This window comes from Salinivibrio sp. VYel1 (assembly GCF_009377945.1).
Classification (GTDB): Bacteria; Pseudomonadota; Gammaproteobacteria; order Enterobacterales; family Vibrionaceae; genus Salinivibrio; species Salinivibrio siamensis.
The window spans coordinates 1-57,671 of sequence record NZ_RSAM01000017.1 but is presented as its reverse complement, the minus strand read 5'-3'; the positions used below and the strand labels follow the sequence as shown (position 1 = coordinate 57,671).

General features: G+C 51.6%; 49 protein-coding genes and 4 tRNA genes (1 of these 53 running past the window's edge). 27 read left to right on the top strand and 26 right to left on the bottom strand.

Going from position 1 to position 57,671, the window contains the following annotated elements; genetic code table 11:
* Positions 1-812: the 5' portion of a TonB-dependent receptor domain-containing protein gene (locus EHW58_RS14420; RefSeq protein WP_152797135.1), read on the bottom strand. 1,204 nt of this gene lie to the left of the window's left edge; only the first 812 of its 2,016 coding nucleotides appear in the window; its start codon is at positions 810-812; the stop codon falls past the left edge of the window.
* A 170-nt stretch (positions 813-982) separates the two neighbouring features.
* On the opposite strand from EHW58_RS14420, the gene EHW58_RS14415 reads away from it, so the two are divergent.
* The 7 genes from EHW58_RS14415 to EHW58_RS14385 all read left to right on the top strand — a co-directional run bounded on the left by EHW58_RS14415 (position 983) and on the right by EHW58_RS14385 (position 6,673).
* Positions 983-1,957: an AraC family transcriptional regulator gene (locus EHW58_RS14415; protein WP_172970059.1), complete on the top strand. Its 975-nt coding sequence runs from the start codon at positions 983-985 to the stop codon at positions 1,955-1,957.
* Positions 1,958-2,005: 48 nt separating this feature from the next.
* The gene (locus tag EHW58_RS14410) at positions 2,006-2,515 is read left to right on the top strand and encodes a thioredoxin fold domain-containing protein (protein WP_152797131.1); all 510 of its coding nucleotides are present in this window, start codon (positions 2,006-2,008) and stop codon (positions 2,513-2,515) included.
* 87 nt (positions 2,516-2,602) lie between these two features.
* Positions 2,603-3,235 (top strand): response regulator transcription factor, encoded by a 633-nt coding sequence (locus EHW58_RS14405; RefSeq protein ID WP_046074542.1) that lies wholly within the window; start codon positions 2,603-2,605, stop codon positions 3,233-3,235.
* A 36-nt stretch (positions 3,236-3,271) separates the two neighbouring features.
* On the top strand, positions 3,272-3,904 hold the full coding sequence (locus EHW58_RS14400) for a MarC family protein (protein WP_046074541.1): 633 nt from the start codon (positions 3,272-3,274) through the stop codon (positions 3,902-3,904).
* A 180-nt stretch (positions 3,905-4,084) separates the two neighbouring features.
* The gene (locus EHW58_RS14395) at positions 4,085-4,351 is read left to right on the top strand and encodes a DUF4212 domain-containing protein (RefSeq protein WP_046074540.1); all 267 of its coding nucleotides are present in this window, start codon (positions 4,085-4,087) and stop codon (positions 4,349-4,351) included.
* Between the two features lie 12 nt (positions 4,352-4,363).
* On the top strand, positions 4,364-6,091 hold the full coding sequence (locus EHW58_RS14390) for a sodium:solute symporter family protein (RefSeq protein ID WP_077579408.1): 1,728 nt from the start codon (positions 4,364-4,366) through the stop codon (positions 6,089-6,091).
* 69 nt (positions 6,092-6,160) lie between these two features.
* On the top strand, positions 6,161-6,673 hold the full coding sequence (locus tag EHW58_RS14385) for a hypothetical protein (protein ID WP_046074538.1): 513 nt from the start codon (positions 6,161-6,163) through the stop codon (positions 6,671-6,673).
* A 17-nt stretch (positions 6,674-6,690) separates the two neighbouring features.
* Here EHW58_RS14385 and EHW58_RS14380 read toward each other — a convergent pair whose 3' ends face one another.
* The 3 genes from EHW58_RS14380 to EHW58_RS14370 form a co-directional block, all read right to left on the bottom strand.
* The gene (locus EHW58_RS14380; protein WP_077579409.1) at positions 6,691-6,915 is read right to left on the bottom strand and encodes a hypothetical protein; all 225 of its coding nucleotides are present in this window, start codon (positions 6,913-6,915) and stop codon (positions 6,691-6,693) included.
* On the bottom strand, positions 6,912-10,358 hold the full coding sequence (locus tag EHW58_RS14375; RefSeq protein ID WP_152797128.1) for a hybrid sensor histidine kinase/response regulator: 3,447 nt from the start codon (positions 10,356-10,358) through the stop codon (positions 6,912-6,914). Before EHW58_RS14375 ends, EHW58_RS14380 begins: the two co-directional genes overlap by 4 nt.
* Positions 10,359-10,508: 150 nt before the next feature.
* Positions 10,509-11,684, bottom strand: coding sequence for a 3-phenylpropionate MFS transporter (locus EHW58_RS14370; protein WP_046074535.1), 1,176 nt, complete (start codon positions 11,682-11,684; stop codon positions 10,509-10,511).
* A gap of 195 nt (positions 11,685-11,879) precedes the next feature.
* Between EHW58_RS14370 and EHW58_RS14365 the strand changes: the two genes are divergently transcribed.
* The 6 genes from EHW58_RS14365 to accC all read left to right on the top strand — a co-directional run bounded on the left by EHW58_RS14365 (position 11,880) and on the right by accC (position 19,129).
* Positions 11,880-13,676 carry a DUF294 nucleotidyltransferase-like domain-containing protein gene (locus EHW58_RS14365; RefSeq protein ID WP_077639292.1) on the top strand — a complete coding sequence of 599 codons (1,797 nt, stop codon included), beginning with the start codon at positions 11,880-11,882 and terminating at the stop codon, positions 13,674-13,676.
* Between the two features lies 1 nt (position 13,677).
* On the top strand, positions 13,678-14,301 hold the full coding sequence (locus EHW58_RS14360; protein ID WP_152797126.1) for a 3'-5' exonuclease: 624 nt from the start codon (positions 13,678-13,680) through the stop codon (positions 14,299-14,301).
* Positions 14,302-14,544: 243 nt separating this feature from the next.
* Positions 14,545-16,494, top strand: coding sequence for an acetate--CoA ligase (gene acs, locus EHW58_RS14355; protein WP_077607351.1), 1,950 nt, complete (start codon positions 14,545-14,547; stop codon positions 16,492-16,494).
* 340 nt (positions 16,495-16,834) lie between these two features.
* Positions 16,835-17,290 carry a type II 3-dehydroquinate dehydratase gene (gene aroQ / locus EHW58_RS14350; protein WP_077666938.1) on the top strand — a complete coding sequence of 152 codons (456 nt, stop codon included), beginning with the start codon at positions 16,835-16,837 and terminating at the stop codon, positions 17,288-17,290.
* Between the two features lie 26 nt (positions 17,291-17,316).
* Entirely contained in the window at positions 17,317-17,775 is a 459-nt protein-coding gene (gene accB, locus EHW58_RS14345) for an acetyl-CoA carboxylase biotin carboxyl carrier protein (protein WP_046074530.1), read from the top strand.
* A 10-nt stretch (positions 17,776-17,785) separates the two neighbouring features.
* On the top strand, positions 17,786-19,129 hold the full coding sequence (accC, locus tag EHW58_RS14340) for an acetyl-CoA carboxylase biotin carboxylase subunit (RefSeq protein WP_046074529.1): 1,344 nt from the start codon (positions 17,786-17,788) through the stop codon (positions 19,127-19,129).
* A gap of 53 nt (positions 19,130-19,182) precedes the next feature.
* On the opposite strand, the gene EHW58_RS14335 is transcribed toward accC, so the two are convergent.
* A complete protein-coding gene (locus EHW58_RS14335) occupies positions 19,183-21,138 on the bottom strand; it encodes a methyl-accepting chemotaxis protein (RefSeq protein WP_152797125.1) in 1,956 nt (651 codons plus the stop codon).
* A gap of 243 nt (positions 21,139-21,381) precedes the next feature.
* Here EHW58_RS14335 and prmA point away from each other — a divergent pair, with 243 nt between their 5' ends.
* The 3 genes from prmA to fis all read left to right on the top strand — a co-directional run bounded on the left by prmA (position 21,382) and on the right by fis (position 23,784).
* Positions 21,382-22,269 (top strand): 50S ribosomal protein L11 methyltransferase, encoded by an 888-nt coding sequence (prmA, locus tag EHW58_RS14330; protein ID WP_046074527.1) that lies wholly within the window; start codon positions 21,382-21,384, stop codon positions 22,267-22,269.
* A gap of 230 nt (positions 22,270-22,499) precedes the next feature.
* On the top strand, positions 22,500-23,465 hold the full coding sequence (gene dusB / locus EHW58_RS14325) for a tRNA dihydrouridine synthase DusB (RefSeq protein ID WP_046074526.1): 966 nt from the start codon (positions 22,500-22,502) through the stop codon (positions 23,463-23,465).
* A 22-nt stretch (positions 23,466-23,487) separates the two neighbouring features.
* On the top strand, positions 23,488-23,784 hold the full coding sequence (gene fis / locus EHW58_RS14320; protein WP_021024113.1) for a DNA-binding transcriptional regulator Fis: 297 nt from the start codon (positions 23,488-23,490) through the stop codon (positions 23,782-23,784).
* A 91-nt stretch (positions 23,785-23,875) separates the two neighbouring features.
* Here fis and zntR read toward each other — a convergent pair whose 3' ends face one another.
* Positions 23,876-24,301 carry a Zn(2+)-responsive transcriptional regulator gene (gene zntR / locus EHW58_RS14315; RefSeq protein WP_369795702.1) on the bottom strand — a complete coding sequence of 142 codons (426 nt, stop codon included), beginning with the start codon at positions 24,299-24,301 and terminating at the stop codon, positions 23,876-23,878.
* 273 nt (positions 24,302-24,574) lie between these two features.
* Between zntR and purH the strand changes: the two genes are divergently transcribed.
* Together purH and purD are read left to right on the top strand one after the other, a co-directional pair.
* A complete protein-coding gene (gene purH, locus EHW58_RS14310; protein ID WP_152797123.1) occupies positions 24,575-26,164 on the top strand; it encodes a bifunctional phosphoribosylaminoimidazolecarboxamide formyltransferase/IMP cyclohydrolase in 1,590 nt (529 codons plus the stop codon).
* A 20-nt stretch (positions 26,165-26,184) separates the two neighbouring features.
* Positions 26,185-27,471, top strand: coding sequence for a phosphoribosylamine--glycine ligase (gene purD / locus EHW58_RS14305; protein ID WP_152797121.1), 1,287 nt, complete (start codon positions 26,185-26,187; stop codon positions 27,469-27,471).
* 62 nt (positions 27,472-27,533) lie between these two features.
* On the opposite strand, the gene EHW58_RS14300 is transcribed toward purD, so the two are convergent.
* Both EHW58_RS14300 and hupA read right to left on the bottom strand, forming a co-directional pair.
* On the bottom strand, positions 27,534-28,208 hold the full coding sequence (locus EHW58_RS14300; protein WP_152797119.1) for a DUF1481 domain-containing protein: 675 nt from the start codon (positions 28,206-28,208) through the stop codon (positions 27,534-27,536).
* Positions 28,209-28,267: 59 nt separating this feature from the next.
* Positions 28,268-28,540 carry a nucleoid-associated protein HU-alpha gene (gene hupA, locus EHW58_RS14295; protein WP_046074522.1) on the bottom strand — a complete coding sequence of 91 codons (273 nt, stop codon included), beginning with the start codon at positions 28,538-28,540 and terminating at the stop codon, positions 28,268-28,270.
* 223 nt (positions 28,541-28,763) lie between these two features.
* Between hupA and EHW58_RS14290 the strand changes: the two genes are divergently transcribed.
* Positions 28,764-29,852, top strand: coding sequence for a CNNM domain-containing protein (locus EHW58_RS14290; protein WP_046074521.1), 1,089 nt, complete (start codon positions 28,764-28,766; stop codon positions 29,850-29,852).
* A 45-nt stretch (positions 29,853-29,897) separates the two neighbouring features.
* Here the strand turns inward: EHW58_RS14290 and EHW58_RS14285 are convergent, their stop codons facing one another.
* Entirely contained in the window at positions 29,898-30,488 is a 591-nt protein-coding gene (locus EHW58_RS14285; protein WP_152797118.1) for a YjaG family protein, read from the bottom strand.
* A gap of 91 nt (positions 30,489-30,579) precedes the next feature.
* On the opposite strand from EHW58_RS14285, the gene EHW58_RS14280 reads away from it, so the two are divergent.
* On the top strand, positions 30,580-31,485 hold the full coding sequence (locus tag EHW58_RS14280) for a D-2-hydroxyacid dehydrogenase (RefSeq protein ID WP_172970058.1): 906 nt from the start codon (positions 30,580-30,582) through the stop codon (positions 31,483-31,485).
* On the top strand, positions 31,485-32,072 hold the full coding sequence (locus EHW58_RS14275; protein ID WP_152797116.1) for a uracil-DNA glycosylase family protein: 588 nt from the start codon (positions 31,485-31,487) through the stop codon (positions 32,070-32,072). Before EHW58_RS14280 ends, EHW58_RS14275 begins: the two co-directional genes overlap by 1 nt.
* 42 nt (positions 32,073-32,114) lie before the next feature.
* Here EHW58_RS14275 and hemE read toward each other — a convergent pair whose 3' ends face one another.
* Together hemE and nudC are read right to left on the bottom strand one after the other, a co-directional pair.
* A complete protein-coding gene (gene hemE, locus EHW58_RS14270; RefSeq protein ID WP_152797114.1) occupies positions 32,115-33,179 on the bottom strand; it encodes a uroporphyrinogen decarboxylase in 1,065 nt (354 codons plus the stop codon).
* A 217-nt stretch (positions 33,180-33,396) separates the two neighbouring features.
* The gene (gene nudC / locus EHW58_RS14265; RefSeq protein ID WP_152797112.1) at positions 33,397-34,167 is read right to left on the bottom strand and encodes an NAD(+) diphosphatase; all 771 of its coding nucleotides are present in this window, start codon (positions 34,165-34,167) and stop codon (positions 33,397-33,399) included.
* Positions 34,168-34,311: 144 nt separating this feature from the next.
* On the opposite strand from nudC, the gene EHW58_RS14260 reads away from it, so the two are divergent.
* Entirely contained in the window at positions 34,312-34,797 is a 486-nt protein-coding gene (locus tag EHW58_RS14260) for an Rsd/AlgQ family anti-sigma factor (protein ID WP_046074515.1), read from the top strand.
* Between the two features lie 157 nt (positions 34,798-34,954).
* On the opposite strand, the gene rpoC is transcribed toward EHW58_RS14260, so the two are convergent.
* From rpoC to EHW58_RS14195, 13 genes are all read right to left on the bottom strand, one after another.
* Entirely contained in the window at positions 34,955-39,169 is a 4,215-nt protein-coding gene (gene rpoC / locus EHW58_RS14255) for a DNA-directed RNA polymerase subunit beta' (RefSeq protein WP_046074514.1), read from the bottom strand.
* Between the two features lie 83 nt (positions 39,170-39,252).
* Positions 39,253-43,278: a DNA-directed RNA polymerase subunit beta gene (rpoB, locus tag EHW58_RS14250; protein ID WP_046074513.1), complete on the bottom strand. Its 4,026-nt coding sequence runs from the start codon at positions 43,276-43,278 to the stop codon at positions 39,253-39,255.
* Positions 43,279-43,507: 229 nt separating this feature from the next.
* Positions 43,508-43,876: a 50S ribosomal protein L7/L12 gene (rplL, locus tag EHW58_RS14245; protein WP_046074512.1), complete on the bottom strand. Its 369-nt coding sequence runs from the start codon at positions 43,874-43,876 to the stop codon at positions 43,508-43,510.
* A gap of 57 nt (positions 43,877-43,933) precedes the next feature.
* Positions 43,934-44,422, bottom strand: a complete 489-nt coding sequence (gene rplJ / locus EHW58_RS14240) for a 50S ribosomal protein L10 (protein ID WP_046074511.1) — start codon at positions 44,420-44,422, stop codon at positions 43,934-43,936.
* Positions 44,423-44,651: 229 nt separating this feature from the next.
* A complete protein-coding gene (gene rplA / locus EHW58_RS14235; RefSeq protein WP_046074510.1) occupies positions 44,652-45,356 on the bottom strand; it encodes a 50S ribosomal protein L1 in 705 nt (234 codons plus the stop codon).
* A 4-nt stretch (positions 45,357-45,360) separates the two neighbouring features.
* Positions 45,361-45,789 (bottom strand): 50S ribosomal protein L11, encoded by a 429-nt coding sequence (gene rplK / locus EHW58_RS14230; RefSeq protein WP_046074509.1) that lies wholly within the window; start codon positions 45,787-45,789, stop codon positions 45,361-45,363.
* 122 nt (positions 45,790-45,911) lie between these two features.
* Positions 45,912-46,457 carry a transcription termination/antitermination protein NusG gene (gene nusG / locus EHW58_RS14225; protein ID WP_025744447.1) on the bottom strand — a complete coding sequence of 182 codons (546 nt, stop codon included), beginning with the start codon at positions 46,455-46,457 and terminating at the stop codon, positions 45,912-45,914.
* A gap of 11 nt (positions 46,458-46,468) precedes the next feature.
* Complete coding sequence (gene secE / locus EHW58_RS14220) at positions 46,469-46,840, bottom strand: preprotein translocase subunit SecE (RefSeq protein ID WP_025674747.1); 372 nt, start codon at positions 46,838-46,840, stop codon at positions 46,469-46,471.
* Positions 46,841-47,066: 226 nt separating this feature from the next.
* Positions 47,067-48,251: an elongation factor Tu gene (tuf, locus tag EHW58_RS14215; RefSeq protein ID WP_046074508.1), complete on the bottom strand. Its 1,185-nt coding sequence runs from the start codon at positions 48,249-48,251 to the stop codon at positions 47,067-47,069.
* A gap of 104 nt (positions 48,252-48,355) precedes the next feature.
* A tRNA-Thr gene (locus EHW58_RS14210) sits at positions 48,356-48,431 on the bottom strand.
* 13 nt (positions 48,432-48,444) lie between these two features.
* Positions 48,445-48,519, bottom strand: a tRNA-Gly gene (locus EHW58_RS14205).
* 37 nt (positions 48,520-48,556) lie between these two features.
* Positions 48,557-48,641: transfer RNA gene (locus EHW58_RS14200), tRNA-Tyr, on the bottom strand.
* Between the two features lie 7 nt (positions 48,642-48,648).
* Positions 48,649-48,724 (bottom strand) — tRNA-Thr (locus tag EHW58_RS14195).
* A gap of 209 nt (positions 48,725-48,933) precedes the next feature.
* On the opposite strand from EHW58_RS14195, the gene coaA reads away from it, so the two are divergent.
* Positions 48,934-49,872: a type I pantothenate kinase gene (coaA, locus tag EHW58_RS14190; protein WP_046074507.1), complete on the top strand. Its 939-nt coding sequence runs from the start codon at positions 48,934-48,936 to the stop codon at positions 49,870-49,872.
* A gap of 18 nt (positions 49,873-49,890) precedes the next feature.
* Here the strand turns inward: coaA and birA are convergent, their stop codons facing one another.
* Positions 49,891-50,859: a bifunctional biotin--[acetyl-CoA-carboxylase] ligase/biotin operon repressor BirA gene (gene birA, locus EHW58_RS14185; RefSeq protein WP_046074506.1), complete on the bottom strand. Its 969-nt coding sequence runs from the start codon at positions 50,857-50,859 to the stop codon at positions 49,891-49,893.
* The gene (gene murB, locus EHW58_RS14180; protein WP_046074505.1) at positions 50,856-51,890 is read right to left on the bottom strand and encodes a UDP-N-acetylmuramate dehydrogenase; all 1,035 of its coding nucleotides are present in this window, start codon (positions 51,888-51,890) and stop codon (positions 50,856-50,858) included. The genes birA and murB overlap by 4 nt, the downstream gene beginning before the upstream one ends.
* Before the next feature lie 124 nt (positions 51,891-52,014).
* Here murB and EHW58_RS14175 point away from each other — a divergent pair, with 124 nt between their 5' ends.
* From EHW58_RS14175 to EHW58_RS14160, 4 genes are all read left to right on the top strand, one after another.
* The gene (locus EHW58_RS14175; RefSeq protein ID WP_338013105.1) at positions 52,015-52,398 is read left to right on the top strand and encodes a GNAT family N-acetyltransferase; all 384 of its coding nucleotides are present in this window, start codon (positions 52,015-52,017) and stop codon (positions 52,396-52,398) included.
* A gap of 113 nt (positions 52,399-52,511) precedes the next feature.
* On the top strand, positions 52,512-53,861 hold the full coding sequence (gene pssA / locus EHW58_RS14170) for a CDP-diacylglycerol--serine O-phosphatidyltransferase (RefSeq protein WP_046074503.1): 1,350 nt from the start codon (positions 52,512-52,514) through the stop codon (positions 53,859-53,861).
* Positions 53,862-53,872: 11 nt separating this feature from the next.
* On the top strand, positions 53,873-54,517 hold the full coding sequence (locus EHW58_RS14165) for a nicotinamidase (RefSeq protein ID WP_077607337.1): 645 nt from the start codon (positions 53,873-53,875) through the stop codon (positions 54,515-54,517).
* 199 nt (positions 54,518-54,716) lie between these two features.
* Complete coding sequence (locus tag EHW58_RS14160; protein WP_152797110.1) at positions 54,717-57,302, top strand: family 20 glycosylhydrolase; 2,586 nt, start codon at positions 54,717-54,719, stop codon at positions 57,300-57,302.
* The last annotated feature ends 369 nt before the right edge of the window (positions 57,303-57,671 follow it).

Here is a 57,671-nt window from a genome sequence, read left to right as displayed (position 1 = left end):
AGTATCATTTCACCGGTACGATTACGGTTGAAGCTTACACCCATATCAGGACGCGGCAGATAGTCGCCCTTATCGCGATACTTATCATAACTGAGTTCAAAGCGATGCCCACTTGCAGGCTCCCAGCCTACTTTTACTAAGCCATTAGTGATCTCTCCCTCACCGCCAAAGGTGCGATGCCCATTACCATCTTTAAAGTTGTCCCGATCAAAACGGCTAATATATGCCATCGCATCCCATTCATCACTCAACAACCCATAAACGGTCAACGAGCCTTGTTGGGAGTCATTACTGCCCCAACCAGCACTTAGGCGTGCTCCAAATGTCTCATTAGCACGCAAGAGATCGTAGGGATCTTTGGTTTCAAACGCGACCGCGCCCCCCAGCTCGCTGGTGAGAATCGACGAGGCGCCCACCGCGACATCAACACGCTGCAAAATGTCAGGATTTAAAGTGAGGTTGCTGATGTGGTGGAACATTTTACCGCCTTGAGAGGCGCCATCGACGGTGATATCCAGATCTTGTTCGGTAAAACCACGGATATTAATGCGCTGGGTGAGCGAGTGCGTGCCCCCCACATCCACACCGGGGATATCACGCAATAGATCAGAGAGGTGATCCGGTTGCTTGACGGTGAGATCCGTTTCTCCCAGGTAACGGGATGAGCTGGACACTTGCGTCCCCCATACTGAGACAGTTTCTATGCTTTCATCCTCAAGATTATCAGCAGCCACCGCAGGGGCATATAGAGCACTGGCTATACTAAGCGTCAGCAAGCCCAGACGTGCTGGGACAGGTAGTAACAACGTCATACTTCATTTCCTTCGTCGATAACCCAAACAACTAAATGGTAATAATTCGCATTTATGTTACTATTTCAGTGCTTTTCAGGAAGAAAAAACAATTATGCGCACGCATCAAGCTTTTATGCGCAGAGCGTTTATGCATAGCACGTTTATGCGGCGTGTTACGGAGGAATACGATGGCAGCACCCGTCTCTGTTGTTTGCACACAGCGAGAGTCCAGCGCAGATGGTCACGCCGAGATCATGGCTAATCACTCAAAACGGACGCAACCCTTGGTACGGGGACAGTTTTTACATACTTCATGTCCGGGTGGGTTGCATATCGATAGCGGGATCACCGATGAATTATGTGATGCCAATGTCCTCCACCGTGCCCATCAGGGGATCATGCTAGTGATAGTCCTCGAGGGCGTGCTGGAGTTTGCCTACGATGACCACACGTATCGGTGCAATGCATGCCACCAGCCCCAAGCACTTGCCGTCTCCGTGTGCCGTGACAGCACCTTTCGTCGTCGCTTAATTGCAGGGAATCACCTTAAAAAAGTGAATATATTGCTACCGCCCGAGTGGCTTGATGGATATGCAGACGAGCAAGCCTTGCCACTGCTTAGTGCCTTGCATCGTCATCATTTAGGCTGTGTACGCTGGCAACCTAGTACCGCCATATTCGACCCCATTCAAGCCTTATTACCCCGCTTTAGTAGGCAAAACGAGGCTGATCCCCTGACCCAGCACTTACATGCACTCACCATCATCAAGCACCTGTGTGAGCAAGCCTCTCATCTCACCATTGAGTCTGTTACCGAACTCATCCCTGCAACTCATGAACCACAAATCGCAAAAGCCGTCGCGTATATTGAAACTAAGCTGCACACCGCATTAACCTTATCGACCATTGCACACGCATGTGGCCTGAGTCGCAGCACACTGCAGCGCCGTTTTCGTACCCATCTAGGCATGCCCGTTTCAGATTACATCCGTCGTCGTCGGTTGGTGGTGGTCAAAGAAAAGTTACTGCATGAGGCGATTTCAATTGGCGAAGCGGCTTACTGGGCGGGCTACCATCATCCCTCTAATTTTGTTACCGCCTTTAAGCGTCAGTTTGGCATGACCCCCGGCCAGTTGATTCAATCGCAAACCCATACAATGTGATCATGGTATGTGTGTATACTCATCCTATTGGCATGAAAAGGAAAAAGTATGAGACAAGGTCGCCGCTTTGCACTAACGGCTGGGTTATTGATTGCCGCACTGGGTGCTGGTGCGCTTCACATCGTTCGCTCGCAACAAGTCACCGCGCCGCCAAAAGCGTCTGCTACCGCACCGCCATTTATCACCGTCAACTCGCAAGAAGCACTTGATGCAGAGCTCGCCAGCGCTGCGGCTAATCAACAAATAGCCTTGGTTGATTACTACGCCGATTGGTGCATTCCGTGTAAACAATTCGCCCAAAAAACCTTCACGGATCCGGCTGTGGCTCAGCAGCTCAGCCGCATGCACCGCATTAAAGTGGATCTGAGTGAAAATCGTCCTGATGATTTTGCGTTAATGCGCACCCAAGACGTGGCCGGGCTGCCCACACTCGACTTTTGGTTGCCCAATGGAGAGCGTCATGCGACAGCTCGCATTACCGGCTTTTTAGCACCTCAAGCTTTCATGACTCACCTACGCCAGCATGGATTGAAACATGAAGTAAAAAGCGAGCAATGATCAATCTCTTAGTTCTCTTGTTACAAAATTGATAAACCCCATATCTGGTGGTAGCTTTATTGAAAACAAAGGGAAGATAGCCGCATTATGGAAGCGCAACACACCATCGTTATCGCTGATGATCATCCACTGTTTCGGAACGCCCTCTTTCAATCCGTGCATATGGCGATAAGCGGAGCCAACCTGCTAGAGGCAGACAGCTTAGACAGTTTAAATCAGATCTTAGCGCGAGATGCTGAGGTCGACTTGGTGCTGCTCGACCTAAAAATGCCTGGCGCGAATGGCATGTCAGGGCTGATTGCGCTGCGTCACCAATATCCCACCCTACCGATTGTGGTGATCTCTGCCAGTGAAGAGCCGAGTGTGATCCGTCAGGTACGCGCTCATGGTGCCTTTGGCTTTATTCCTAAATCCAGCGATATGCGTGCGTTGGTACAGTCGTTAACCCAAGTGCTCGACGGCACGCCCTGCTTTCCAGATAATCTCGGCGAAGACGATGAGAGCGAAAGCTTATCTGACAAACTCGCCACACTGACCCCACAGCAGTACAAAGTATTGCGAATGCTTTGCGATGGCTTGCTGAATAAGCAGATCGCTTATGACTTAGCGGTATCCGAAGCGACCATTAAAGCCCACATGACGGCTATATTTCGTAAATTGGGCGTGAAAAACCGCACGCAAGCGGTGATTTTATTGCAGCAATCTAATATCGAACTTTGATACGCTAGCGCTCTAGACACCGACTTTGGAGCGCCTATGTTAAGTATTCTTGCGACGCAATTCGTAATTTTATGGGCCGTAATCGACCCTGTCGGTAGCGTGCCCATCTATCTGTCACAAACCAGCCACATGTCTGCCAAACAAAAGCGCCGCGTCGCGGTGAAAGCCGTGGCAATTGCCTTTGCCATTTTGCTGTTCTTTTTAATTGTCGGTCAGATTTTGCTTGAAGCCATGCAAATCCCGTTACCCGCATTCCAAGCGGCCGGTGGCTTGGTGTTGCTATTGTTTTCCCTCACCATGATTTTCGGTGAAGGAAAACCCGGCCAAGAAGCCAAAATGCTGAGTGAAGACGTTGATAAAGCAGAAATTGCCGCCACCGCGGTTTATCCACTCGCCGTCCCTTCCATTGCCTCCCCCGGTGCCATGATGGCGGTAGTCATGCTCACAGATAACAATCGGTATGCCATTGCGGAACAAGCGGTGACCGCTGGGGTGATGTTTGTTGTTTTGGTCGCGACCTTGGTCTTACTCCTCGGCGCCAATGTGATTCACAAAGTGATTGGGAATGTGGGGGCGTCGATTATCAGCCGCGTCATGGGGCTGATCCTTGCCTCGGTCGCCGTTGCGAATTTACTCGAAGGCATCCAAAAGTTTTATCACCTCAGTTAGACCTTTGGCGAAAGACTTGGCTGGCTCAACCCGAGTCAGCCGTACCTAGCTCACAAAAACCCTGCTTTTTCCGCTCATTATCGCTGACTGCGCTCGACTAAAGTTGCAATGTCGCTTCGTCCATCCCCTGCTATCGTCTTCAAGTAACATTCCATTAACGTGCTAAACAAGGAGAAGGCGATGGCGTTTCAAAGCAAGGAACACGCGAAAGCCTACTGGGACAGAAACGTCAAACTGATGATCAGTCTGCTGATTGTCTGGTTTGTTGTCTCATTCGGCTGTGGGATCTTATTCGTGGATGCCCTCAATACTATTCAAATTGGTGGCTACAAACTTGGGTTCTGGTTTGCTCAGCAGGGATCGATTTATACCTTCCTCGGCATCATATTTGTGTATGCCAAACAAATGCGCAAACTCGATCGCGAGTTCGGCGTGGACGACGAGTAAGAGGACTAACACATGGATTTAAGAACCATTACTTATATTGTTGTCGGGTTCACGTTCGCCCTCTATATTGGGATTGCGATCTGGGCACGCGCAGGCTCCACCAAAGAGTTCTATGTCGCCGGTGGCGGGGTGAACCCAGTGGCGAACGGGATGGCGACCGCTGCCGACTGGATGTCAGCTGCCTCGTTCATTTCTATGGCCGGCTTAATCGCGTTTATGGGCTATGGGGGCTCGGTCTTTTTGATGGGCTGGACGGGCGGCTTCGTGCTCCTCGCACTGTTGCTCGCCCCTTACCTACGTAAGTTTGGCAAGTTTACCGTGCCAGAGTTTGTCGGTGAACGCTTCTATTCAAAAACCGCGCGCATTGTTGCCGTTGTTTGTTTGATCATCGCCTCCGTCACCTATGTTATCGGCCAGATGAAAGGGGTGGGCGTCGCCTTTGGCCGCTTCTTAGAAGTCGACTATTCCACCGGGCTATTAATCGGTATGGTCATTGTCTTTATGTATTCCGTGATGGGCGGGATGAAAGGCATTACCTACACCCAAATTGCTCAGTATTGCGTGCTCATTTTAGCTTACACTATTCCCGCAATCTTCATCTCCCTCAAACTGACGGGTAACCCATTCCCACAGCTTGGTTTAGGTAGCACCATGGCGGGGACGGATCAGTACTTGCTCGACCGACTCGATCAGGTGGTGACCGAACTCGGCTTTGTCGAATACACCACCGCCGTGCGGGGTAGTACACTCAACATGTTTGCCTACACCATGTCACTGATGATAGGTACGGCCGGTTTACCCCACGTTATTATTCGCTTTTTCACCGTCCCTAAGGTGCGTGATGCACGGACATCTGCCGGTTGGGCACTGTTCTTTATCGCGATTTTGTATACCTCAGCACCTGCGGTGGCGGCAATGGCGCGCTTGAACTTAATGGACACGGTGAATCTACCGAACGGTGACAACCTCGCCTATGACCAGCGTCCAGACTGGTTTAAGAACTGGGAAACCACCGGGCTGCTAGGCTTTGAAGATAAAAACGGTGATCAGAAAATTCAATACACCTCGAATGCAGAAACCAATGAGCTACGTGTTGACCGCGACATCATGGTGCTGGCCAACCCAGAGATTGCCAAGCTACCTAACTGGGTGATAGCCCTGGTCGCCGCCGGTGGCTTAGCCGCGGCACTGTCGACTGCCGCCGGGTTGTTGCTTGCGATATCGTCAGCCATATCCCACGACTTAATTAAAGGGGTCGTCAATCCAAATATCAGCGAAAAAGGCGAGCTGCTGGCAAGCCGGATATCTATGGCATTAGCCATCGCTGGGGCCGGCTACTTAGGGCTCAACCCACCAGGCTTTGCGGCCGGGACGGTGGCACTGGCGTTCGGCTTAGCCGCGTCATCGATTTTCCCGGTACTCATGATGGGGATCTTTACCAAGACCATTAACAAAGAAGGGGCGATTGCCGGTATGGTCGCGGGGATCAGCGTTACCCTGTTCTACGTATTCCAACACAAGGGGATTTTGTTTATCTCTGACTGGACATACTTAGAAAGCCTCGGTAGCAACTGGATACTGGGTATCGAGCCCAATGCCTTTGGCGCAGTAGGGGCCGTGTGCAACTTTGCCGTGGCGATCATTGTCTCGCGCATGACCAAAGAAACACCGCAAGAGGTGCAAGATTTGGTCGAGCACGTTCGTATGCCGTCTGGAGCCGGCGATGCGCAATCACACTAATCCCGTGTTAACCTATCAAGCCCCTGCGGGGGCTTTTATACTGTTGGTTACGACCAGCCAAGGAGAGGCATGATGTCAACGGTCACGCGTTTACTCACCAATAAACATGTGGTTATTGCGATGCTGGTTGCGCCAGTGTTAGCGGTGATCGCCTATTTTGCCGTCGATGCCAGTGTGTCTGAGACGCCCAAAGCCGCTCAGCCAGGGCAAAGCTATCCGCTGGCGGTCCGTTCTAATTGCCGTTATACCAGTGGGTTTTGTCAGCTCGAAAATGGCGATATGAAACTCAAACTGGAATCGCAAGGCGTCGAAAACAATCGGCTAACGCTGCGGTTGGTCAGCGAGCTGCCCCTGGAAGGCGCACAAATCGGCCTGACAAACATCGCACCGCAAACCATGCAAATCCGCGATGAACAAGGCATGACCTGGACGGTCTCTCTGCCAGCACCACGCAGCGAAGAGACGCAAATCCGCCTGGCCGTGAGTATGAAAGGAAGCCACTATTATGCCGAAACGCCAGTGACCTTTATCGAACATAAAACGTTTTATACCGAGCACCAACAGGCGCAGGATGCGTCATAATGTGAGACGGTTGCCATTCACGCGTCAATTGACATCAACGATGTTCGGATCGCCGCTACGATGGTGGCGATTTTGTTTTCATACGCTTGCTCTGTCAGCCAATGACTCACATCCGCCCACCCATCACCGTCTAGGTGTGCCAATTCATCAACCTCGATATGCCCATCAACAGGGTTAAAGTGCCCTGCCACTTTAACAATACCCACATCTGTCTCTAGGCGCGGTAGGGTAAAAGGGGTCATTGTTTTCCTCGCTGTTGTAATAATGCACGCAACTTAAGCGGCTTTACCGGTTTAGAGAGATACATAAAGCCTAGTCCAGTCACGGTCTGTTGTGTCTCGGCGCTGCGGTCAGCACTGATGATCACCCCCTGAAAGCAGCACCCTACTTTTAGTTGGCATTGTTGTAGCACTTGCAACCCCGTTTGCTGGTTCGTTAAGTGATAGTCACTCAGGACAAACTCAGGCTGCCATTGCTCGCCGATCGTCTTGATCGCACCACTCACGTCAGGGGCGCAGCGAACGTCGCATCCCCACCGTGATAAAAGCTGCGCCATCCCATCCAAGATGTCTTGCTCATTGTCCACACATAAGACACGGCAACCTTCGAGCTCTCGCGCCGATGAAGTGGCAGGCGCCACAGGACTTGGCTCGATCTTTTCCGCTTGACTCGCATTCACTGTCATCGAGAACACCGTGCCTCGACCCGGCCAGGATTTCAACGCCAGAGGCTGAGAGAGGATTTGGCTAATGCCCTTCGCGATCGCCAACCCTAAGCCCAACCCCTGCTCCGCACCTTCGTGATCAATGCGTGTGAACTCTTGAAAGATATCTTGCTGACGATCGACAGGGATCCCGTCGCCATCGTCCCACACCTCAATGCGGTAGTCGCGCCCTGCCCGTCGCACACCTAACAACACTCGGCCCTCAGGGTTGTAGCGAAAGGCATTGGTCAAAAAGTTTTGCAGCACCCGGCGCAGCAAGTTCTTATCAGACTGAACAAACACCTGGCTGGTCACAACGCGAAAGTCCAACCCCTGGCGGCGAGCCAGTACGCCAAACTCCGCCTCTAGCGCATGAAACACCTCGCTTAATGCAAAGGTCTCGATACGTGCTTTCATTTTGCCCGACTCCAGGCGTGAGATATCGAGCAAATCACCAATCAACACTTCCGCACTTTCTAGTGCGCTTTCTATGTGCTGAGCAACGGCTTCAGTATCTCGGTTTGCCGCCATCTCACTGAGTGACGAAGCAAACAAACGTGCAGCATTAAGTGGCTGCATCAAATCGTGACTGACCGCGGCCAAAAAGCGACTCTTCGACTGTGAGGCGGATTCAGCCTTGCGGGTCGCATCAATCAATCGGCTATTTAGCCGCTCTAATTCACGCGTTCGCTCAGTCACCCGCGCTTCAAGGGTTTCATTAGACTGCTTGAGCGCCGCTTCCGCATCCCGAAACGCGGTGATATCGGTAAATGTCATAACAAAACCACCGCCCGGCATCGGGTTGCCCTGCAGCTCAATCACTCGTCCGTCTGGATGCACTCGCGAAGAGGTATGCGGTTTTCGTCGTGTTAAGTGCAGCACTCGCTTGCTGACATGCTCTTCCGGATCACCCGGCCCACAAAGTCCGCGCTGAGCATTGAATCGGATTAAGTCCGCGACCGGTCTCCCGACCTGAATAAGCCCAGGTGGAAATTGAAACATATCAATGTAGCGCTGATTCCATGCCACCAGCCGCAGTTGCTTGTCCACCACAGAGATCCCTTGGTTGATATGCTCGATAGCCCCTTGAAGTAATCCCCGCGAGAAATCAAACAGCTCAGAGGCCTCATCAACAATGGTGGCAATTTCTTCCAACTGCATATTGCGCCCCTGAAGGGCCGATGAAAGGACTAAGCGTGCCGACGACGAACCAAACACGCCTGCCAACACCCGCTCGGTATGACGTATCAGCGGTGCGCTGGCTTGTTGTTGGGGCATCAGCTCTTCACCACGCTGCTCTGCAAATTGGCTAAACGCCTGGCGCATGCGCCGGCGACCCACGAAGCGAGCCGCGAGCATCTCCAGCTCCGCCACTGTCACCCGGCTTTGATACAAGCGCGCATCATCGTTTTCCGGCAGTGGCATGCCAACAAACGCGGCGGCCTGTAAACGCTCACTCAGTGATGGTCGCGTGAGTAAAGAAATCACCACAAAGCCAAGAGCATTCATTAACACACTGAAGGCCAGGCCCCAATCCACGGTATTGAGGTGAGTAAACGGTGAAAAGTCGGGAGGGGTGATAAGCCAAATCAATAGGTTAGATTGGCCATCTCCTGCCAGCATGCCGGTTTGGGTCATCATGGTCACCAGCCACAGTGAAAACCCCACGAGTAAGCCAGCATATACGCCTTTTTTGTTGCCTTGACGCCAGTACAAGGCGCCAATCATCGCAGGGGCAAACTGAGCAATGGCCGCAAAGGAGAGAAAGCCAATTTCCGATAAAGTGGGCACAGTGAGGATCAGATGATAGAAGCCCCACGCGGCAATTAAGATCAAAAAGATCAGCGCACGGCGAACATTAAGTAACAGCCCAGAGAACTGCGCAAAGTTACGGGATTTCAGCTTCATTCGCCGCAACAACAGTGGCATCACCAGATCGTTCGATACCATGATCGCCAACGCAATGGTTGAAACAATCACCATCCCGCTGGCAGCCGATGCGCCCCCCATAAAAGCCAGTAGCGCCATCCCCTCAGCCCCTACCGATAGCGGCAGCCGAATCACATACGTATCAGCAGGTGCCCCAGGTAACAACGCTTGCCCCGCATAGGCGAGCGGTAGCACAAAAATCAGCATCAGTAACAAGTAGGTCGGGAAGACTTTACGCGCCGTATTCAAATCACTCGCGCGCGTGTTTTCCACCACCATGGTGTGAAACTGGCGCGGCAAGCAAATGATTGCCGCCCCTGTGAGCAAGGTGTGAATGATTAAGCTGCCCACATCCGGGCGACCAATCACGCCAGAGTCCTCAAGACTCACGGGCAAGCTGGGCGCTTGGAATAGCAGCCATACCACAAAAATACCCACCCCGAGAAACGCGACCAGCTTGACGATCGACTCGAAAGCGACCGCCATCATCATCCCTCGGTGGTGCTCCGTACTGTCAATATGACGCGTACCAAATAACACGGTAAATGCAGCCAAGGAGAGACACACGAGCCAGGCGATTTGGGGCTGTGCCAAGCCAATGCTTTGCCCCAGCTCTGGCGACAGAACATCGAGCCCCATGGCAATACCGCGCAGTTGCAACGCGATATAGGGCAGCACACCGACCACGGCAATCAAGGTCACCATCACCGCTAAGCCCTGCGATTTGCCATATCGCGCCGCGATAAAGTCGGCAATGGAGGTAATGTGCTCGCGCTTGGCGATCAAGATCATTCGGGCAAGAAAACGCCACCCAAGGGTAAACACCAAGATAGGGGCAAGGTAAATCGGTAGGAATGACCATGGTGAGCTGGACGCTTGGCCAACCGTGCCAAAAAAGGTCCAAGAGGTGCAATACACCGCGATAGAAAGGCTATAAATCCACGGGCGCCATGAGCGTAACCAGCGCGGTTGACGATCACCATACCAAGCAATCGCGAACAGTGCGCCCATATAAAGCAGTGAAACAGAGACAATTACCCAGCCTTGTGTCATGGCTCCCTTCCTGACGCAATCCTTTGCCGAACCCTTGAGCTGGGTGTAACACGGTATCGGCGCCCACTCAATCGTCTCGTATTCGCTTTGTGGGCACCTTAGCTAACTTTACTGCAAGCCTAATCGTGGTTTATTACAGCTTAGGCCTGTTTATGCCACCTTAGCTTGCTTGGCACGCCAAAATGCCGGCTCACGCAGGGGTAAAACGAAAACAGGCAACGCAAGCAGCGCCATGGTATAAAAAGTGCCAGAGGGCGATACAGCATAAATCCACCCACTTGCCGTGGTCAGCGCCGCCACCACTGCGCCCATTGGTAGCGCATTGTACGCCGCTTGTGTGGCCACCAATCGCGCCCCACACTCGCGCTGAATGTACTGCATCGCGCCAAGGTGTGCGCCGGCAAACGTAATACCATGAAGCAGTTGCACCAGTATCACAGGCACCGCAGCGGTCGTCGTCCCTGTGATCCCCCAGCGCAGCAATACACCCACAGCCGCCAATTGGAACAAGGCTTTTGATGACCAGCCATTAAAAAGCCGCGCCCCCAAGGCAAATACTGCCACTTCCGCGACAACCCCGAGGCTCCACAAATAGCCCACGATGCTCTCGCTATATCCAGCCTGCTTCCAGTAGATCGCACTAAAACTGTAGTACGCTGCGTGGCTGCCTTGCAGCAGGGAGGCGATTAACAAGAACACGACCACCTGACGGTCGCGGAAAAGCTGACGCATCGAGACTTTGCTATTGGTCATATCGTGCTCGCTTTGTGGCATCAATGTCGGTCGACGCAACGTCAGTAGCAAACAGGCAGACAAGCCGCCAATCGCGATCCAGGGAATAATCGCCGCCGATTGCTCGGTCACCAGCCATCCGGTCAAACTCGACCCAACAATAAAGGCTATCGATCCCCAGAGGCGAGTTCGACCATAGTCGATAACTTTATGGCGCGCATAATAGTTGGCGAGCGCATCTGACAGGGGGACGGAGGGACCAATGGCTAAATTAAATAACACGGTCACCAAAGCCAGCCACCACACATTGGCACCCATCATAGGATGCAAGGCACACGTCACTAACGCCATGAGTGTCAAGGCCCGCAGCGCCGGCAACAAGGCTTCAACCTGTTGTACGCGCGGTGTGAACACTAAGTTGGCCACACAACGGGTTGCAAAACCAAGCCCAATCAAGGTGCCGATCACGCCTGAATTGAGACCAAGATACTCAAACCAAACCGCCCAAAACGGGAGATACACACCATAGGAAAAAAAGAAACCGCCAAAGTATTCTGACAGCCAGCGAAACGGGGAACATTGGGTTAAGGTCATCTCATTACTTCACATTAAGATAGATACCCGCTAAGTGTCGCAGCTCTGTGCGAGGAAAAAAAGACACGCGCGCCACGATTGTCGACAAATACATGGTGGTGACCAGTCCAGGTGCATGACTGGCTAGACTAAAGTCGGCTAGCGAGATCGGAAAGGGTGAGACACACTGTGAATATCACAGTGAGGAGTGCGACTATGCCTGAACCTTTTGACACCTCTCATGCGCCCTTTGACTGCCTAACCGCATCACAAGTCAAACAATGCCGCCAAGCACTCGACGTCGCCTACTTTCGCCGTGGCGACACCCTGATCCAGCCCGGTGATACGGGCGAGCAGCTCTTTATCATTATCAAAGGCAGCGTGGAAGAAGTGTCAGAAGACGGCAAGGAAGTGTTTTCTCATTACACCACCGACGACTTGTTCGACGTGCCAGCACTGCTTAATGGCACCGCCAAACACCGATACCGCGCGCTAGAAGATACCCTCTGCCACCTGTTACCCGCCGAGGTGTTCCTCGCCATTTATCATCATAATCACGCGTTTCGAGGCTACTTTGATACCAACCTTCAGCGCCGACAAGCACTGATGGTGCAAGCTCGTCAGCAACAAAATCTCGCCGAGTTTATGCTGACAAGAATTGATGACAGCAATATTCAACCTGCCTTGTGTGTCTCCCCCGACGTGCCCCTGCATGCCGCTACCGCCCAGATGAAAGCGGAGCGCTGCGACTGCGCCTTGGTCGATGATGAAAATGGCGACTGCGGTATTATCACCCGCACCAATTTGCTTCATGCGCTCGTGCTCGAAGGCTACGATCAATCCGTGCCTGTTGGCGAGGTGGCCACACGTCCGGTGATCAGTGTGGAACGCGGCGACTTTCTCTTTCACGCCATGATTAAGATGACACGCCAGCGTGTAAAACGTGTCCGGGTCGTCAATGAACACGGAAACACCGCAGGGATGCTCGATCTTCCTCAGGTACTGAGCCTCTTTTCGACTCACTCTCACGTGCTTAACTTACAGATTGCCCGCGCACAAACCATCGACGAACTGGTGATCGCCGCAAACAGCCAGAGCAAGCTGGTACACACCTTATTTAACAATGGCATTCATACCCGCTTTGTGATGCAGCTTATCGCCACGGTGAATGAGCAAATCATGGAAAAAGCCTTTCGCTTGTTAGTGCCCGAGGCTTACCAACGTCAGTGCTGCTTGGTGGTCATGGGCTCTGAAGGGCGCGGCGAGCAAGTACTCAAAACCGACCAAGACAACGCCTTGATTCTCGCCGACGATCTCAACTGGCCCGATTGCCAGCAAGTGATGGAGACCTTTTCACATACACTGTATCAACTCGGTTACCCGCCCTGTCCAGGTCACGTGATGGTCAGTAATCCCAAGTGGGTAAAAACCGCCACGCAATGGCAACAAACCGTGCGTAATCTGGCACAAAGTGCCAACCATCAAAGTGTCATGGACTTGGCGATCCTTGCTGACAGCCAGCCGATCGCTGGCGATCTTAGTCTGATTGATGCGATCCAAGCACCACTCAAAGACAGCTTGACCGACAATATGTTGACGCTCAACACCTTTGTCCGTCCTGCGCTCGCCTTTCGCGTTCCTTTGACCGTATTTGGCTCCCTCAAAAGCAGCAAAGAAGGGCTGGATATCAAAAAAGGGGGGATTTTTCCCATCGTCCATGGCGTACGTACCATGAGCTTGGAAAAAGGTGTACCACACACCAACACCTTTGAGCGGCTGGAGCAGCTTGCCAACCTAGGGGCACTGGCGGAAGAAACGGCGGAAAACCTCTCCGAAGCCTTGAAGCTATTTATCCGATTACGTTTAAGACAACAATTGAGTGGCGAACCACAAAGCAACTACCTCGACGTAGCTCAACTCCCTTCTAGCGAACGCGACTTACTGCGCCACGGGCTGCATGTGGTGAAAAAGTTCAAAGAGTCACTCGCTTTCCATTATCACGTGAGGGATTAATTTGAATTGGCTGACTCGGCATTGGTACCGTCATCGTCTACGACACTCACCCTATCGGGACTTATTTTTGCCCCCCGACTCAAGCACGCTGATTTCACTGGACTGTGAAACGACCAGCTTGGATCCGCGCCGTGCAGAGCTGGTTACGATTGCGGCCACTCCGATTAAAGGCAATCGGATCCTCACCAGTCACGCTCTCACCTTGACACTGGCCGCGCCAGAGAGTTTGAGCGCCGGCTCGGTCAGAATTCATCGTCTGCGCCACCAGGATCTGGTTCACGGTGTCACTGCAGATCAAGCAATCACCGCACTGGTCGACTTTATTGGTAATCATCCATTGGTCGGCTATCACATTCGTTATGATAAAAGTATTCTCGATCGCTACGCGCGGCATTTTCTCGGCTTTCCTCTCCCCAACCCTCTGATTGAAGTCAGTGATATTTATCAACGCAAACTCGATCGCCTGCTACCTAATGCCTATCACGACATCAGCATGGAAGCCATTAGTCGTCACCTCGATGTCCCTTTGCCGGCCCGGCATGATGCATTGGATGATGCGCTCGCCGCCGCATTGATTTATGTCCGCCTCACCCAAGGTGAGATGCCCATGCTGCAATCCAAATAACGCATCGAAGCCGCGACTTGCGCACGAACGCAAAGACAAAGTGGGATCTAGCCCCCACTATCTGGCCTGACAACTGCGCAAATCGCTTAAAAATCAATGGGGTCATCCTAAAGTCTAATTGTCGGACGTCCCGATATGTCACATCTTTACTGCATGGTTTTCGTTTGCCAGGCAGCGGTAACGCCTGACATCTCATGACATGGAAGCGCCGCGTGGAGCATCGCGGACACGAGGAGAAACAGGATGAGCGATAGTCACGTATACCCCGTCATGCCTTCAATAGCACAAAAGGCACACGCGGATGAAGCCAAGTATCAAGCACTCTATCAGCAGTCAGTGGCCGACCCAGAAGGCTTTTGGCGCGAGCACGGGCAAATTCTGGATTGGATGACGCCTTATACCAAAGTCAAACACACCTCGTTTGATACCGGCCACGTGGATATCCGCTGGTTTGAAGATGGCACACTCAACGTCGCAGCCAACTGTATCGATCGTCACCTCAAGGCGCGAGGCGATCAGGTTGCCTTGATTTGGGAAGGCGACGACCCCAAAGACGATGCCACGCTCACCTATCACCAACTCCACCAGCAGGTATGCCAATTTGCCAATGTCCTAAAAGATAACGGCGTAAGAAAAGGCGATGTGGTGTGTCTTTATATGCCGATGGTGATGGAAGCCGCCGTCGCGATGCTGGCGTGCGCCCGTATCGGTGCGGTGCATACCGTGGTATTTGGCGGCTTTTCTCCCGAAGCATTGGCCGGTCGGATTATTGACTCCAATGCCAAAGTGGTGGTGACAGCCGATGAAGGGATACGTGGTGGCCGTGCGGTGCCCCTGAAGAAAAACGTCGATGATGCCCTAGCAAACCCCAAAGTGAAATCGATTGAAAAAGTGGTGGTGTACCAACGCACCGGGGGACACATTGACTGGCACAGTCATCGTGATGTGTGGTGGCACGAGGCCGCCGCGAAGGTGTCAGACGACTGCCCCGCCGAAGAGATGAAAGCCGAAGACCCTTTGTTTATTCTTTACACATCAGGCTCCACAGGCACCCCAAAAGGGGTACTGCACACGACCGGTGGCTATCTGGTGTACGCGGCGATGACCTTTAAGTATGTCTTCGACTATCAAGAGGGAGACGTGTTCTGGTGTACCGCAGATGTCGGCTGGATCACCGGTCACAGCTACCTTGTCTATGGTCCGCTTGCCAATGGTGCGAAAACAATCTTATTTGAAGGTGTCCCCACTTATCCAAGCACGGCACGCATGAGCGAAGTGGTCGATAAGCACCAAGTGAATATTCTTTACACCGCGCCCACCGCGATTCGCGCACTGATGGCAAAAGGCAACGAAGCGGTCGCGGGCACCCAACGCGACTCACTGCGGATCATGGGCTCGGTGGGTGAACCCATCAACCCAGAGGCTTGGGAGTGGTATCACAGCACCATAGGGAACCAAGCCTGTCCGATTGTCGACACTTGGTGGCAAACAGAAACCGGTGGGATCTTGATTACCCCGCTACCGGGCGCCACCGCGTTGAAACCAGGCTCGGCAACCCGTCCTTTCTTTGGCGTACAGCCTGCATTAGTGGATAACATGGGCAATATACTCGACGGTGCCACCGAGGGTAACCTGGTCATGCTTGACTCGTGGCCAGGACAAATGCGCACCGTCTTCGGTGATCATGACCGCTTTGAGCAAACCTACTTTTCCACCTTTAAAGGGATGTACTTTACCGGCGATGGGGCGCGTCGCGATGAAGATGGCTATTACTGGATAACCGGCCGTGTCGATGATGTCCTCAATATCTCGGGGCACCGGATGGGAACGGCAGAGATCGAGTCGGCGCTCGTCGCATTCGATAAGATTGCCGAAGCCGCGATTGTTGGTGTGCCACACGATATCAAAGGCCAAGCGATCTATGCGTATATCACCCTCAATGCGGGTGAAGTGCCCAGCGCCGAACTCCACAAGGAAGTCAAAGAGTGGGTGCGCAAAGAGATTGGCCCCATTGCGACACCCGACTTCATCCACTGGACGGATGCACTGCCTAAAACCCGTTCAGGCAAGATCATGCGTCGCATTCTGCGCAAAATCGCCACTGGTGATACCGGTAGTCTTGGCGATACTTCCACATTGGCCGATCCTAGTGTGGTCGATAAGCTTATCGCAGAAAAAGAAAGTGTGGTTTAACCCTAACGAAAGATTGCTTAGCAACCTTTGCCGCCTTCGGGCGGCTTTTTTGATCCCCAGCACACGGTAAACTGAACTCTTTCCCTCCCTCGCAATCACACAAAAAGTAGGGACTTGCGGTGTCATCCCGCATCAAACCGCCGACGAGCAACCCTTTTGATATCGCTAACAGACAAACTGTGCTGATTAGACCAGTATTTTGCTGCGATTTGCGCTGAAGTCTCTATAATTGCTGTCAGTAAGGACAAAATTGCATGGTATGCGCCGTCATAACATGTCCATCGGCTGGAATCCGCGTTAAGCTGCACAATAACAGCGAATAGGAGAAGTAAGCGTCAAGATGTCTACAAGAAACCAAGTTTTAGTGTTAAATGGCCCAAACCTTAATTTGCTCGGTCAGCGTGAGCCCGAACATTACGGCGCCCAAACGCTTGGCCAAATCATGGCGGCTCTCGAGGCACAAGCCACGACCTTGGGGCTCAATCTTGAACACTTTCAATCCAATAGCGAAGCTAGCCTTATCGATAAAATCCACCAAGAGATGGAGACCGTGGATTTTATCATCATCAACCCAGCCGCGCTGACCCACACCTCCGTAGCCCTGCGTGACGCTTTACTGGGTGTGAGTATCCCCTTTATCGAAGTGCATTTGTCGAATGTTTATGCCCGAGAGCCCTTCCGGCATCACTCGTACTTATCAGACAAAGCCGTCGGGGTGCTCAGCGGGTTTGGCGCTGATGGTTATGAATTCGCCTTAACAGCGGCCGCGCGTCATTTAGCGTTTGCGGCTGAGTAAAACAAAACATATAGAAGAGACCTATCATGGATATCCGTAAGATTAAGAAACTGATCGAACTTGTTGAAGAGTCTGGCATCTCCGAGCTAGAAATTGCCGAAGGTGAAGAGTCAGTTCGTATCAGCCGCTCTTCCCCTGCTGCACCGGTACAAATGGCCGCCCCGCAATACGCGGCACCAGCGGCCCCGGCCCCCGCGCCAGCCGCCCCTGAAGCGCCGGCTGCTGAGCCTGCAAGTGCACCACAACCGACGGGACACCAAGTGCTTTCCCCAATGGTCGGTACCTTCTATCGCGCTCCAAGCCCTGAGTCTGCCGCATTTGTTGAAGTCGGCAGCCAGGTGAATGAAGGCGATGCTCTGTGCATTGTCGAAGCGATGAAGATGATGAACCAAATCCAAGCCGACAAGAGCGGTGTGGTCAAAGCGATTCTATGTGAAGACGGTCAGCCCGTTGAATTCGACGAACCACTCGTGATCATCGAATAAGCGAGGGCGCATGTTAGATAAAATTGTAATTGCTAACCGCGGTGAAATTGCACTGCGCATTTTACGTGCGTGTAAAGAGCTGGGGATTAAAACCGTCGCGGTGCACTCTACCGCAGACCGTGATCTTAAACACGTGTTGCTCGCCGATGAAACCGTGTGTATTGGCCCAGCGCCAAGCAACCAAAGTTACCTCAACATTCCCCGCATTATCAGCGCGGCTGAAATTACCGGCGCGGTGGCGATTCACCCCGGTTACGGATTCTTATCCGAAAACGCGGATTTCGCCGAACAAGTTGAGCGTTCAGGGTTTGTCTTTGTCGGCCCCAAAGCTGACACCATCCGTTTGATGGGCGATAAGGTGTCGGCCATTGAAGCGATGAAAAAAGCAGGGGTGCCCTGTGTGCCTGGTTCAGACGGTCCATTGGGCAGCGATCAGGAAAAAAACAAAACCATTGCTAAGCGCATTGGCTACCCGGTAATCATCAAAGCATCAGGCGGCGGCGGTGGCCGGGGAATGCGCGTGGTTCGCTCCGAAGCTGAATTGGTTGATGCGATTGCGATGACCCGTGCTGAAGCCAAATCGGCGTTCAGCAACGACATGGTTTACATGGAAAAATTCCTGGAAAATCCACGCCATGTTGAAGTACAGGTGCTCGCCGACGGTCAAGGCGGGGCGATTCACCTGGGTGAGCGCGATTGCTCGATGCAGCGTCGCCATCAAAAAGTGGTTGAGGAAGCGCCAGCCCCTGGTATTACCGCAGAGATGCGAAAATTCATTGGCGAACGTTGCTGCCGCGCATGCGTTGAAATTGGCTATCGCGGCGCAGGTACCTTTGAGTTCTTATATGAAAACGGCGAGTTCTACTTTATTGAAATGAACACTCGCATTCAGGTCGAGCACCCCGTTACCGAAATGGTGACCGGGATTGACTTGGTCAAAGAGCAACTGCGTATTGCAGCAGGTCAACCTCTGTCGTTCACCCAAGACGACATCCAAATTCGTGGCCATGCGGTTGAATGCCGGATCAACGCTGAAGATCCAGAGCGGTTTATCCCTAGTCCAGGGAAGATTGAACGCTTCCACTCGCCAGGTGGGATGGGCGTGCGTTGGGAGTCACATGTGTACGCAGGCTATCAAGTACCGCCCCACTATGACTCCATGGTCGGCAAGCTTATCTGTTACGGTGAGAACCGCGATGTCGCCATTGCGCGCATGCGTAATGCCCTCGCGGAAACCGTCATTGATGGGATTAAAACCAATATTCCTCTACAACTCGATATTATGAATGACGAGCACTTCCAACATGGGGGCGCTAACATTCACTACCTCGAGAAAAAGCTTGGTTTGTCTTAAATAAGACACTACATATAATCAGCCGCCGTTTATCCGGCGGCTTTTTCATGCTTTTATGTCATCTCGCGTTCTAATGCTTCAATGCCCGCCACAACTTGCTTAGAAAGCGGTTCAATCTGCAAATATTTCTCTTCTGCGCCCGCGCGATCGCCCTTCTCATCAAGTTCAATAATTGATTTTATCGTCCGATGCAGCTCAGCGTGTGGTTTCTCGAGTGCACGATAGCTATTGAGGTGGCCATACTGATCCTTACCCTCGCCATAGTACCACTGGCCGAGCGCACACTTGTGATGCGAGCAAGCAACCTCACGATTCATGGCGGTACTATCACCACTTAAAAAGTCTCTTACTTTGGTTTTCCAAGCTAAATGAGCATTTTTAATCGCACTAAAATCTTTTTTCGACGACTGTCCACTGACGGTAAAATCACTCAATATGTCACTCAACATATGCGACTGTTCAGTCAATTGACGAGCAATGTGTGACGTCTCTGTTGCTTCACTGCTGGCACTTTGGCTTTGTGTGTGAATGTTTTCCACCGCTTCACTCATCTCCTTGGTCACACTGGCTTGTTGATCAGCCGCCGCTGCCACCTGAATGCCCATTTGTTTGACATCATTAACCTTATCCAATATGTCATTGAGTACCTGGTTGGACTCAGTCACATACGTGAGGGTTTGTTGTGCCGTTTGGTTATTACTCACAATCCGCTCTGAGGACTGGCGGATACCCGATTGTAACCCTTCTAGCATCTCTCGGATGTCGCCCGTCGCCTGCTGTGTACGCTGAGCCAAACCACGCACTTCATCGGCCACCACCGCAAAGCCGCGTCCTTGCTCGCCCGCTCGAGCGGCTTCGATAGCCGCATTGAGCGCGAGTAAATTGGTTTGCTCGGCAATATCACTGATGGTCTCTGTCACTGTGGTGATTTTCTGACTCTCATCCGCGCTCTTTTGGATCTGCTCAATGGTCGCTTCCAGTTCGCCAATAAAGGTTTCCATACTCGTCGTCGCTTGGGTAACGACGCCCGCGCCCTCATTCACTCGCGCTTGCGTTTGTTCAATCGTTTCCGCCGTGCGATTCATATTTTGCGCAACTTCATCAACAGTGGAGGTCATTTGTGACATAGAACTGGCCACTTGTGTCGTCTGCCCTACCTGCGATTCCATTGAGTGTTGAACGCCATGTCCTTTATCGGACAACTTGTCGGCTTGGCCAATAAGCGAATTGGTATTTTCAATCACTTGACCAATCACTGCGCCAAAGCGTGCTTTTACCATTTTAAAATTATCCGCCAGCTGGCCCATTTCGTCATATCTGACCGGCTCATTGGCATTTTCAAGGTTACCAGAGGCTAAGTTATTTAACGCCTCACTGGTCATTTTAATGGCGTCGATTATACGTTTTTGCACCACCCACGTGCTCACTGCGGACAAGGCAACCATGGTGCCGACTAGCCACATGACGCCAAAGTTGTCTTGGCGGTACGCCATATAACCACTCGCGAGGCCAAGCAGGCACATCACTGCCAAAACGGTGTAAAAAAAGTGGCGAAGCTGGATGCGCTGAGTAACCGGAGGCTTGGGTAATTCCCGTGATGGATCCTGCCGCATTTTTTGGTACAAATTCTCAGCCTGCTCAACCTCTTCGCGGCTTGGCTCGCTGCGCACCGATTGAAATCCAATCATGTTGCCGTTTTTAATCACCGGCGAAACAAACGCTTGTACCCAGTAATGATCGCCATTTTTACAGCGGTTTTTCACCATACCACGCCAGTTATTGCCCGCTTTAATGGTTTTCCACATATCAGCAAACGCCGCTGGCGGCATGTCTTTATGGCGAACTAGGTTGTGATCGCTGCCCATTAATTCATCACGGGTAAAACCACTGATAGAGACAAACGCGTCGTTAACGTATTGGATCTTGCCACGTAGATCGGTGCGCGATACCAGCTCACCGCGCCCCTCAAACCGCACCTCTTTTTGCGTAACCGCTCCATTATCCCGCATACTCTCTCCTCATCTGCTACTCGTGACACCTCAATCGTTAACTTTGTTCAATTTTTGTTCCGTATCGCTATAAGGCTATATGATCAACCCCTTGTGTGTTTTATCACCATGCAAATTTGCCAAATTACGCACAAGAACCAAGGTTAAAAGCAAAATGCAAATCAAATTGCGAAGCTGAGAACACGAGCGGTTTAGGTGCCAGTTTGATAAAATGGAGAGATATTTTCCGACACGAGATACACCATGCCTTGGATCCAACTCAAACTGAATGCAACGTCTGACAACGCCGAAGCGATTGGCGACCTGCTAATGGAAGAAACGGGCGCCCTATCTGTCACCTTCTTAGATGCCAAAGACACCCCGGTATTTGAGCCTTTACCCGGCGAAACGCGCTTGTGGGGCGAAACAGACATCATGGCCTTGTTCGATGCTCAAGCCGATATGGGCACGGTGTTAGCGGTATTACAAGCCAGTCCATTGCTGGCTGAAAACTTTGCTCATAAAGTCGAGCAGTTGGAAGACAAAGACTGGACACGCGCATGGATGGATAACTTTAAGCCAATTCAATTTGGCGAGCGGTTGTGGATCTGTCCAACTTGGTGTGAGGTACCTGATGACAACGCGGTGAACGTGATGCTCGACCCGGGCCTCGCCTTTGGCACCGGCTCGCACCCGACCACCGCACTATGCTTGGAATGGCTTGATAGTCTGGATTTAAGCGGCAAAACCGTGATTGATTTTGGCTGTGGCTCCGGCATTCTCGCGATTGCGGCGATTAAACTTGGGGCCGAGCGTGTGATTGGTATTGATATTGACCCACAAGCGCTGCTGGCATCAAAAGATAACGCCGAGCGCAATGGTGTCGCCGACCAACTTCACCTCTATCTTCCTAACGATCAACCGGCTGACTTAAACGCCGATGTGGTGGTGGCCAATATTCTTGCCGGACCATTGCGTGAATTATCGAGTGTCATCAAAGGCTTGATCAAACCCGGTGGTCAGCTGGCGATGTCTGGCGTGCTAGAAACTCAAGCGGATGACGTGGCGAACCATTACCGTGATAGTCTCACTATCGACCCGATTGTCGAGCGCGAAGAGTGGTGCCGGATCAGCGGTCATTTGCCCGAGTAACTGGCCAAATGATGATGCCATTGGCTTACCGCCCCTATTCACTGTCGTCGGTAAGCCATGGCTGACGTGCTACTCGAACTGCTTGATTAATCAGCGAAACACCATCGATACAAAAACTGCTGTAAAAATCAAGCCATCAATGCTCAAATATTGTCCTTTTCAGATGCTGAAAAAATGCGTAAAATGCGCGCCCTTGCTGACTCAGAGCGGCTGAAGAGGATTTAGAGCTTTTGCGTATCGGACCCTACACCCTGGATGTCCCCTTGATCGTTGCCCCAATGGCAGGCGTGACAGATAGACCATTTCGTGAGTTATGTCTTGCACATGGTGCGGGCATGGCTATTAGCGAAATGATGTCGTCGAATCCAGCGTTGTGGCGGACGAGCAAATCGCAAAAGCGCATGGTTCATATTGACGAGTCCGGTCTGCGTTCGGTGCAAATCGCGGGGGCTGAACCCGAGCTTATGGCTGACGCAGCGCAGTTTTGTGTTGAAAACGGGGCGCAAATTATCGACATCAACATGGGTTGTCCGGTGAAGAAGGTCAATAAAAAGTTAGCAGGCTCTGCCTTGCTAACGCGGCCTGATCTCATTGAGCAAATCCTCAAAGCCACGGTAAACGCGGTGGATGTTCCCGTGACACTCAAAACGCGCACAGGCTGGGATCCAGACAATAAGAATTGTGTTGAGATCGCCCGGATGGCGGAAGATTGTGGCATCCAAGCCCTTGCACTGCATGGCCGCACGCGTGCCTGTATGTACAAAGGTGAAGCAGAATACGACAGCATTAAGGCTGCCAAGGCAGCGGTATCCATTCCGGTGATTGCCAATGGCGACATTGACTCACCAGAAAAAGCTCAGTATGTCCTCGACTACACGGGTGCGGATGCGGTAATGATTGGTCGCCCTGCTCAAGGACGCCCGTGGATTTTTCGCGAAATCCACCACTATCTCACCACAGGTGAGCACTTGCCTGCCCCTTCACTAGAAGAGGTTAGGACAATTTTGTTGGGTCATGTTCAAGAGCTTCATCAGTTTTATGGGGAGCTCAAAGGGTTACGTATTGCCCGTAAACACGTGGGCTGGTACCTAAAAGAGCATGACCAAATTGGCGACTTTCGCCGCACCTTCAACGCAATCGAAGATGCACCACAGCAGATCGATGCGCTGCAAGGCTACTTCGACAACGTTGCATAAATACGAGAAGAGCTGACAGAATATGTTCGAACAAAACCTGACTTCCGAAACATTGACAGTAACGACTGTAACTTCACAAGATCAAATTACGCAAAAGCCACTTCGTGACTCTGTAAAAGCGTCCTTGAAGAACTACCTCGCGCAATTGAATGGCCAGGAAGTCAACGATCTGTATGAGCTTGTCCTCGCAGAAGTTGAGCAGCCACTGCTGGATACCATCATGCAATACACGCGCGGTAACCAAACGCGCGCAGCCACCATGATGGGCATTAACCGCGGTACATTGCGTAAAAAACTGAAAAAATACGGCATGAACTAATCAACCATTGGTTTGGTTGTGATAAAACGGGCTAACCGTCAATCGGCTAGCCCGTTTTTGTTGCCTCTGACTGCGCATAAGTGCTCCCTCTTTAGCAGCATGAGTTGGAGTCCTCACTCTCCGCCAGGGTTTCCAATATCGAGCAATGGGTCGCGTCATCGTCGTCCATACCGCAGCAGGCGGCATTTAAACGTGTCAGTGCATGCTTGACCCGCTCAAGCGCCGCTATCTTCTCTGAGACCTCATTCAGGCGCCGCTGGGTGATCCCTTTTACTTCTGCACAAGTGTGTAAGGTCGCTTCTTCGCGAATGTCGGACAACTCGTGAATTTCATCAAGCGATAACCCCATCTCTTTGCCGCGCAAAATGAACATCACTTGGCTAATGGCCTCATCGGCATAAAGCCGGTATCCACCTTCGGTGCGCGCACTCGGCGCCAGCAAGCCTGATTTTTCATAAAAACGCAGTGTGTCGGTAGAGACACCACAGTGCTTGGCAAGCTCGCCAATTTGCAGCAATTTGGTCATCACCGCTCCTCTATCGTAATGCGATTGATCCTTCTTTTTGTAGCAAAGCCGCGACCTTATGACCAGCATTGCATGAGAACCAGAAAAAGCTGAAGTGTAAAAACAATAAAAGTGTCGCCATCAGCAAATAGCAATCGATTGCGCAAACAAAATCAGATAGAATATCGCCGCTTTGACAATTGGCGATTTAATAAAGCTTATCCATGTTGATAGACACGATGGGCTTTGATAAGCATTCAATCTGTCAGTGAAGAGAACTAAGCCATGGAAAATCTGCGTCCTATTCGTCGCGCGTTACTCAGCGTGTCTGATAAAACCGGTGTGGTCGAGTTTGCCCAAGCACTCGCCCAACGCGGTGTCGAACTGCTATCGACCGGCGGTACTGCCCGTTTACTCGCAGAAAACGGCCTCGCGGTCACCGAAGTCTCCGAGCATACCGGCTTCCCCGAAATGATGGATGGCCGCGTGAAAACCCTCCATCCGAAAATTCACGGCGGCATTTTGGGCCGACGCGGTCAAGACGATGCGGTGATGGAAAGCCATCAGATCGCACCGATTGATATGGTGGTGGTGAATCTCTACCCGTTCGCACAGACCGTTGCCAACCCAGACTGCACACGTGAGCAAGCCATCGAAAATATCGATATCGGCGGTCCGACCATGGTACGTTCAGCGGCGAAAAACCATGCCGACGTCACCATTGTGGTGAACAGCCAAGACTATGATCGTGTGCTGACCGAGATGGATCAGCATCAGCACTCTTTGACACATGCCACGCGCTTTGATTTAGCCATTGCCGCGTTTGAGCACACCGCGGCCTACGATGCCATGATTGCAAATTACTTTGGCACCCAAGTCCCTGCCTACCATCACGCCGAAGAGAGCCAAGACTCGCCATTCCCGCGCACCCTGACGCAACATTGGGTCAAAAAGCAAGACATGCGCTATGGCGAGAACAGCCATCAGGCAGGCGCGTTTTATACTGAAACTCAACCGCAAGAGGCCTCGGTAGCGACGGCGACCCAACTACAGGGCAAGGCGCTGTCTTATAACAATATCGCTGACACCGATGCGGCATTAGAGTGCGTGAAAGAGTTTGAACAGCCTGCTTGCGTGATTGTAAAGCACGCCAATCCCTGTGGCGTTGCCATCGGTGAAGACTTACTCAGCGCCTATCAACGTGCTTATCAAACCGATCCTACCTCAGCATTTGGTGGCATTATTGCCTTTAACCGTGAACTGGACAGCGACACGGCACACGCCATTGTCGAACGTCAATTTGTTGAAGTGATCATCGCACCTCGCGTCAGTGACGCCGCCAAAGCGGTGGTCGCAGCGAAGAAGAACGTACGCCTTCTCGAGTGTGGTCAATGGCAAACGCGCACCACAGGTTGGGATAGCAAGCGGGTTAACGGCGGCTTGTTAGTCCAAGCCCGCGACCAAGGCATGGTCGGCTTAGACGATTTGCGTATTGTCACTGAGCGCCAGCCCACAGACAAAGAGCTAAACGATGCGCTATTTTGCTGGAAAGTGGCAAAATACGTGAAATCGAACGCGATTGTGTATGCTAAAGACAGCATGACCATTGGCGTCGGCGCCGGCCAAATGAGCCGCGTCTACTCGGCGAAAATAGCCGGTATTAAAGCGGCCGATGAGCATCTCGAAGTGGCCGGTAGCGTGATGGCCTCCGATGCTTTCTTCCCTTTCCGTGACGGCATTGATGCTGCGGCAAACGCTGGGATCACCTGCGTGATCCAACCGGGTGGTTCGATGCGTGATGAAGAAGTGATTGCCGCCGCCAATGAGCATGGCATGGCGATGGTCTTTACCGGTATGCGCCATTTCCGCCACTAAGTGGGTATGAAGGAGAAAACATGAAGGTATTAGTGATTGGTGGCGGTGGCCGTGAACATGCCCTGGCGTGGAAAGCCGCGCAGTCATCAAACGTTGAAATCGTATATTGCGCACCGGGCAATGCCGGCACCGCCCACGAGGAAAAAGTCAGCAATATCGCCATTGCTGCTGATGACGTTGAGGGATTGCTGGCCTTTGCGCGCGAGCAACAGATTGGCTTAACCATCGTGGGCCCAGAAGCGCCACTGGTCTTGGGCGTGGTCGATGCCTTCCGTGAGCACGGCTTGGCTATCTTTGGCCCTACTCAAGCAGCGGCACAACTTGAAGGCTCAAAAGCCTTCAGTAAAGACTTTTTGGCACGTCACGGTATTCCCACCGCTGACTACCAAACCTTTTCTACGGTTGAGCCCGCGCTAGCCTACATCGCTGAAAAAGGTGCGCCCATTGTGGTCAAAGCCGATGGCTTGGCCGCCGGTAAGGGCGTCATTGTGGCAATGACCGAGCAAGAAGCCACCGACGCGGTACGCGATATGCTCTCGGGTAATGCATTTGGTGAAGCAGGCCACCGTGTGGTCATCGAGGAATTCCTGCAAGGTGAAGAAGCAAGCTTTATCGTCATGGTGGATGGCGAGCATGTGCTCCCCATGGCCACCAGCCAAGATCACAAACGGGTCGGTGAAGGCGATACCGGCCTGAATACCGGCGGGATGGGTGCATACTCACCCGCCCCTGTGGTGACCGATGCGATTCACCAACGCGTGATGGAAGAGGTGATCATGCCCACCGTGAAAGGGATGCACGAAGACGGTGTGCCCTACACCGGCTTTTTGTACGCAGGACTCATGATTACCGCCGATGGCACCCCAAAAGTGATCGAGTTTAACTGTCGCTTCGGCGATCCGGAAACCCAACCAATTATGATGCGCTTGCAATCTGACTTGGCTGCGCTTTGCTTGGCGGGCACAGAGGGACGCCTTGATAAGGTCGAGTCTCACTGGGATCCGCGTGCAGCCGTGGGTGTGGTCTTAGCCGCTGGTGGCTATCCAGGTGAGTATCGAAAAGGCGATCGTATCACTGGGTTGCCCACCGATAGTGAGACGGCCAAAGTGTTTCACGCAGGTACCGCGCTAAAAGACGGCGATATCGTGACCGCTGGCGGACGTGTACTCTGTGCTACCGCATTAGGTGAGAATGTGACCACGGCAAAACAAGGGGCTGACGCGCTCGCGGCCTTGATTCATTGGCCCGGTTGTTTCTACCGCTGTGACATCGCCCACCGCGCCGTTTCACGCGAGCAAATGGCATAATTGTCGCAACACATGATATAAAAAATGCGCCAAGTAGGCGCATTTTTTCACCGCTCTTCACTTTACTCATCCAGTAAGCGAGGGCGCTGTAAACAACGCTTTTCCCCCTCGACATGTACCAAAAAGTCTATCTGGTCGCGACCGATACTTGGGCTCCCTCCTGCAATCACAAACGTGCCAGGCTGGTTGAGACGCTGCACTAAAGACGGTGTCATCGTCTCGGGAAATGCCCAACGCTGACGGTCGTCGTCGCAATCAAGCCAATATTCACCTTGTCGCTGCGCTTGCAGCACCGAGACATTGTTGGCTAATTGCGCCTGCGCTTGGCGCTCAATTTGATTCGCTTCTTGATACAGGCGGGATAAAGTCGCACTGTCTAAAGGCAACAGCGCATCACCTTGATGATAGCGCTGGAAAACCGGCTCACCATTGGCGTCAAACCGTACGTGCATCGAAAAGGGCACCAAGCGGTTATCGACCAGCTTTTTCCCTTCACGCTTTAACGCACGCAGACTACCCGCTCGCCAAGCATATTCACTGCGGTACTGACCGTAATCGCCTTGCCACGCTTTCTCCGCCAAACCGATAACCTGCCCTTGTTGGCTATCTAGCCAATAAACGGCGCGATAATCTCCCGCTGAGAATGCGGTAGTATGAGTGACGGGCTTTGGCGGTTTACCGCTAGAACAGCCTGTCAGTGCCATTACTAAGGCAAGTATACAGAGGTAAAATCGCATGGCGGGCTCAGAGACAAAAACGCCATAGCAGGAGGCTATGGCGACATCAGCATGCGTGCTTACTTAACCGCGTCTTTTAACGCTTTACCTGCGACAAACGCAGGGACGTTTGCTGCAGCGATTTGAATTTCTTGACCCGTTTGTGGGTTACGACCGGTGCGTGCTGCACGGTGGTTAAGCTTAAACGTACCGAAGCCAATCAGTTGTACCTGCTCGCCTTCTTTTAAGGCGCCTTCAATACCGCCCAAAGTCGCTTCCAAAGCTGTTTTCGCTTGTGCTTTTGAAAGGTCTGCTTTTTCCGCGATCAGGTCGATCAGTTGGGTCTTGTTCATTATGTCTTCCCTTCTAGGTTTTTTAGAGACGAAGTCACTCTAATTCAAAAGAAGCCCGGCTGGCAAAGGTTTGTGGCGCTGAGTGTGGCTGTATGGAGGCTCTTTAACCACAAACTGAGCGCGATCTCACAATTTGTTGCGTTTTTTCTCAGTTGAATGGTTGTAAAAGCCCGCCAATGGCCTGATCTTTAGGGTGTTGATTGGCTTTTAACTCCGGAAACCTATGCTCATTCTGGTTCTTTTTATTTCGCTTTCTATTGGTGTCTCATTCATCTGCTCTGTGCTCGAAGCGATTTTGCTTAGCATCACCCCTAGCTACATAGCGAACCTGCGCCATCAAGCGCATCCTGCCGCCGAGCGGCTCAATGCGCTTAAGAAGGATATTGATCGCCCTTTGGCCTCCATTTTAACCCTCAATACCATCGCCCATACAGTCGGGGCAGCTGGCGCGGGGGCGCAAGCGGCTCACGTGTTTGGCGATGCGTGGGTCGGGGTTTTCTCTGCCGTATTGACGCTTGCGATTCTGCTTCTCTCAGAAATCATCCCTAAAACCATTGGCGCGAACTTCTGGCCGCAATTGGCACCTGGCGCGGCGCTGGTACTCAAGTGGATGGTGTGGGCGCTGACGCCATTCGTTTGGCTGTCTGAACAAATTACCAAGCGACTTAGTGCGGACACCACCCATGTTAAACTGCGGGACGAAATCTCAGCGATGGCGATGCTGGCCTCAGAAAGTGGAGAAATGGGTGAGGACGAAACGCAAATGCTTCATAACATGCTGAAGTTACGTGACCTGCCCGCAACACAGCTGATGACACCGCGCCCGGTCCTGTTTCGCATTCCTGCCGAGATGGATGTGAATACCTTCCTCGACGAACACGGTGACTGCCCATTCTCTCGCCCACTGGTTTACGGTGAACAGCGTGACGATATTCTAGGCTTTGTCCACAAGTCCAATATCTATGAAGCCAAAACCCAAGGCGCTGGCCAAACGCCGATAGGCAATCTCATGCGCCCCCTCGCGGTGATCCTTCCCGGCAACAGTGTTTTGCAAGCGTTTGATATATTGATGATCCGCCGCGCCCAGTTGGCGATGATTGTCGATGAATATGGCACGGTGCAAGGTATTATCACCTTGGAGGATGTGTTTGAGTACTTAACGGGGCGAGAAATCATCGATGAGGCGGACACGGTCACCGATATGCAACAACTCGCTTATCAGCGTTGGGATGCTTGGAAGAAGCAGCACAACATGATTGAAAGCCAAGATGACGATGAACCCCCGGTGCAGCGACATACGGATGAGTCATGATCAGAAAAGGCGGCTCGCGCCGCCTTTTTATCGGGTGACGCGTGCTTACTCGACACCTAATCCAAGGTTACTCACGCCCGCCTCACGCAGCTCTTGGCGGATGCTTTTGATCATCTCCACATCACGGCTTTCCGCACTTTTTAGCAAACGGAAAATCGCCCATTGGGCATCCCACTCTTCGCAAACCGCTTCAAACGTCTTTTGATTCTCATCCGTCACCGCCTCACCCGTTTGCGCCTCTTCTAGCTGCGCTACGCTGTGGACAGACTGCTGAGAGACTTTCAGAGTAATAGGGAGTATTTCATCACGATCCAACAGGGCGTGAAGAAGCTGAGACAAGGCGATGCAAGCATCAATTGCCGGGTAGGTCAGGTAAATGGCCTCATCGTCAGCCACCGGGATCAATGGCTCCAGCTTCTCCAGCTGCCGCTCAAAATCAATCTTGGCCGTTTTGACTGTTTGCGACTCCCACACTGCATCGAGAATATTGCGAAACGCTTGGGGATCAGCAAACTCGGTTTGCGCACAGTAAAGGGCATAGTTGGGCACCATACGCTCCACCAGCGCAGCCATAAAACAAATATGCTGCCAATTCTCACATTTTTCCAAACGTAGTTGTAAAGGGTTTCGTAACATAGCCAGTTGATCTTTAATAGCGAGAAGGAGTGTTATCCTCATAGAATGCGCTCAGTGTACTTGATTCCCCCCACCATAAAAAGGAGCCTTTGTGGATAAAATTTACGTTGTCAGCGAGCATGCCGAGACTTATCACCAGTTGATTGAAACGGCTCAGCTCCCCGATCTCGCTATCACCTCATCCGCAGAGGAGGCCAGTATCTGGTTGGCCGATCCGCCGCTTGCGGCCCCGCTATTGCCCAAAGCCAAGGCGTTGCGTTGGCTCCAGTCGACCTTTGCCGGTACCGATACCCTGATTAAAGCCCCTTTCCGTCATTATCAACTCACCAACGTGCGCGGCATATTCGGGGCACTGATGGCCGAATATGTCTTCGGGTTTGTGCTCAATGAAAGCCGACATATTGGTCAGTACGCGAAGCAACAAGCGCAGTGTCACTGGCAGCCTCAGCCCTATCAGTCATTGCGAGGGCAAACGCTCGCCATCTTAGGCACAGGGGCGATTGGCCAGCATATCGCGACCGTCGCACACGCCTTTGGCATGACGGTACTTGGCGTCAACCAAGATGGGCGGCCAGTCGATAGCTTTGATCACACACTGACGCTGCCAGCATTACAGCAACGCTTGGGCGAGGTAGATGTTTTGGTCAGTACCTTGCCCGCGACGCCAGCCACATACCAATGCCTGAATGCAGTTTTTTGGCAGCATGGGCAACATCTCTTGTTTATTAACGTTGGCCGTGGCGCGACCGTGGATGAGCTCGCCCTGCTCGACGCTTTAGACAACAAAAAACTACGCCTGGCGGTCTTGGATGTGATGCAACAAGAGCCGCTGCCGAAGCAGCACCCCTTTTGGACACACCCCAACGTGAGCGTGACGCCACATATTGCTGCCGTCAGTTTTCCTGAGCAGGTTTTTGCGCTCTTTGCGGATAATTATCGTCGCTGGCATGCAGGCCAGCCTCTGATTCACACTGTCGACTTTGATAAAGGGTACTAATGCTCTTTCCGGATTTAGACACGGCTTTAGCCGCAGCACGTGAATGCCGTTTGTGTCAGCATTGGCTAGCAGACGGCCCTCAGCCGGTGATCCAGGCCAGTGCTGACGCTCGCGTTCTGATTATCGGCCAAGCACCAGGTAGACGTGTCCATGAGAGTGGGCTGCCGTTTAATGACCCCAGTGGCGACCGCCTGCGTGAATGGCTGGGGGTCACACGTGAGCAGTTTTATCAGTCGGATTTATTTGCCATCATGCCCATGGGCTTTTGTTATCCCGGCAAAGGTAAATCGGGCGATCTACCGCCGGCGCGTATCTGCGCCCCCGTATGGCACCAGGCAATCAAAGCGCACCTTCCTCATGTTGCGGTAACCTTGCTGATTGGCCAATATGCACAGCAGTACTATTTAGCCAATAAACCCAAAACTTTGACCGAGACCGTCAAGCACTGGCAAAAGTGGGCCCCTCATACCTTTGCACTGCCTCACCCTTCTCCCAGAAATAGCTTATGGCTGCGCCGCAATCCGTGGTTTGAAGAGCAGGTGGTGCCCGCCATGCGTTATCACGTTCAACAGGCTTTATACGATTGAGGCTAAAAAGAACAACGCTCGCCAGACGGCGAGCGTGTTTGACTAATCGTGGTAAGGGCGCGAGAGTTCATGCACCGCATCAATAAAGGCGCCTGCGTTTTCTGGCGGCACATCCAAATGAATGCCATGCCCAAGGTTAAACACATGGCCCGTGCCCCCTCCAAACCCTTCGAGGATGGTGGCGACCTCTTGGCGAATGCGCTCTGGGCTCGCATAGAGCATCGATGGATCCATATTGCCTTGCAGCGCCACTTTGTCGCCAATTCGCGCTTTGGCATCCGCAATGTTAATGGTCCAGTCTAGTCCCACACCGTCGCACCCTGTGGCCGCGATATGCTCTAACCACATCCCCGCATTTTTGGTGAACAAGGTAACAGGGACACGGCGACCGTCATTTTCGCGAATAAGGCCATCAACGATTTTCTGCATATACTGCAAAGAAAAGTCGTTGTAGTCGCGTGGCGTGAGCACGCCCCCCCAGGTATCAAACACCATAACCGACTGGGCGCCGGCCTTAATTTGCGCATTCAAATAACTGGTCACGCTGTCAGCGAGTTTATCGAGTAAGGCATGCAGAGTTTGAGGCTCGGCATACATCATCTTCTTAATTTTGGTAAAGGCTTTTGAGGTGCCACCTTCCACCATGTAGGTCGCCAAGGTCCACGGGCTTCCCGAAAAACCAATTAACGGCACGTCACCGTTTAACTCACGACGGATGGTACGTACCGCATTCATTACATACTGCAGTTCCCCTTCGGGATCAGGCATGCCAATTTTATCCACGTCGGCTTTACAAGTGATGGGGCGGGAAAACTTGGGTCCCTCGCCCGTTTCAAAGTACAGCCCGAGCCCCATCGCATCCGGAATGGTGAGGATGTCTGAGAACAAGATCGCCGCATCTAAATCGAAACGACGCAGTGGCTGCATGGTGACTTCGCAAGCCAGCTCGGCGTTTTTACACAATGACAAAAAATCCCCCGCTTGCGCACGCAATTCACGATACTCCGGTAGATAGCGACCCGCTTGGCGCATCATCCATACGGGGGTGCAATCGACTGACTGCTTGTAAAGGGCGCGTAAATAACGATCGTTTTTTAATTCGGTCATTGTGTTAAACCTGTGTGCGAATAGTGGCGCTCATTGTATCACTGTGCGGTAGCAACAAAAGCCAAGCTTTGTTAACAGGATCATAAAACTGTCACCTAGGGGCAGCAAAGGATTGCTGATCATTTAACCGCATGTTACAACCGACCCATAACGACAATAGGTCTACGAAAGACAATATGTTCGCATCTTACCCCGGCTCCCCTACGGCCGGGTTTTTTTATGCCTGCGCCCAGGTGCAACTGGCCTCAATCAAGCGTCGGGCAATCGTCCCCCTTGGCGCCACTGGCGGTAGGGCGTCGCAATCAAACCATTGTGCGTCACTGAGCTCTTCGTAGTCAGGCTTTAGCTCACCGCCCGCATACTCTGCCAAAAAGCCCATCATCAAATTAGAGGGAAACGCCCAAGGCTGGCTATCCATATAACGGATATTTTTAACCTGAATCCCCGTCTCCTCCTCGACCTCGCGCGCCACACACTGTTCGAGCGTTTCTCCGGGCTCGACGAACCCAGCAATCACGGTATACATCCCGGTTTTATGCCTTGGATGTTGTGCCAGTAGTAACCGCTTATCATCGCGCACCGCCACAATCACACACGGCGAGACACGCGGATAATCGTGACGCTGACAGTTAGCGCACCGCATCGCCACCGCCTGAGCGTCGAACGCAGTGCGCTGACCACAACGACCACAGAATGCTTGCTGCTGGCGCATATAATCGAGCTGAACCACACACCCCACTAACGCAAATAAGTCGGCTGACAGGAAGGGAAGTAAGTCTCGTAAACCCGCCATCTCATCATGGGGAAGCATCGGGTTACAATTAAATACCCCCACGACGGGCGTGTGCTGATAATCACCGACTGTTACGGTTTCACCGCCAGAAAAGGGTAACTGCGACAAGGGGATACATGGCAGCTCCCCCTTGGGTAGCCAGAGTTTACCCTTAGTAATCGCGCACACATAGACGGCTTGTTGATTCTGAGACATGGTCACTTCCTTAGCCTTGCAGCTATACTTGAATACTGGCAATCTAGCTTTATAACGTGATGCAAAGGATTGAGCAGCCCGTTAATTTTCAGCTGGCCTTTTATAGTGCCATTCATTCGCTGGTCGATCACGAGGATACCGATCATGCTGAGACAACTCGAACGAACCAAAGCACAATGGAGCGGTTACGACGAGGTTATCGATTACTGGCTCGAGCTACGTCGCCAACTGTTGGTGGAGTATTACAATGTGGCCGGCGTGGCCGCGAAAAAGAAGCAAGCCTTGCCAACCAAAGCCGAGCTTGACCGTTTTTGTGACTACCTAGTCGATTACATCTCCACCGGTCACTTCAAAATTTATAACATGGTCATGGAGCGTTGGCAGTCGACAGGCTTCTCTGCCACCAAAGAGACCGACAACCTCTATTTCCGTATTGTCGATACGACCGATCCACTGTTGGACTACAACGATAAATTTAGCGCGATCGACCTCGACGATGATGATTATGACGCCACGGATTTCGATCAAGATATGTCTGCGATTGGCGAGTGGTTAGAGCAGCGTTTTGAGTTAGAAGATACCCTAATTCGCGTCATTGCCGACAGCCTTGCTCACCCACCGGGTGCGTAAGTCAACCTGCCTGTCAGCTGTATAACGCCGCCAACCTAGGCGGCTTTTTTGTTGCTGTCGTCACTGACAACCCCACACGCCAGATAAACAAAAGGCACCTCCGAAGAGGTGCCTTTTTATTTCGCTGTGGGCGTTGATGTTATCAACGCTTCCACGCTTAGCTATCGTCGTTCAGACCCGCGTTCAGTAGCGCAGCAAGATCTTGCGAAGCTTGCTCTGCATCGACCTGAGGGGCTACTGGCTGCTCTGGCTCGGCACGTTTTGCTTGACGGTCTTTGTGATACGCGAAGCCGGTACCGGCTGGGATCAGACGACCCACAATCACGTTCTCTTTCAGACCACGCAAGTCATCACGCTTACCTGCCACGGCTGCTTCAGTCAGCACGCGCGTGGTTTCCTGGAACGATGCCGCTGAGATGAATGACTCAGTCGCCAACGAGGCTTTGGTGATACCCAGCAGATCACGACCAAAGGTCGCCGGCTGCTTGCCTTCCGCTTCGAGATCACGGTTAGCAATCATCACACGAGAGTATTCCACCTGCTCGCCTTCCAAGAACTCCGTATCACCGGCAGACTTAATGGTCACTTTACGCAGCATCTGACGCACGATGGTCTCGATGTGCTTATCGTTGATCTTAACACCCTGCAGACGGTAAACGTCTTGGACTTCGTTAGTGATGTATTCTGCTACCGCGTGAATACCACGCAAACGCAGAATGTCGTGTGGTGATTCAGGACCGTCTGCGATCACATCACCTTTCTCGACTTTTTCACCTTCGAATACGTTGAGCTGACGCCATTTTGGAATCATCTCTTCGTAAGCTTTACCCTCTTCTGGCGTGATAATCAGGCGGCGCTTACCTTTGGTTTCTTTACCGAAGGAAACAGTACCTGTGATCTCTGCCAAGATAGCAGGCTCTTTTGGCTTACGTGCTTCAAACAGGTCAGCAACACGTGGTAGACCACCAGTGATATCCTTGGTACCGCCGCTTTCTTGCGGGATACGAGCAAGGGTGTCACCAATACCAACGCTTGCGCCGTCGTCCAGTTGAACGATCGCTTTACCAGGCAAGAAGTACTGAACTGGCATATCAGTGCCAGGTACCATCACATCGTTGCCTTGTGCATCCACCAACTTCACCGCAGGACGCTTGTCTTTACCGGATGATGGGCGCTCAGAGGCATCCATAACCACGATAGAAGACAGACCCGTGAGCTCGTCCGTTTGACGCTGCATAGTCGCACCATCAATCATATCCACGAAGCGAAGGCTACCTTCTACCTCAGTGATGATTGGCATGGTGTGTGGGTCCCAGTTAGCTACCACGTCGCCGGCTTCAACGGCTTCGCCGTCTTGCTTGCTCAGCATGGCACCGTAAGGGACTTTGTAGCTCTCTTTGGTACGGCCAAACTCATCCACAATGGTCATCTCTGACGCACGCGAGGTAATCACTAGCTTACCGTCGCTATTGGTCACAGATTTCACATTGTGCAGGTGCATAGAACCTTTGTTCTTCACCTGGATGTTGTTTTCTGCTGCTGCACGCGATGCCGCACCACCGATGTGGAAGGTACGCATGGTCAGCTGTGTGCCTGGCTCACCGATAGACTGTGCGGCGATAACGCCCACAGACTCACCGTGGTTAACCAAGTGACCACGTGCCAAGTCACGGCCGTAACAGTTCGCACAGCAACCAAAGTCAGTTTCACAGGTCACGACAGAGCGCACTTTTACCTTGTCGACAGAGTGGTGCTCAAGAATGTCACACCATTTCTCGTCCAACAGGGTGTTACGTGGCGCCAGCACTTCTTCTGTGCCCGGCTTAAGCACATCTTCAGCCACGACACGACCCAGCACACGCTCACGCAGGGCTTCTTTTACGTCGCCACCTTCGATAACCGCCATCATGTGGATACCACCTTCGGTACCACAATCGGTTTCGGTCACCACCACGTCTTGGGCAACGTCAACCAGACGACGTGTCAGGTAACCTGAGTTCGCTGTCTTCAGTGCGGTATCGGCGAGACCCTTACGCGCACCGTGCGTAGAGATAAAGTACTGCAGTACGTTCAGACCTTCACGGAAGTTCGCGGTGATCGGCGTTTCGATGATAGAACCATCTGGCTTCGCCATCAGACCACGCATACCCGCCAGCTGACGGATCTGTGCGGCAGAACCACGCGCCCCGGAATCGGCCATCATGTATACGCTGTTGAACGAGCTTTGCGTCTCTTCTTCACCGTCACGGTTAATCACTGTCTCATTAGACAGGTTATCCATCATGGCTTTCGCGACTTGCTCGTTCGCCGCCGCCCAAATATCGATCACTTTGTTATAGCGCTCACCAGCGGTCACCAGACCCGACTGGAATTGCTCTTGGATTTCCGCAACTTCGCTTTCAGCCGCTTCAATCAGATCGTATTTCGCTTGTGGGATCACCATGTCGTCGATGCCGACAGAGGTGCCCGATAGCGCGGAATAGGCAAAACCTGTGTACATGATTTGGTCAGCAAAGATAACCGTATCTTTCAGACCCAGCTTACGATAGCACGTGTTGAGCAAATTAGAGATTTGCTTTTTGCCTAGCGGCTGGTTAACCAACTCGTAGGGCAGGCCGTCTGGAACAATAGTCCACAGCATGGCACGACCGACGGTGGTATCGACGAGCGCTTCTTTCTCAGTGCGTGCACCCATCTCATCGATATCGATTTGCTTGATGCGCACTTTTACACGGCTATGCAGTTCAGCATGACCGGTACGGTAAACTTTTTCAGCTTCGCCTGGGCCTGCCAGGTACATGCCTTCGCCTTTGCCGTTCACCTTCTCACGGGTCATGTAATAAAGACCCAGTACCACGTCCTGAGACGGTACGATGATAGGATCACCGGATGCTGGCGATAGGATGTTGTTGGTCGACATCATCAACGCACGCGCTTCGAGCTGGGCTTCCAGCGTCAGCGGTACGTGAACCGCCATCTGGTCACCATCGAAGTCGGCGTTATAGGCCGCACACACCAATGGGTGTAGCTGAATCGCTTTACCTTCGATAAGCACAGGTTCAAACGCTTGGATACCCAAACGGTGAAGTGTTGGTGCACGGTTTAGCAGCACGGGGTGTTCACGGATGACTTCATCCAAGATGTCCCATACCACGGCTTCTTCGCGCTCAACCATCTTCTTGGCCGCTTTGATGGTGGTCGCTAGACCACGAGTCTCAAGCTTGCCGTAGATAAACGGTTTAAACAGCTCTAGTGCCATTTTCTTTGGCAGACCACACTGATGCAGGCGCAAGTATGGACCCACGGTAATCACCGAACGGCCAGAGTAATCAACACGTTTACCCAGCAGGTTCTGACGGAAACGACCCTGCTTACCTTTGATCATGTCAGCCAGCGATTTCAGCGGACGCTTATTCGAACCGGTGATCGCACGACCACGACGGCCGTTATCCAGCATCGCATCCACAGACTCTTGCAGCATGCGCTTTTCGTTGCGCACGATGATGTCTGGGGCAGCAAGATCAAGCAGGCGCTTCAAACGGTTGTTACGGTTGATCACGCGGCGATACAGGTCGTTAAGATCTGACGTCGCAAAGCGACCACCATCCAACGGTACCAATGGACGCAGATCCGGCGGCAGCACAGGCAGCACGGTCAGGATCATCCACTCAGGGTTGTTACCTGATTGCAAGAAGGATTCAACCAGCTTCAAACGCTTGGTGATCTTCTTACGCTTGGTCTCAGAGTTGGTCTCTTCGAGCTGCTCACGCATTTGTTCTGTCTCAACCGACAGATCCATGTTCGCCAGCAGTGCTTTGACTGCTTCAGCGCCCATGCGCGCGTCAAATTCGTCGCCCCACTCTTCGAGTGCGTCTAGATATTGTTCTTCAGACATCATCTGACCACGCTCGAGGTTGGTCATGCCTGGTTCAATAACAATGTACGACTCAAAGTAAAGCACGCGCTCGATGTCACGCAGTGGCATGTCCATCAGCAAGCCGATGCGCGATGGCAGCGACTTCAGGAACCAAATGTGGGCAACAGGAGAAGCCAGCTCAATGTGACCCATACGCTCACGGCGTACTTTGGTCTGAGTAACTTCAACGCCACATTTTTCACAAATGACGCCGCGGTGCTTGAGGCGCTTGTACTTACCGCAAAGACACTCATAGTCTTTGACCGGGCCAAAGATACGTGCACAGAACAAACCGTCACGTTCAGGCTTAAAGGTACGGTAGTTAATGGTTTCTGGCTTTTTCACTTCACCAAACGACCATGAACGAATCATGTCAGGTGAGGCAAGACCGATCTTGATTGAATCAAATTCTTCGGTCTTATGTTGTGCTTTCAGAAACTTAAGTAAGTCTTTCACAATCGGCTCCTGTGAGGAGTTGACCCATAAAGGCGCTGACCGGCAGCGCCTTCATATTCTTACCGGAGAGAGTAGCGCGTGGCTTACTCGTCTTCCAGCTCGATGTTGATACCCAACGAGCGGATTTCTTTCAGCAATACGTTGAAAGATTCCGGCATGCCCGGCTCCATACGATGGTCGCCATCAACGATGTTTTTATACATCTTGGTACGGCCATTAACGTCATCCGACTTCACGGTGAGCATTTCTTGCAGGGTATAGGCAGCACCGTATGCTTCCAGTGCCCATACTTCCATCTCACCGAAGCGCTGACCACCGAACTGTGCCTTACCACCCAGCGGCTGCTGAGTTACCAAGCTGTAAGAGCCTGTTGAACGGGCGTGCATCTTATCGTCAACAAGGTGGTTGAGTTTCAGCATGTACATGTAACCCACGGTTACTGGACGCTCAAACTTCTCACCCGTGCGGCCATCGTAAAGGTCAAGCTGACCTGACTCTGGCAAATCACCCAGTTTCAATAGCTCTTTGACAACCGGCTCAGGCGCACCATCAAAGACAGGAGACGCAGTTGGCAGACCATCACGCAGATTATTGATCAACGTGCGAACTTCCTCGTCAGTCAGTTTACTGATGTCCACTTCCTGACGGGTCTCACCCAGATCATAGACCTTCTGCAAGAACTCACGGAATTTCGCCAGTTCCTGCTGCTCTTTGAGCATGCGATTGATCTTGTCACCAATACCTTTCGCCGCCAGACCCAAGTGTGTTTCTAGGATCTGACCGATGTTCATCCGCGAAGGAACACCCAGTGGGTTCAGCACTAAGTCAACAGGCTCGCCTGACTCGTCGTAAGGCATATCTTCGATCGGGTTGATCTTAGAGATAACACCTTTGTTACCGTGACGACCGGCCATCTTATCGCCTGGCTGAATGCGACGTTTCACCGCAAGGTAGACTTTAACAATCTTCAACACGCCTGGGGCAAGGTCATCACCTTGAGTGATCTTGCGACGCTTGGTGTCGAATTTCTTATCAAAGTCGGCTTTGATTTCGTCGTATTGCTCAGCCAATTGCTCAAGCTGGGTTTGCTGTGCTTCATCATCCAGCGTTTGCGTCAACATGGTCTGACGATCCATGCCGTCGAGCTGGTTGTCGGTATAACCGGCTTGAGAAAGCAGTGTGCGAACACGCGCCATCAGACCGCCTTCAAGGATAGAGAACTCCTCGGTCAGGTCTTTCTTGGCTTCTTTCAACTGCATTTCTTCGATTTCGAGTGCACGCTTGTCTTTCTCTACGCCATCGCGAGTAAAGACTTGTACATCGATAACCGTACCAGACACACCATTCGGTACACGCAGTGACGAGTCTTTCACGTCAGACGCTTTTTCACCGAAAATGGCACGCAGCAGCTTCTCTTCTGGTGTCAGTTGTGTTTCGCCTTTTGGCGTCACTTTGCCGACCATGATATCGCCGCCTTTCACTTCGGCACCGATATACACCACACCTGACTCATCCAGCTTAGACAGCGCAGCTTCACCCACGTTTGGAATATCCGCGGTGATTTCTTCGCTACCCAGCTTGGTGTCACGCGCCACACAAGACAGCTCTTGAATGTGGATAGTGGTCAAACGGTCTTCCTGAGCAACACGCTCAGAAATAAGGATGGAATCCTCAAAGTTGTAACCGTTCCACGGCATAAACGCGATACGCATGTTCTGACCCAGTGCCAGCTCGCCCAAGTCAGTCGATGGGCCGTCAGCCAGTACATCACCTTTTGCCACTTCGTGGCCCGGCATCACTGTTGGACGCTGGTTAATACAGGTGTTCTGGTTAGAACGTGTGTATTTGATCAAGCTGTAGATGTCGATACCGGCTTCGCCTGGTACCAATTCATCTTCATTCACTTTCACTACGATACGTGAGGCGTCAACGGACTGAATGGTACCGCCACGTTTTGCTACCGCGGTAACACCCGAGTCAACGGCGACATTACGCTCGATACCCGTACCAACCAGCGGCTTTTGCGCACGCAATGTTGGCACGGCCTGACGTTGCATGTTCGCGCCCATCAAGGCACGGTTCGCATCGTCATGCTCAAGGAACGGGATCAGAGAAGCAGCCACCGATACGACCTGGTTGGTCGCAACGTCCATGTACTGGACATGGTCTCGTGGGTGCAAGCCTGATTCGCCTGTCTTACGCGCCGTGATCAGTTCGTCAGTGAATGAGCCATCTTCATTTAACGCGGCGTTTGCCTGCGCAATGACGTAGTGACCTTCTTCAATTGCTGACAAGTAATCGATTTGATCCGTCACTTTACCGTCAACGACTTTCCGGTAAGGTGTTTCGAGGAAGCCATAAGCGTTGCAACGCGCAAACGCAGACAGTGAGTTAATCAGACCGATGTTCGGCCCTTCCGGTGTTTCGATCGGACAAAGACGACCGTAGTGCGTCGCATGAACGTCACGCACTTCAAAGCCGGCGCGCTCACGCGTCAGACCACCTGGACCCAAGGCAGAGATACGACGCTTATGCGTCACCTCAGACAATGGGTTGTTTTGGTCCATAAACTGGGACAGCTGCGAAGAACCAAAGAACTCTTTCACTGCCGCAGAGATAGGCTTGGCGTTAATCAAGTCTTGTGGCATCACGTTATCGAGATCGCCCAAGCTCAAACGCTCTTTAACGGCACGCTCTACACGTACCAAACCAACACGGAACTGGTTTTCTGCCATTTCACCCACAGAGCGAATACGGCGGTTACCCAGGTGATCAATATCGTCCACTTCACCAATACCGTTACGGATATGGATAAGTTTACGCATCACCTCGATGATGTCTTCTTTGCTCAGTACGCCAGGCCCGGTGAGGTCGTCACGACCCAACGAGCTGTTGAACTTCATACGACCAACAGATGATAAATCATAGCGGTCATCTGAGAAGAACAGGCTCTCAAACAGTTGCTCGGCTGCTTCACGCGTTGGCGGCTCGCCAGGACGCATCATGCGATAGATTTCGACTAGCGCCGTGAGACGATCCGTGGTGTTGTCGATACGCAAGGTATCGGACATGTACGGGCCATGGTCCAGGTCATTGGTAAACAGGGTTTCGATACGTTTGTGACCTGCTTGCGACAACTGCGCCAGTGTCTCCAGGCTGACCTCTTGGTTAGCCGAGACAATCACTTCACCTGTGTCCTGATTGACATACTCACGTGCAGAAATCTTGCCCGCAATGTACTCAACTGGCACTTCGATGTGATCAACGTTATCTTTCGTCAACTGACGGATATGACGCGCAGTGATTCGACGACCCTGCTCCACGTAGACTTTACCGTCCGCTTCGATATCAAAGCTGGCGGTTTCGCCACGTAGACGCTCAGGCACCAGTTCCATCACCAGAGACTTGCCTTTTACTTCGAAAACAACTTTTTCGAAGAACAGGTCTAGGATCTCTTCAGTGGTGTATTCCAGCGCACGCAGAATAATCGAAGCTGGCAGCTTACGACGACGATCGATACGAACGTATACGATATCCTTAGGATCGAATTCGAAATCCAACCATGAACCACGGTATGGGATCACGCGTGCGTTATATAGCACTTTTCCTGAGGAATGGGTTTTACCCTTATCGCTGTCGAAAAAGACGCCCGGACTACGGTGCAGCTGGGATACGATAACCCTCTCAGTACCATTGATGACAAAGGTACCATTTTCAGTCATGAGCGGAATTTCGCCCATATAGACTTCTTGTTCTTTGATGTCTTTAACGGTACCAGCCGGGGCATCCTTATCAAACATCACCAAGCGCAGTTTGACGCGTAGTGGGGCCGAATAGGTTACGCCGCGAATTTGGCATTCTTTGACATCGAAAACTGGCTCACCGAGACGATAGCTAACGTATTGCAGCTCGGAATTGCCGTTGTAGCTCTGAATTGGAAAGACAGAGCGAAAGGCAGCTTCAAGACCGTATTGCCCTTCTGGATCCTGCTCGATAAAGTTCTTAAAAGATTCAAGCTGGATCGACAGCAAGTATGGCACGTCCAGAACTTGCGGACGCTTACCAAAATCCTTACGGATACGCTTTTTCTCGGTATAAGAGTAAACCATAGGGTTCCTCAGCTCGCTGATAAGTGACCCAAACTGTCCAGTACAAGGGACAGTGACTAAACAACCACCGTTTAGTGTAGGAAAATCAAAGCGCTTGCTTTGATTTTTTTTGCATGGTCAGCAGTGATAAAACGGGGTGAAAATTTCACTACTGCCCTACAGCGCAAAAAGGCCGGTGGCTTTTTAGCCACCAGCCAATGCCTTTTCAGGCTAGGAAATTAAGTATAAATTACTTAACTTCAACAGAAGCACCAGCTTCTTCTAGCTGAGCTTTAAGCGCGTCAGCTTCTTCTTTCTCAACACCTTCTTTCAGAGGTGCAGGCGCGCCGTCAACAAGCGCTTTCGCTTCTTTCAGGCCTAGACCAGTTGCGCCACGTACCGCTTTGATAACGGCTACTTTGTTCGCACCCGCTTCAGTTAGGATAACGTCAAATTCGGTTTGCTCTTCAGCCGCGCCGCCTTCAGCAGCACCGCCAGCAACAACGGCTGCTGCCGCTGATACGCCGAATTTTTCTTCCATAGCTTCGATAAGCTCAACAACTTGCATTACAGACATGTCTGCAATTGCGTCTAGGATTTGCTCGTTAGTGATAGACATAACAATTCTCTTTAAAGTCAACAATAAAAGGATTAAGCAACCAAATTAAACGGGCGATTAGGCCGCGTCTTTTTGATCGCGAACAGCGGCGATAGTACGAACCAGCTTGCCGGCAGAAGCTTCTTTCAAGCCCATCATTAGGCGTGCAATTGCTTCGTCGTACGTTGGCAGTGTCGCCAGTACCTCTGGGTCAGTGATCGCGCCTTCGAATGCAGCAGATTTAACCTCAAACTCTTTGTTTTCTTTTGCGAAGTCTTTGAAAAGACGCGCAGCGGCACCTGGGTGCTCGTTAGAAAACGCAATCAGAGTTGGGCCAACAAAAGTGTCTTGCAGACACTCATACTCAGTGCCTTCAACTGCACGGCGAGCCAGTGTGTTACGCACAACTTTCATGTAAACGCCCGCTTCACGCGCTTGTTTACGTAGAGAAGTCATTGCGTCAACGGCAACACCGCGAGAATCAGCAACTACTGCAGACAGGGCTCCACTGGCAGCTTCGTTGACTTCAGCAACAATTGCTTTTTTGTCTTGAAGGTTTAAAGCCATTTGGATTTGCTCCTGGATTGTTTAACACCACTCTCTACAGCCTTGCAGAGAGAGCTTGTACGGTGCAGATCCAAGAAAGACGAGAAATCTATCATGTTCTGGCACCGTCTACGTAGGAAATATTAAGTTCGTAATGAACGCCTACGGTCTTGGACGAAGTTTGCCGTGGCAAACTCAGCCATAAAATTGTCAAGCGAGAGAGTATAAACTACTCACTCGCTTGTCGCAATTAGTTAACGCTTGCTTCCAAAGAGTTCTGGTCTAGAGAAACACCAGCACCCATGGTTGTTGAAAGGCTAACTTTCTTGATGTAAGTACCTTTAGCTGAAGTTGGCTTCGCCTTCTTCAGTGCCACCAACAGCGCTTCCAGGTTTTCTTTCAGGCTGTCTGCGTCAAAGTCAACTTTACCGATGGTGGTATGAACGATGCCGTTCTTATCATTACGGTAACGAACCTGACCTGCTTTCGCGTTTTTAACCGCTTCAGCAACGTTAGGCGTGACAGTACCCACTTTCGGGTTTGGCATCAGGCCACGTGGGCCTAGGATGGTACCTAGCTGGCCAACAACGCGCATTGCGTCTGGTGAAGCGACGACGACGTCAAAGTTCATTTCGCCTTTCTTCACTTGCTCAGCAAGATCTTCCATACCTACGATATCAGCACCCGCTTCTTTCGCCGCGTCAGCGTTCGCACCTTGTGTGAACACAGCAACACGGATGTCACGGCCTGTACCGTTAGGCAGTACAGTCGCGCCACGAACGTTTTGGTCTGATTTACGAGCATCGATGCCAAGGTTGACAGAAACATCAACACTTTCAACGAATTTTGCAGTCGCCAGTTCCTTCAGTAGAGCAACGGCTTCGTTGATGTCGTACTCTTTGGTCACATCAACTTTTTCGCGGATTACGCGCATGCGCTTAGTCATTTTAGCCATTGTCTTAACCCTCTACGTTCAGGCCCATTGAACGGGCAGTACCCGCAATGGAGCGTTTCATCGCTTCGATGTCCGCACCGGTCATGTCTGCCGCTTTGGTTTCTGCGATCTCTTGGATCTGCGCGTCAGTCACGGTACCCACTTTTTCAGTGTTCGGACGACCTGAACCAGATTTCACGCCTGCTGCTTTCTTAAGAAGAATCGCGGCTGGCGGAGTCTTGGTTACGAAGGTGAAAGAACGGTCACTGTATACAGTGATAACAACTGGAGTTGGTAGACCTTTCTCGATAGATTCGGTCTTCGCGTTAAACGCTTTACAGAACTCCATGATGTTCACACCGTGTTGACCCAGAGCAGGACCAACCGGTGGCGATGGGTTAGCTGCACCCGCTGCAACTTGCAGCTTGATGTAAGCTTCTACTTTCTTTGCCATTATTCAATTACCTTATTTTGGGTACTAACGTCTATCTTGCGATAAACTCCCCGTTTAACAAAAGGGCGCGAAATTATAGTCAAATTTCGCGCCCTTGCCAACCATTAGCGGTGCTTTTTTGATCAGGTTTTTTCTACCTGACCGAATTCCAGCTCAACAGGGGTCGCGCGGCCGAATATAGACACCGAGACTTTAAGGCGGTTCTTATCGTAGTCAACTTGCTCTACGACACCATTAAAGTCTGCAAACGGTCCTTCGGTCACACGCACCACTTCGCCCGCTTCAAACACGGTTTTATGAACCGGAGACTCGCTCGCTTTTTCTAAGCGATTGAGAATAGAGTCCGCTTCTTTATCAGAAATAGGTGCTGGGCGATCTGAGGTGCCACCAATGAAACCCATCACACGTGGCACACCACGTACCAAGTGCCAAGATTCATCGTTCATCACCATTTGGACGAGCACATAACCTGGGAAGAATTTACGCTCGCTCTTGCGACGTTGTCCCTGGCGCATTTCAACCACTTCTTCGGTTGGCACCAAGACTTCCCCGAAATAGTCTTCCATTTCGTGCATTTTGATATGTTCGCGCAGTGACTGCGCAACACGGCTTTCAAAACCAGAGAAAGCCTGGACCACATACCAACGTTTTTTGGGAGCTTCGCTCATGTACTTTTACCTCACACGCCAGTGATTAGGCGGACTAGACGGACCATGATTCCGTCAACGCCCCACAAGATGAGCGCCATAACAACAGTAACAGCCAGAACGATGAGAGAAGTCTGTAAAGTCTCTTGGCGGGTTGGCCAAATCACTTTACGCACTTCCATACGCGATTCGCGTGCAAACGTGATCGCAGCTTTTCCTTTCATCGTGAGTGCAGCGACACCACCGGCAGCGGCAACCAATACCACCACGGCAGCAGCTCGCACTACCACAGACACGTCACTGTACAGGCTATTCCCTATCACGGCTGCGGCCAATAGGACAAAAACAACACCCCATTTAAGGATGTCCATCGAACCGGATTGGGTCTCAGCGTTCGCTTTCATACATTCTACCTGTAACAAGTCTACATAGACGGCAGTGCCTTTTCAGCCATCCACAATCAGTGTTTGGCAAAGGCACATGGTGACCATAACGTCTCAATCAAGCACGATACGATCACTAAACTCTGCGCTTGCTAACGACTGCTGGCTAAATTCACACCAATAGGAGCGTCAAACGCAGAAAAAGGGCATCAAATGATGCCCTTTTTACTAGTGTTTCGTCAAATCATTATTCAATGATGTTAGCAACAACACCAGCGCCTACAGTACGGCCACCTTCACGGATAGCGAAACGTAGGCCTTCGTCCATCGCGATAGGTGCGATGAGCGTAACAACCATCTTGATGTTGTCACCAGGCATTACCATCTCAACGCCTTCTGGCAGCTCGATAGTACCGGTTACGTCAGTCGTACGGAAGTAGAACTGTGGACGATAGCCTTTGAAGAACGGCGTATGACGGCCACCTTCGTCTTTGCCCAGTACGTATACTTCTGACTCGAACTTGGTGTGCGGAGTGATTGAACCAGGCTTCGCCAGTACTTGACCACGCTCTACTTCGTCACGCTTAGTACCACGCAGAAGAACACCCACGTTCTCACCCGCACGGCCTTCGTCTAGAAGCTTACGGAACATTTCAACACCCGTACAAGTGGTCTTGGTGGTGTCTTTCATGCCCACGATTTCAACGTCGTCACCCACAGTGATGATGCCTTGCTCAACACGACCAGTGACTACAGTACCACGGCCTTGGATTGAGAATACGTCTTCGATTGGCAGGATGAACGGCTTGTCGATCGCACGCTCTGGCTCTGGGATGTAAGAATCCAGCGCTTCAGATAGCTCAACGATCTTCTGCTCCCACTGCTCTTCACCGTTCAGGGCACCCAGCGCTGAACCTTGGATTACTGGGCAGTCGTCACCTGGGAAGTCGTACTCTGAAAGTAGTTCACGTACTTCCATTTCAACCAGCTCAAGCAGCTCTTCATCATCAACCATGTCACATTTGTTCATGAACACGATGATGTTTGGAATACCAACCTGACGGCCAAGTAGGATGTGCTCACGCGTCTGTGGCATAGGGCCATCAGTTGCTGCTACAACCAGGATACCACCGTCCATCTGCGCCGCACCGGTGATCATGTTTTTCACATAGTCAGCGTGTCCTGGGCAGTCAACGTGTGCGTAGTGACGGTTTGGCGTATCGTACTCAACGTGAGACGTTGCGATGGTGATACCACGATCACGCTCTTCTGGTGCGTTATCGATTGACGCGAAGTCACGAGCAGCACCGCCGTGTACTTTTGCAAGTACCGTACAGATAGCTGCGGTCAGCGTAGTTTTACCATGGTCAACGTGGCCAATAGTACCAACGTTAACGTGCGTTTTCGTACGTTCAAATTTTTCTTTAGACATGACAGTCCCTCTAAGCACGGTATTTCGGTGGCATTACGACCACACAACCAACAATCAGGTTTGTTGAGTATATATCAAACGGCTTGAAGTTACCTTGGAGAGGATGGTGCTGATAGGCAGATTTGAACTGCCGACCTCACCCTTACCAAGGGTGCGCTCTACCGACTGAGCTATATCAGCACTCTAAAAAGAGTGGAGCGGGCAGCGGGAATCGAACCCGCATCATCAGCTTGGAAGGCTGAGGTAATAGCCATTATACGATGCCCGCAATCGTTACTCGTAGAGCTATTCAAACAATTTGAAAATGGTGGTGGAAGAAGGATTCGAACCTTCGAAGGCTGAGCCGTCAGATTTACAGTCTGATCCCTTTGACCGCTCGGGAATTCCACCTAAATTTTGGTGCCGGCTGCCGGAATCGAACTGGCGACCTACTGATTACAAGTCAGTTGCTCTACCAACTGAGCTAAGCCGGCGACAAGTGCTGCGCATTCTATGCCATGGATTTGAGGGGTGCAATAGGGAATTTTAAAAAAATGGGTGATTTTTTCGTCTTTTGCGCATTTTTTCGCGTGATTGTTGCGAAAATAACCAGCCCGCTCACTCAACGCCAATCGTCGGCGCTTTTCCTTCCCTTTCGTTTGCGGTATCGTCACCCTCTTTACTGGCTTAAGGCACATGGATCATGAATGCAACGCTAACGCCTTATTTGTCGTTCGAGCGTCAACAATGGGCTGAACTGAGGGATGCAGTGCCCATGACGCTCACCGAAGATGACATTGACCGCTTGCGCGGCCTTAACGAGCATTTGTCGATGGATGAGGTGCGCGATATTTATCTTCCTCTATCGCGGCTGCTTAATCTCTATGTGAAAGCGCGCAAAAGCCGGACGGAAGTGCTAGACGAGTTTTTATCCCAGCCCGTCTCAAATCATGTGCCCTATGTCATTGGCATCGCGGGCAGCGTCGCCGTGGGGAAAAGTACCACCGCACGTCTTTTAAAAGCCCTGCTGACACGGTGGCCAGATCATCCTAAAGTTGCACTCGTGACCACTGACGGCTTTTTATACCCCAACGCCGAGCTTGAGTCGCGTGGCATCATGCATAAAAAAGGGTTTCCGCAATCTTATGACATGCGCAAGCTGGTTGAGTTTGTGGCCGACGTCAAATCAGGAAAAGACTGCGTCACCGCGCCGATTTATTCTCACTTGGTGTACGACATCACTTCTGACGTGCAAAAAGTGGAGAAACCCGACATATTGATCCTCGAAGGGCTCAACGTCCTGCAAAGTGGCATGGATTACCCGCATGACCCACATCATGTGTTTATTTCCGACTTTCTCGACTTTTCTATCTATGTCGACGCCGAACCAGAGTTACTAAAGCATTGGTATATTGAGCGCTTTATGAAGTTCCGCCGAGGTGCCTTTCTCGATCCACAGGCTTACTTTCATCACTACACGCGGCTATCGGTCGACGAAGCCACTCAAAAGGCGGCGACCATCTGGGATGACATTAACGGGAAAAACTTATCGGAAAACATTTTACCCACCCGTGAGCGCGCCAGTTTAATCCTAGAAAAAGGTGCCAACCACTCTGTTCAACGCATCCGTGTGCGCAAATAGTCCTTACAATCGCCGAGATTAGTCATCGCGTCTTAGAGAAATCTCTCCACCTAAATAAGGCGTGATGTCACCCTCAACGTCAAGTAATAAGGCACCGTGTTCGTCGATACCGCGCTCAATACCACGGACTTCCCGCTCTCCCATGAGTAGTTTGACGGGGCGATCAATAAAGTTATCCAACTTGGGCCAGTCGGCCATGATGCTCGATAGCCCATGTTGCTCATAGTCAATCAGTGCTTCTTTTAAACGCTCAATCAAGGTTGCCGCCAATGTATTGCGCGATGGCATTGGATGGCAAGCGTCCGCTAATCGAGCCCAAGGCTGATCGATGCTGTCACGCAAATGCGCCCCCATACCAATATTCAACCCCATGCCGATCACAAGGTGAGCCGCATCGCCCGTTTGCCCCGTCATTTCCACTAAGATGCCAGCGAGCTTTTTATCCTGAAAATACAGGTCGTTGGGCCATTTCACCTTCACACCTGGCGCGCCTAGTTCATGGAGTGCTTTGGTGATCGCCACACCAACCACTAGGCTCAGTCCCATCGCCGCCGCAGGGCCGGCATCTAAACGCCAATACATCGACAAATACAAGTTACTGCCAAAAGGCGACTGCCACGCGCGACCACGGCGACCCCGTCCTTGCTGCTGATATTCAGCCAAGCAAACACTGCCTGACGCAAGTTGTCCAACACGTTCCATCAAGTACTGATTGGTCGAATCAATGACCGGGATCACGGATAAAGCGGGCACATCGGTATGCTCACTGAGCCAGACGTCATCGAGCAACTCAATCGGTTGTGATAAGCAATAGCCTTTGCCCTGCACCCGATAGATATCCAGTCCCCACGATTGCAACACTTTGATATGTTTGCTGACCGCCGCTCGGCTCATGCCTAGCGCATCGCCTAGCATTTCGCCAGAGTGGAATTCACCATCGGATAAACGATCGATAAGGGTAAGCCTTGCGGTATGTGCACTGCTCATTGTGCCTCCAAGCTGGTTTCGCCCTTGGCACCCATAAAGCGCACCTCATGGTGCAAGGTCACACCAAACCGCGCCTTGACTTCGTCGACCACCTGCTTTGCTAACTGAATAACGTCTTGGCTGGTTGCATGATTAGCGTTGGTCAGCACTAAGGCTTGTTTTGGATGTACACGCGCGCCTCCCACTTGCTTGCCTTTCAAACCACATTGGTCAATCAGCCAGCCTGCGGCGAGCTTCTTTTTCCCCTCTCCGGCAAAGTACATGGGTATCTCGGGATAACAGGTTTGCAAGGTTTGCGCCTGGTGTGCATCAATCACTGGGTTTTTGAAAAAGCTTCCCGCATTGCCACACTCACGGGGATCAGGGAGCTTGGCTTGGCGAATCGCACAGACCGCGTCAAAAATGGTTTGCGCTGATACCCGCTCTGGATCGAGATCCGCCAGCGCACCATATTTGAGCACGGGCTGCCACGTCTTCGCTAATCGGAACCCCACTTGCGTAATCACCCACCCTGTCATCGCGTCGGTTTTAAATATCGAGTCGCGATAGCCAAATTGGCAGGCTGCTCGGGTCAAACGACGTGTTTGCTGAGTCAATGGATTGACGATATCCACATACGCGCACCGCTCGCAAAACTCGACACCGTAAGCACCAATGTTTTGAATCGGCGCCGCACCAACACAGCCAGGAATAAGCGCGAGGTTTTCCAGCCCAGGGAACCCATTATCAATGCTCCAAGCGACTAAGTTATGCCAGGATTCTCCAGCCCCTACATGCAATACCCAGTGGTCGCCCTCATCATCGACTGATATACCAGTCAGGCGATTAAGCACCACCACGCCCTGAAAGTCTTGGCAAAAAAGCAGGTTGCTGCCTTCTCCCACCACTAGCTTAGGAAGCGTCAGATCGTCAGCATGCTGCCAAATCGCATATAAATCCTCCACGGTGTGCGCTTCCACGATCGCATGAGCGTGGGCGGGGAGACCAAAGGTGTGATGGGGTGTCAAGGACACATCAGATAACCACTTCATCAATGCATTACGCTGTCAGAAAAAATCATGGATAGGTATACTACCTGTCCTGCTCGTATTGCGCATCTATTAGGCTATGGATAATTACCACATTCACCCACTCGAGCCGTTACGGTTTCCTCTCGTGGCACGATTCTATAAAACCTACTATCCACCGGGTAAACCGAAAAAAGATGAACATATCTGGGTGGTGGATGGACCCAGCGGCTTATGTGGTGCGGTCCGCTTTCAACAACGTCAAAATTACCAATTACTCACTGGCATGTTGCTGCACCCACACTTGCGCGGGTCGGGGCTAAGTCATCAACTACTCGACGCCGTCCAGCCCGTATTGGCGCAACGTCCAAGCTTTTGCTTGGCATTTCGACCATTGACCGCTTTATACGTGCAACACGGTTTCAGCAGTGTGGACACGCCAGCCCTGCCAGAGGAATTGGCGGCACGCTACCAAAGCTACTGTCATAGCGGTAAAGACTTAGTCGCGATGCAATACGCACCTAAAGCGTGACATTTACAACAAAGCCACCGCGCAGTCATCCGTGACTTGACCTAATTTCTGGTATAATTCAGGGTTTAGCATCAAACCGCTCGACTCTGGCCGTCGAACAACAAGAGGTAACAATGGATTCAGCGAACGCAAACCGGCAGCTTATCGACCGTCTGCCCACCATTGCGCACCAGCCAGAAAATCTCGAAACCTTATTAGATGCCGTCTCGTTTAGAGAGCGCTTGCTTAGTGAAATAAAAAAGGCGAAATCCAGGATTTACCTCGTCGCCTTGTATCTGCAGGATGATGAGGCTGGACGTAGCGTGCTTGATGCACTGTATGAAGCGAAACAGGCCAATCCTGATCTGGATATCAAGGTATTAGTCGATTGGCATCGCGCGCAAAGAGGCTTGATCGGGGCAGAGCAATCTGACGGCAATGCGGGATTATATCGCGCCTATGCTGAGCGTTACCCGCACAAAATAGAGGTACTCGGCGTACCAGTCAGAAACCGAGAAGTGTTTGGCGTGCTGCACCTAAAAGGCTTTGTGTTTGATGACACAGTGCTCTACAGCGGTGCAAGCTTAAACGATGTTTATTTAGCGCAACATAATAGATATCGATACGACCGCTATCATGTGCTCGACAATAAAGCGCTTGCCGACACCATGGCAGACTTTATTGTTAATACCCTAACGGCGGATAGTGCGGTCAATTGCCTCACCTCGCCAGATCGGCCAAATAGCAAAGCACTTAAGCCTAGCATTCGTGAGTTTCGAACTCAGCTGCAGCGTGCGAGTTATCGCTACGATAATGAGCCTCTCCGTGAGGACCAAGTCGGGCTAACTCCTATGGTCGGATTGGGTAAACGTAAGAACAAGCTCAATCGCTATATCTGCCATCTAATTGCGAGCGCGCAAAAAGAGTTGGTGATTTGCACCCCTTACTTTAATCCGCCACGCAGTGTGGTCAGAGAAATCCGCCGTGCACTACGCCGAGGTGTGACAGTGAGCATCATTGTTGGCGATAAAACCGCCAATGACTTTTACTCGCCGCCAGAAGCGCCCTTTAAGACCATTTCGGCACTCCCCTACCTGTATGAAGTCAACCTACGTAACTTTGCGCGCCGTAACGAAGCAGCCATTGCCAAACGCCAGTTAAACATCCATATTTGGAAGCATGATGACAACAGTTTTCACTTAAAAGGAATCTGGGTCGATCGCCAATACATGTTGCTGACGGGCAATAACCTGAATCCACGCGCATGGAAGCTAGACTTAGAAAACGCTATCTTGATCCATGATAAGCATCAGCAACTCGAAGCGCAGAAACAGCAAGAAGTAGATAAGATACTGGCACACACTCAGTTGGTCGGCAGCTATAAACAGATAGAAAAAATGGAGGACTATCCCGTCCCGGTCAAACGTCTGCTCAAGCGGATTAAGCGGGTTAAGGCCGATCATTTACTTAATCAAATACTCTAGGTGATGATGCGATGAAACAAGCCAAAATTGCCGCGATTGACGTTGATGCACAATGCACATTCACACCGCTTTGTCCTGATGAGCTGCCTGTGCCTGAGGGCGACACCATCGGGCCAGCTCTGAATCAGCAAGCGGCATTGGCTGACCTACGCGTACTCACCAAAGATGCACACCCCACCAATGCTGTCTGGGTGGTTGATAAACCTGCTGATATGTTGCAGCCCTTAGCACATAAGAATGCTGATCTAACTTGGGTCAAGCATGCTGTGCCCGGCACCAAAGGATTTGAAACCATCGATGGCTTGCCCCCGGTCACCGAATACGACTATGTGGTTTGGAAAGGTATTGAGCCTGATCTTCACCCCTACGGTGCATGCTTTCATGATATTGAAGAAAAACTCAGCACGGGCTTGATTGAATGGCTACACAGCCAAGAAGTAGAAACCGTGGTTGTCGGTGGCTTAGCTACCGATTACTGCGTCAAAACCACGGCTATCCAATTGAAAAAGCGCGGCCGTTTTGACGTCATTGTCAACCTTGCCGCGTGTCGTGGTATTAACCCCGACACGGTATCGTCGGCTTGTGACGAAATGGTCGCCGTCGGTATTCGACTCGTGGATAGTCAAATCGCGTTAAGCTGCTTACTTCCGCGTTAATTTGTATCGCAGTGGATCATCAATTTCCGCTGCGATCTTCCTCGCTATTTTAACGAAAATCATAGCCCGCACACATCAATAAGTTTGAGTCTTTAGACATAAATGCATTTTGACTAACAAGATTACTAGGCTTGTTAACCACTATCCTCTACTGTCTTGTTAACTATTTTCACAATAAAAAATAAGTTTGGAGGATAGCATGCTCAAACCTACCGCACTGGGTCTCCTGATCGGCGCGTCATTATGTAGCACCGCTTGGGCGATGCCTGCATCGCAGCTTGATGCACTCGGAAACGGCCTCGATGTCCAATACCAAGTCATTGATAATACCCAAGATGACTGGCGTTCATTTACGGGTAACGTCGCCTTTACCAACCAAAGTACTCAGACACTGCCTAAAACAGGCTGGGCGATTTATTTCAGTCACATCCGCATGATCAATTCGATCGATACCGATCAACTTAACGTCTCACACGTCAATGGGGATCTCTTCAAACTCGAGCCCACGGACAGCTTTGTTCCGCTCGCCCCCGGTGATCAATTAGTCGTTGGCTTTAATGCCTCTGACTGGCAAGTCGCAAAATCCGATATCATGCCAAACTGGTATTTAGCGTCCGACGGTGAAGCTGGCATGCATACCGCATTGATTACCAGTACCAGTAACCACAAAAATGGCCAAGTGCCCACCAAGCCGGATGATGAGCTCGCCTTTGTCGGTGACTTTGACACGCCCGCACAGTGGAAGCGCTACGACGGTGCACTCACCGACCATTATGACCCGTTCACGGCCGAACAGCGCTATGCGCGCAATGCTGATCTGTCGTTGGTCAATACCCAAGGGCACGTGCTACCCACCCCTGCCAGTCGCATTGAGAAAAATGGCCATGTCATCCTCGATAGCGAGTGGACCGTGGTCTACGACAATGGCTATCAAGCGCAAGCACAATGGCTTGCCGATCAACTTGGCATTTCAGCCACCGACTGGGCACCTACCAACCAAAAAGTTATTCATGTGGGCTGGGGAAAAGTCAGCCTGAATGGAAGCGACCAGTGGCATGAAGCTTATCGCTTAGATGTACAACCTGAGCAGCAGCGTATTGACATCGATGCCCCTGATCAAGCGGGAGCCCTATATGCTGCGCAAAGCCTGCTGCAACTCAAAACCGGCGACACACTCAAGGCGGTGACGCTAACTGACGCACCACGCTTTGCTTACCGAGGCCTGTCTGTCGATGCGGCGCGAAACTTCCGCAGCAAAGAAGCCATCTTTAAGTTACTCGATCAGATGGCCGCTTTGAAACTCAACAAACTGCATCTACGCCTCAGTGATGATGAAGCATGGCGTATTGAGATCCCAGCCCTCCCGGAACTGGCGGACGTCGGTAGCAAACGCTGTCATGATTTGTCGGAAACCCGCTGCGTGTTGCCCTTCTTAGGTGCAGGGCCTGACGGCACAGAAGCATCCAATGGGTATTACACCACGGAAGATTATCAAGCGATCTTGCGTAAAGCAGAGGCGCTCAATATCACCGTCATTCCAGAAGTAGATATGCCAGGTCACGCGCACTCGGCCATCAAAGCGATGGAAGCGCGTTACCACAAGTACATGGCACAAGGTGATGAAGCCAAAGCGAAAGAATATTTGCTCACGGACTTTGAAGACGACACACAATACCTCTCTGTGCAGATGTTTACCGACAACGCGATAAATGTCTGTATGGAATCCAGTTATCGCTTCGTCGATACAGTGGTTGCCGCGCTCGTCGATGCGCATCGAGACATACAGCCGCTCGATACATTTCACTTTGGCGGTGATGAAATTGCCGGTGCCTGGAAAGAGTCGCCCGTCTGTCAGTCCTTTATTGCAGATAACGATGCAGGTGTGAACAGTGTTGACGATCTGAGTCAGTACTTTGTTGAGCGTATTTCGCACATTACCCAACGTCATCAGCTCGATCTCGGTGGTTGGGAAGATGGCCTCATGCACAACAATAAAGTCTATCCACGCGCACAACTTGCCAATGAGCACGTCTATGGCAACGCGTGGCAAAATATCTGGGAGTGGGGCGTTGCCGATCGCGCCTATAATCTCGCCAACAATGGCTATGGCGTTATCTATAACCAAGCCACACATCTCTATTTTGACCACCCCTATGAACCAGACCCAAGTGAGCGTGGCTATTACTGGGCACCCCGTTTTACCGATACCCGTAAGACGTTTAGCTTTATGCCCGATGATCTCTACGCTAACGCAGATGCAAAGCGCAATGGTGCACCGATCACCAAACAGGAAGTACTAGACGCTGCCACCGTGAAAACACTGACGCGTCCAGACAATGTGCTTGGTTTACAGGCATCTATTTGGAGTGAAACTATTCGCTCCGATGGCCAATTTGAATCCATGACCTTCCCTCGCCTCTTCGCCATGGCTGAGCGAGCTTGGCACCGTGCCGAATGGGAAGCAAGCACTCAAACCGGACAAGAGGCGAATCAAACCAAGCGCAACATTGATTACAACCTCTTTGCTAATCAGTTAGCGAACTACTGGTTCCCACAACTAGAGCAACAGGGTGTGGGCTTCCGCTTACCCGTTCCGGGTGGAGTGATAGAAAGTGGTATATTGAAAGCGAACTCGCCATTCCCTGGACTCACCATTGAGTACTCAACCGATAATGGTGCAAGCTGGCAGACCTATGATGCGGCGAACGCTCCTCACGTCACTGCACCAGTGCAGCTGCGTACCATTTCAGGTGATCGAGTAAGTCGAGTCAGTAAAATTCAATAACCAAGCTATTACACAGCTTAGAAAAAACAAAGCCCCGTCGACAAGACGGGGCTTTTTATTGGATATTGGATAGATGGAAAATGAAAAGACATCTACTCGGCAGGCAGTTTAAAGCAAAGCGCACAGGGCTAATACACCCTCAAGATACAAAAAAGCCCCGACCGTGAGGTCAGGGCTTGGTGTTTTCTCATCAAAGTCTTACATCTATTTGCTTTGATGATTAAATTGCGAGCTATGCGCAGTGAGTTTTGAAGCGAGACGCACAGTGTATGCCAATACATGAGCATCGCAGCTATCAAAAATCGCAAGCAATAGGCGCAATTTATAATCAAAGCCTGGCGATGTCCTACTCTCACATGGGGAGACCCC

Coding starts and splice junctions, on each gene's coding strand:
- EHW58_RS14415 (WP_172970059.1), top strand. CDS start 983: ATGGCAGCACCCGTCTCTGTTGTTTGCACACAGCGAGAGTCCAGCGCA.
- EHW58_RS14410 (WP_152797131.1), top strand. CDS start 2,006: ATGAGACAAGGTCGCCGCTTTGCACTAACGGCTGGGTTATTGATTGCC.
- EHW58_RS14405 (WP_046074542.1), top strand. CDS start 2,603: ATGGAAGCGCAACACACCATCGTTATCGCTGATGATCATCCACTGTTT.
- EHW58_RS14400 (WP_046074541.1), top strand. CDS start 3,272: ATGTTAAGTATTCTTGCGACGCAATTCGTAATTTTATGGGCCGTAATC.
- EHW58_RS14395 (WP_046074540.1), top strand. CDS start 4,085: ATGGCGTTTCAAAGCAAGGAACACGCGAAAGCCTACTGGGACAGAAAC.
- EHW58_RS14390 (WP_077579408.1), top strand. CDS start 4,364: ATGGATTTAAGAACCATTACTTATATTGTTGTCGGGTTCACGTTCGCC.
- EHW58_RS14385 (WP_046074538.1), top strand. CDS start 6,161: ATGATGTCAACGGTCACGCGTTTACTCACCAATAAACATGTGGTTATT.
- EHW58_RS14380 (WP_077579409.1), bottom strand. CDS start 6,915: ATGACCCCTTTTACCCTACCGCGCCTAGAGACAGATGTGGGTATTGTT.
- EHW58_RS14375 (WP_152797128.1), bottom strand. CDS start 10,358: ATGACACAAGGCTGGGTAATTGTCTCTGTTTCACTGCTTTATATGGGC.
- EHW58_RS14370 (WP_046074535.1), bottom strand. CDS start 11,684: ATGACCTTAACCCAATGTTCCCCGTTTCGCTGGCTGTCAGAATACTTT.
- EHW58_RS14365 (WP_077639292.1), top strand. CDS start 11,880: ATGCCTGAACCTTTTGACACCTCTCATGCGCCCTTTGACTGCCTAACC.
- acs (WP_077607351.1), top strand. CDS start 14,545: ATGAGCGATAGTCACGTATACCCCGTCATGCCTTCAATAGCACAAAAG.
- aroQ (WP_077666938.1), top strand. CDS start 16,835: ATGTCTACAAGAAACCAAGTTTTAGTGTTAAATGGCCCAAACCTTAAT.
- accB (WP_046074530.1), top strand. CDS start 17,317: ATGGATATCCGTAAGATTAAGAAACTGATCGAACTTGTTGAAGAGTCT.
- accC (WP_046074529.1), top strand. CDS start 17,786: ATGTTAGATAAAATTGTAATTGCTAACCGCGGTGAAATTGCACTGCGC.
- EHW58_RS14335 (WP_152797125.1), bottom strand. CDS start 21,138: ATGCGGGATAATGGAGCGGTTACGCAAAAAGAGGTGCGGTTTGAGGGG.
- prmA (WP_046074527.1), top strand. CDS start 21,382: ATGCCTTGGATCCAACTCAAACTGAATGCAACGTCTGACAACGCCGAA.
- fis (WP_021024113.1), top strand. CDS start 23,488: ATGTTCGAACAAAACCTGACTTCCGAAACATTGACAGTAACGACTGTA.
- purH (WP_152797123.1), top strand. CDS start 24,575: ATGGAAAATCTGCGTCCTATTCGTCGCGCGTTACTCAGCGTGTCTGAT.
- purD (WP_152797121.1), top strand. CDS start 26,185: ATGAAGGTATTAGTGATTGGTGGCGGTGGCCGTGAACATGCCCTGGCG.
- EHW58_RS14300 (WP_152797119.1), bottom strand. CDS start 28,208: ATGCGATTTTACCTCTGTATACTTGCCTTAGTAATGGCACTGACAGGC.
- hupA (WP_046074522.1), bottom strand. CDS start 28,540: ATGAACAAGACCCAACTGATCGACCTGATCGCGGAAAAAGCAGACCTT.
- EHW58_RS14290 (WP_046074521.1), top strand. CDS start 28,764: ATGCTCATTCTGGTTCTTTTTATTTCGCTTTCTATTGGTGTCTCATTC.
- EHW58_RS14285 (WP_152797118.1), bottom strand. CDS start 30,488: ATGTTACGAAACCCTTTACAACTACGTTTGGAAAAATGTGAGAATTGG.
- EHW58_RS14275 (WP_152797116.1), top strand. CDS start 31,485: ATGCTCTTTCCGGATTTAGACACGGCTTTAGCCGCAGCACGTGAATGC.
- hemE (WP_152797114.1), bottom strand. CDS start 33,179: ATGACCGAATTAAAAAACGATCGTTATTTACGCGCCCTTTACAAGCAG.
- nudC (WP_152797112.1), bottom strand. CDS start 34,167: ATGTCTCAGAATCAACAAGCCGTCTATGTGTGCGCGATTACTAAGGGT.
- EHW58_RS14260 (WP_046074515.1), top strand. CDS start 34,312: ATGCTGAGACAACTCGAACGAACCAAAGCACAATGGAGCGGTTACGAC.
- rpoB (WP_046074513.1), bottom strand. CDS start 43,278: ATGGTTTACTCTTATACCGAGAAAAAGCGTATCCGTAAGGATTTTGGT.
- rplL (WP_046074512.1), bottom strand. CDS start 43,876: ATGTCTATCACTAACGAGCAAATCCTAGACGCAATTGCAGACATGTCT.
- rplJ (WP_046074511.1), bottom strand. CDS start 44,422: ATGGCTTTAAACCTTCAAGACAAAAAAGCAATTGTTGCTGAAGTCAAC.
- rplA (WP_046074510.1), bottom strand. CDS start 45,356: ATGGCTAAAATGACTAAGCGCATGCGCGTAATCCGCGAAAAAGTTGAT.
- rplK (WP_046074509.1), bottom strand. CDS start 45,789: ATGGCAAAGAAAGTAGAAGCTTACATCAAGCTGCAAGTTGCAGCGGGT.
- nusG (WP_025744447.1), bottom strand. CDS start 46,457: ATGAGCGAAGCTCCCAAAAAACGTTGGTATGTGGTCCAGGCTTTCTCT.
- secE (WP_025674747.1), bottom strand. CDS start 46,840: ATGAAAGCGAACGCTGAGACCCAATCCGGTTCGATGGACATCCTTAAA.
- tuf (WP_046074508.1), bottom strand. CDS start 48,251: ATGTCTAAAGAAAAATTTGAACGTACGAAAACGCACGTTAACGTTGGT.
- coaA (WP_046074507.1), top strand. CDS start 48,934: ATGAATGCAACGCTAACGCCTTATTTGTCGTTCGAGCGTCAACAATGG.
- birA (WP_046074506.1), bottom strand. CDS start 50,859: ATGAGCAGTGCACATACCGCAAGGCTTACCCTTATCGATCGTTTATCC.
- murB (WP_046074505.1), bottom strand. CDS start 51,890: ATGAAGTGGTTATCTGATGTGTCCTTGACACCCCATCACACCTTTGGT.
- pssA (WP_046074503.1), top strand. CDS start 52,512: ATGGATTCAGCGAACGCAAACCGGCAGCTTATCGACCGTCTGCCCACC.
- EHW58_RS14165 (WP_077607337.1), top strand. CDS start 53,873: ATGAAACAAGCCAAAATTGCCGCGATTGACGTTGATGCACAATGCACA.
- EHW58_RS14160 (WP_152797110.1), top strand. CDS start 54,717: ATGCTCAAACCTACCGCACTGGGTCTCCTGATCGGCGCGTCATTATGT.